General features: G+C 51.7%; 42 protein-coding genes and 2 tRNA genes (1 of these 44 running past the window's edge). 23 read left to right on the forward strand and 21 right to left on the reverse strand.

What is annotated here, in order from left to right; all coding sequences use genetic code 11:
• Nucleotides 1-163 precede the first annotated feature (163 nt).
• The 3 genes from AB1656_11330 to AB1656_11340 form a co-directional block, all read right to left on the reverse strand.
• Entirely contained in the window at nucleotides 164-790 is a 627-nt protein-coding gene (locus AB1656_11330) for a hypothetical protein (protein MEW6235971.1), read from the reverse strand.
• 542 nt (nucleotides 791-1,332) lie between these two features.
• Nucleotides 1,333-1,848, reverse strand: a complete 516-nt coding sequence (locus AB1656_11335) for a hypothetical protein (GenBank protein MEW6235972.1) — start codon at nucleotides 1,846-1,848, stop codon at nucleotides 1,333-1,335.
• A gap of 70 nt (nucleotides 1,849-1,918) precedes the next feature.
• A complete protein-coding gene (locus AB1656_11340; protein MEW6235973.1) occupies nucleotides 1,919-3,259 on the reverse strand; it encodes a hypothetical protein in 1,341 nt (446 codons plus the stop codon).
• Between the two features lie 471 nt (nucleotides 3,260-3,730).
• Here AB1656_11340 and AB1656_11345 point away from each other — a divergent pair, with 471 nt between their 5' ends.
• Nucleotides 3,731-5,071 (forward strand): Gfo/Idh/MocA family oxidoreductase, encoded by a 1,341-nt coding sequence (locus AB1656_11345; GenBank protein ID MEW6235974.1) that lies wholly within the window; start codon nucleotides 3,731-3,733, stop codon nucleotides 5,069-5,071.
• A gap of 16 nt (nucleotides 5,072-5,087) precedes the next feature.
• Here AB1656_11345 and AB1656_11350 read toward each other — a convergent pair whose 3' ends face one another.
• Both AB1656_11350 and AB1656_11355 read right to left on the reverse strand, forming a co-directional pair.
• Nucleotides 5,088-6,536 (reverse strand): sulfatase, encoded by a 1,449-nt coding sequence (locus AB1656_11350; GenBank protein MEW6235975.1) that lies wholly within the window; start codon nucleotides 6,534-6,536, stop codon nucleotides 5,088-5,090.
• 255 nt (nucleotides 6,537-6,791) lie between these two features.
• On the reverse strand, nucleotides 6,792-8,678 hold the full coding sequence (locus AB1656_11355; protein MEW6235976.1) for a hypothetical protein: 1,887 nt from the start codon (nucleotides 8,676-8,678) through the stop codon (nucleotides 6,792-6,794).
• Nucleotides 8,679-8,959: 281 nt separating this feature from the next.
• On the opposite strand from AB1656_11355, the gene AB1656_11360 reads away from it, so the two are divergent.
• Nucleotides 8,960-11,242 (forward strand): hypothetical protein, encoded by a 2,283-nt coding sequence (locus AB1656_11360; protein ID MEW6235977.1) that lies wholly within the window; start codon nucleotides 8,960-8,962, stop codon nucleotides 11,240-11,242.
• A 442-nt stretch (nucleotides 11,243-11,684) separates the two neighbouring features.
• On the opposite strand, the gene AB1656_11365 is transcribed toward AB1656_11360, so the two are convergent.
• The 3 genes from AB1656_11365 to AB1656_11375 form a co-directional block, all read right to left on the reverse strand.
• A complete protein-coding gene (locus AB1656_11365; protein MEW6235978.1) occupies nucleotides 11,685-13,184 on the reverse strand; it encodes a hypothetical protein in 1,500 nt (499 codons plus the stop codon).
• Between the two features lie 98 nt (nucleotides 13,185-13,282).
• Complete coding sequence (locus AB1656_11370) at nucleotides 13,283-13,420, reverse strand: hypothetical protein (protein ID MEW6235979.1); 138 nt, start codon at nucleotides 13,418-13,420, stop codon at nucleotides 13,283-13,285.
• A gap of 95 nt (nucleotides 13,421-13,515) precedes the next feature.
• The gene (locus AB1656_11375; protein MEW6235980.1) at nucleotides 13,516-15,807 is read right to left on the reverse strand and encodes a sugar-binding domain-containing protein; all 2,292 of its coding nucleotides are present in this window, start codon (nucleotides 15,805-15,807) and stop codon (nucleotides 13,516-13,518) included.
• A gap of 211 nt (nucleotides 15,808-16,018) precedes the next feature.
• Here AB1656_11375 and AB1656_11380 point away from each other — a divergent pair, with 211 nt between their 5' ends.
• The 3 genes from AB1656_11380 to AB1656_11390 are packed head-to-tail and all read left to right on the forward strand — an operon-like array spanning nucleotide 16,019 to nucleotide 19,624.
• Nucleotides 16,019-16,555, forward strand: coding sequence for a prepilin-type N-terminal cleavage/methylation domain-containing protein (locus AB1656_11380; protein MEW6235981.1), 537 nt, complete (start codon nucleotides 16,019-16,021; stop codon nucleotides 16,553-16,555).
• A gap of 57 nt (nucleotides 16,556-16,612) precedes the next feature.
• The gene (locus tag AB1656_11385) at nucleotides 16,613-18,442 is read left to right on the forward strand and encodes a hypothetical protein (protein MEW6235982.1); all 1,830 of its coding nucleotides are present in this window, start codon (nucleotides 16,613-16,615) and stop codon (nucleotides 18,440-18,442) included.
• A 39-nt stretch (nucleotides 18,443-18,481) separates the two neighbouring features.
• On the forward strand, nucleotides 18,482-19,624 hold the full coding sequence (locus AB1656_11390; protein MEW6235983.1) for a DUF1080 domain-containing protein: 1,143 nt from the start codon (nucleotides 18,482-18,484) through the stop codon (nucleotides 19,622-19,624).
• A gap of 60 nt (nucleotides 19,625-19,684) precedes the next feature.
• Here AB1656_11390 and AB1656_11395 read toward each other — a convergent pair whose 3' ends face one another.
• Nucleotides 19,685-20,815 carry a uroporphyrinogen decarboxylase family protein gene (locus AB1656_11395; GenBank protein ID MEW6235984.1) on the reverse strand — a complete coding sequence of 377 codons (1,131 nt, stop codon included), beginning with the start codon at nucleotides 20,813-20,815 and terminating at the stop codon, nucleotides 19,685-19,687.
• 195 nt (nucleotides 20,816-21,010) lie between these two features.
• On the opposite strand from AB1656_11395, the gene AB1656_11400 reads away from it, so the two are divergent.
• Nucleotides 21,011-22,147 carry a hypothetical protein gene (locus AB1656_11400; GenBank protein MEW6235985.1) on the forward strand — a complete coding sequence of 379 codons (1,137 nt, stop codon included), beginning with the start codon at nucleotides 21,011-21,013 and terminating at the stop codon, nucleotides 22,145-22,147.
• 269 nt (nucleotides 22,148-22,416) lie between these two features.
• Here AB1656_11400 and AB1656_11405 read toward each other — a convergent pair whose 3' ends face one another.
• Nucleotides 22,417-23,877 (reverse strand): hypothetical protein, encoded by a 1,461-nt coding sequence (locus tag AB1656_11405; GenBank protein ID MEW6235986.1) that lies wholly within the window; start codon nucleotides 23,875-23,877, stop codon nucleotides 22,417-22,419.
• 127 nt (nucleotides 23,878-24,004) lie between these two features.
• Complete coding sequence (locus AB1656_11410) at nucleotides 24,005-25,633, reverse strand: integrin alpha (protein MEW6235987.1); 1,629 nt, start codon at nucleotides 25,631-25,633, stop codon at nucleotides 24,005-24,007.
• 173 nt (nucleotides 25,634-25,806) lie between these two features.
• On the opposite strand from AB1656_11410, the gene AB1656_11415 reads away from it, so the two are divergent.
• The gene (locus tag AB1656_11415; GenBank protein MEW6235988.1) at nucleotides 25,807-26,496 is read left to right on the forward strand and encodes a phosphopantothenoylcysteine decarboxylase; all 690 of its coding nucleotides are present in this window, start codon (nucleotides 25,807-25,809) and stop codon (nucleotides 26,494-26,496) included.
• A gap of 25 nt (nucleotides 26,497-26,521) precedes the next feature.
• Nucleotides 26,522-27,061 carry a flavoprotein gene (locus AB1656_11420; GenBank protein MEW6235989.1) on the forward strand — a complete coding sequence of 180 codons (540 nt, stop codon included), beginning with the start codon at nucleotides 26,522-26,524 and terminating at the stop codon, nucleotides 27,059-27,061.
• Nucleotides 27,062-27,416: 355 nt separating this feature from the next.
• Here the strand turns inward: AB1656_11420 and AB1656_11425 are convergent, their stop codons facing one another.
• Entirely contained in the window at nucleotides 27,417-29,153 is a 1,737-nt protein-coding gene (locus AB1656_11425; protein ID MEW6235990.1) for a hypothetical protein, read from the reverse strand.
• Between the two features lie 307 nt (nucleotides 29,154-29,460).
• Between AB1656_11425 and AB1656_11430 the strand changes: the two genes are divergently transcribed.
• The 5 genes from AB1656_11430 (at nucleotide 29,461) to pheS (ending at nucleotide 32,351) form a co-directional block, all read left to right on the forward strand.
• Nucleotides 29,461-29,538: transfer RNA gene (locus AB1656_11430), tRNA-Val, on the forward strand.
• A gap of 307 nt (nucleotides 29,539-29,845) precedes the next feature.
• Nucleotides 29,846-30,547, forward strand: a complete 702-nt coding sequence (gene infC, locus AB1656_11435) for a translation initiation factor IF-3 (GenBank protein ID MEW6235991.1) — start codon at nucleotides 29,846-29,848, stop codon at nucleotides 30,545-30,547.
• Nucleotides 30,548-30,568: 21 nt separating this feature from the next.
• Nucleotides 30,569-30,772: a 50S ribosomal protein L35 gene (rpmI, locus tag AB1656_11440; GenBank protein MEW6235992.1), complete on the forward strand. Its 204-nt coding sequence runs from the start codon at nucleotides 30,569-30,571 to the stop codon at nucleotides 30,770-30,772.
• A 24-nt stretch (nucleotides 30,773-30,796) separates the two neighbouring features.
• Nucleotides 30,797-31,153, forward strand: coding sequence for a 50S ribosomal protein L20 (gene rplT / locus AB1656_11445; GenBank protein ID MEW6235993.1), 357 nt, complete (start codon nucleotides 30,797-30,799; stop codon nucleotides 31,151-31,153).
• Nucleotides 31,154-31,307: 154 nt separating this feature from the next.
• Nucleotides 31,308-32,351 carry a phenylalanine--tRNA ligase subunit alpha gene (gene pheS, locus AB1656_11450; protein MEW6235994.1) on the forward strand — a complete coding sequence of 348 codons (1,044 nt, stop codon included), beginning with the start codon at nucleotides 31,308-31,310 and terminating at the stop codon, nucleotides 32,349-32,351.
• Between the two features lie 166 nt (nucleotides 32,352-32,517).
• Here the strand turns inward: pheS and AB1656_11455 are convergent, their stop codons facing one another.
• Nucleotides 32,518-34,818: an MFS transporter gene (locus AB1656_11455; GenBank protein MEW6235995.1), complete on the reverse strand. Its 2,301-nt coding sequence runs from the start codon at nucleotides 34,816-34,818 to the stop codon at nucleotides 32,518-32,520.
• A gap of 321 nt (nucleotides 34,819-35,139) precedes the next feature.
• Here AB1656_11455 and AB1656_11460 point away from each other — a divergent pair, with 321 nt between their 5' ends.
• Both AB1656_11460 and AB1656_11465 read left to right on the forward strand, forming a co-directional pair.
• Nucleotides 35,140-36,540: a TolC family protein gene (locus AB1656_11460; protein MEW6235996.1), complete on the forward strand. Its 1,401-nt coding sequence runs from the start codon at nucleotides 35,140-35,142 to the stop codon at nucleotides 36,538-36,540.
• 460 nt (nucleotides 36,541-37,000) lie between these two features.
• Nucleotides 37,001-38,503, forward strand: coding sequence for a carboxypeptidase M32 (locus AB1656_11465; GenBank protein ID MEW6235997.1), 1,503 nt, complete (start codon nucleotides 37,001-37,003; stop codon nucleotides 38,501-38,503).
• On the opposite strand, the gene AB1656_11470 is transcribed toward AB1656_11465, so the two are convergent.
• Nucleotides 38,498-39,265 (reverse strand): DUF554 domain-containing protein, encoded by a 768-nt coding sequence (locus tag AB1656_11470; GenBank protein ID MEW6235998.1) that lies wholly within the window; start codon nucleotides 39,263-39,265, stop codon nucleotides 38,498-38,500. The two genes, AB1656_11465 and AB1656_11470, sit on opposite strands and share 6 nt — an antisense overlap.
• A 183-nt stretch (nucleotides 39,266-39,448) precedes the next feature.
• Nucleotides 39,449-39,991, reverse strand: a complete 543-nt coding sequence (locus AB1656_11475) for a hypothetical protein (protein ID MEW6235999.1) — start codon at nucleotides 39,989-39,991, stop codon at nucleotides 39,449-39,451.
• A gap of 141 nt (nucleotides 39,992-40,132) precedes the next feature.
• Between AB1656_11475 and AB1656_11480 the strand changes: the two genes are divergently transcribed.
• Nucleotides 40,133-41,029 (forward strand): N-formylglutamate amidohydrolase, encoded by an 897-nt coding sequence (locus AB1656_11480; protein ID MEW6236000.1) that lies wholly within the window; start codon nucleotides 40,133-40,135, stop codon nucleotides 41,027-41,029.
• Here the strand turns inward: AB1656_11480 and AB1656_11485 are convergent.
• On the reverse strand, nucleotides 40,990-43,014 hold the full coding sequence (locus AB1656_11485) for a UvrD-helicase domain-containing protein (GenBank protein ID MEW6236001.1): 2,025 nt from the start codon (nucleotides 43,012-43,014) through the stop codon (nucleotides 40,990-40,992). The genes AB1656_11480 and AB1656_11485 overlap by 40 nt on opposite strands.
• A 637-nt stretch (nucleotides 43,015-43,651) precedes the next feature.
• Here AB1656_11485 and AB1656_11490 point away from each other — a divergent pair.
• Nucleotides 43,652-44,674, forward strand: a complete 1,023-nt coding sequence (locus tag AB1656_11490) for a DUF1080 domain-containing protein (GenBank protein ID MEW6236002.1) — start codon at nucleotides 43,652-43,654, stop codon at nucleotides 44,672-44,674.
• 97 nt (nucleotides 44,675-44,771) lie between these two features.
• Here AB1656_11490 and AB1656_11495 read toward each other — a convergent pair whose 3' ends face one another.
• Entirely contained in the window at nucleotides 44,772-47,405 is a 2,634-nt protein-coding gene (locus AB1656_11495; GenBank protein MEW6236003.1) for a PA14 domain-containing protein, read from the reverse strand.
• Nucleotides 47,406-47,644: 239 nt separating this feature from the next.
• Here AB1656_11495 and AB1656_11500 point away from each other — a divergent pair, with 239 nt between their 5' ends.
• The 4 genes from AB1656_11500 (at nucleotide 47,645) to AB1656_11515 (ending at nucleotide 52,825) form a co-directional block, all read left to right on the forward strand.
• The gene (locus AB1656_11500; GenBank protein MEW6236004.1) at nucleotides 47,645-49,066 is read left to right on the forward strand and encodes a hypothetical protein; all 1,422 of its coding nucleotides are present in this window, start codon (nucleotides 47,645-47,647) and stop codon (nucleotides 49,064-49,066) included.
• A gap of 128 nt (nucleotides 49,067-49,194) precedes the next feature.
• Nucleotides 49,195-50,079, forward strand: coding sequence for a hypothetical protein (locus AB1656_11505; protein ID MEW6236005.1), 885 nt, complete (start codon nucleotides 49,195-49,197; stop codon nucleotides 50,077-50,079).
• A 29-nt stretch (nucleotides 50,080-50,108) separates the two neighbouring features.
• Nucleotides 50,109-51,992, forward strand: coding sequence for a sulfatase-like hydrolase/transferase (locus AB1656_11510; GenBank protein ID MEW6236006.1), 1,884 nt, complete (start codon nucleotides 50,109-50,111; stop codon nucleotides 51,990-51,992).
• Between the two features lie 110 nt (nucleotides 51,993-52,102).
• Nucleotides 52,103-52,825, forward strand: coding sequence for a methyltransferase domain-containing protein (locus AB1656_11515; protein ID MEW6236007.1), 723 nt, complete (start codon nucleotides 52,103-52,105; stop codon nucleotides 52,823-52,825).
• A gap of 76 nt (nucleotides 52,826-52,901) precedes the next feature.
• Here AB1656_11515 and trpS read toward each other — a convergent pair whose 3' ends face one another.
• Nucleotides 52,902-53,972: a tryptophan--tRNA ligase gene (gene trpS / locus AB1656_11520; GenBank protein ID MEW6236008.1), complete on the reverse strand. Its 1,071-nt coding sequence runs from the start codon at nucleotides 53,970-53,972 to the stop codon at nucleotides 52,902-52,904.
• Between the two features lie 366 nt (nucleotides 53,973-54,338).
• On the opposite strand from trpS, the gene AB1656_11525 reads away from it, so the two are divergent.
• Nucleotides 54,339-55,250, forward strand: coding sequence for a hypothetical protein (locus AB1656_11525; GenBank protein ID MEW6236009.1), 912 nt, complete (start codon nucleotides 54,339-54,341; stop codon nucleotides 55,248-55,250).
• A 259-nt stretch (nucleotides 55,251-55,509) separates the two neighbouring features.
• Here the strand turns inward: AB1656_11525 and AB1656_11530 are convergent.
• The 3 genes from AB1656_11530 to AB1656_11540 all read right to left on the reverse strand — a co-directional run bounded on the left by AB1656_11530 (nucleotide 55,510) and on the right by AB1656_11540 (nucleotide 57,198).
• Nucleotides 55,510-55,583: transfer RNA gene (locus AB1656_11530), tRNA-Arg, on the reverse strand.
• A 35-nt stretch (nucleotides 55,584-55,618) separates the two neighbouring features.
• Nucleotides 55,619-56,215 carry an HNH endonuclease gene (locus tag AB1656_11535; GenBank protein ID MEW6236010.1) on the reverse strand — a complete coding sequence of 199 codons (597 nt, stop codon included), beginning with the start codon at nucleotides 56,213-56,215 and terminating at the stop codon, nucleotides 55,619-55,621.
• Entirely contained in the window at nucleotides 56,212-57,198 is a 987-nt protein-coding gene (locus tag AB1656_11540; GenBank protein ID MEW6236011.1) for a GNAT family N-acetyltransferase, read from the reverse strand. The genes AB1656_11535 and AB1656_11540 overlap by 4 nt, the downstream gene beginning before the upstream one ends.
• 173 nt (nucleotides 57,199-57,371) lie before the next feature.
• Between AB1656_11540 and add the strand changes: the two genes are divergently transcribed.
• On the forward strand, nucleotides 57,372-57,671 hold the start of the coding sequence (gene add, locus AB1656_11545) for an adenosine deaminase (protein ID MEW6236012.1). 711 nt of this gene lie beyond the right edge of the window; the window shows 300 of its 1,011 coding nt (coding positions 1-300); the start codon lies at nucleotides 57,372-57,374; its stop codon lies beyond the right edge, outside the window.

Raw genomic sequence — 57,671 nt, forward strand, 5'->3', positions numbered from 1 at the left:
TTCCAGCCTGCACAAGATATACTGGAGGCAAGATGCCTGCACTACAACAGGCAGTCAGCCGATAGCATCATTAATACTTTTTGCCGGATCGTCAGTGATGAATGATGAGTAAAAAAAGGTAACGATCTTCATCGCCCCGACATTCGATCCGAGACGCTAGGTATCAATCGCCGCCGAATTTGATTTGGAAATCGGCCGGCGTTTCGCATACGCCCGACTGCGTGATTTCGCCTTTCTCGTTCATCAGAAAATAGGGGCCAAAACGGCGGCCGTCTTTCACCGATGTGTAACTCTCGATTTGCAGGTTTTTGTGGAAGAATAGTATGCAGCCATTGGCTTTGCTATTTAGCATTTCTAAGTAATCTCGAACGCCCGCGTCTTGATAATGTATAACATAGCTCTTTTTGTTGGAATCTTCAACAAATAAATCAACCAATTTGTTGTCGATGTATGTCATTTTCATTGTTTTTTGTTCATCAGAATCCTCGATGTTGAGATAACGCCCTTTACCTTTAATTTCACTCGATTTCAAGCCAGGAAGGGATAGTGCTGCCTCTATAGGAAGACGCATTTTATCGGCCAGGTTCCGAATCTCCTGCGCTTTCGTTAGGGCGGCGTCGATGACGGATTGCGCAATCTTGCTTGACTCTCCGCTTTGCTCTTGACTCGCGTTTCTGACTGGAACTACAGAGGATGGTAAGATATTCTTTAGCATCAAATAAATAGCGATCAACCCAAGCAGGATGATTAGAAAGACTATTAATATTATTGCTATGCGTTTACGCGTCATTATTTGTCTCCTTAACCTATAGGTAAATATGGAGTAATTAAATTAAAAGTAAGATTCAATTACTAAAATCCCACCCTAATTGTCCCGGACTAGAAAGGTAACCGATATCCAGCCATCGTTGTGTATCTGGTAGTGTAATCCCCCCAGCTGCTCCCGCTTGTATGCCTTTATCAGTGCAGTTGTTATCATATAAATGATAGGTGCCAGGATTAAGATATAAATTTTTAGTGAATATCAAACCATTATAAAATTGTTGTTGGCTTATATAATATATTTTAAAAACTTCAAATGGATAAGTATCATCATTTGCGATTGTTCCTTAAGCAGTATAAGGTCCCAAAAAAGGGCTTAACGCCGGAGGTTGGACGATATCCCCATTTAATATTAGCGTATGGAAGAAGGTCGCTTGGAATTCCAGATGTGCCACTAGCCCAGAATCGCCAGAAAGTATGTCCTACATCATAGTTACCATTACCATCTGTTTCATATAGATCAGCATCGCCTCCTCTTCCGGGTTGGTCAACATATATGGTAAAAGTGTATTATGCAGGCGTAGGTGTTGGTACGGGCAACGAATTGATGACGATCGTCATCGTTTGCGCCATTACCGGCCAATTTCCGCAGCTGCCGCCGCTGCATGTGGTTCCCAAATATTGGGCAATAACTGTATATGTACCCGCACCAGGAAATACCATATTCGTATAATAGTTATTTGGATTATTGACACTGACAGAACCGTGCGAGCACGTCCAAATCCAGCCGTTTTGGGTGCAGCTTCCGCAGCACGTGCAATTCAAATTTCCATCTATTTCGTACAAGCCCATATCGAAATGGAGCGTAACGATGCCGTTGGCGGTTACATTTACGGTCGTTTGTCCCAGTTCACTCTGCGCCAACAGGTTCCATTCCGGCAATTTAAAAACCCAGACGGATAATTGGTCAGGAAAATCGCAGCATGCGGGCCAATTCGTGCATGCGTATCCCGGCATCGCGCTTGTGGTCGCCAACAATATTATTATAGCGAAGATGGATTTTATGGTAAAAGAGGTTCTTTTCATTTTATATTCCCCATTTTAATCGTGGATTTCTATAGTTATTCCTATTTAGTCTGTTTTCTTGAAATAGGGATCAATTCAGTTCATCGAAGCGATAGCGGCGGACGTCGCCTCCGGATTTTTTGACTTGCTGCAAATGCGCCAGCAGACGAATCGATTTTTCTTTGCAATCCATATCGGAATGTTCGATGCTTCTTTCGAAGCGTAGAATCACGTCTTCCAACAGCGGGGTTGCTTCCTCCAATTTGTTTTGCGCCACCAACGCCTCGGCCAGACAATACTTGATAGATGGAACGACTTCTTCTTTGGGATAGTTCGATAGTACGTACTTGAGCAGTTCTTCCGATTCCTTGTACTTTTTCTTCATATACAAGGCCTGTCCATAGCATTTCGCCATGTTCGCGCCCGCCAAGGTCTGCGGGAAAAACTCTTCCATACCCTTCAAACACCATGCTTCCGCCTCGTCAAAGCGCCCGTTCCATGCCAGTCCCAATTGATGAAAATCGTATAGCCCGGCAGCCAAATCCATAGGAATTTCAACGCGGATTTTCTCGTCCTTTATCAAGCTGCTTTCAAGAACTAAAGACGTCACTTCCAACATTCGCGGCATGTTTTCTTTCGACTTTTCCAAATGCCATAAAATATTCATGATCCGCTCCGCTTGCCATCGCGGACTGCTTTGACTTTTATCCAAATAACTTGAGATATTTTGGCGGGCGGCGTTAAAATCTCTTCCTTCCAAAAACAGGCACAAGGCTCTATAGAGAGGCAGGTTCTCGTTTTCTTTATAAAATTCGTCCGTTGAGGATAGGAGGCCTATCGTTTTTTGAAACTCATTTTCAACGGCGTCGAACATGGTTAAGGCTTCGCCGTAATGTGCGTCGATGGTCAGGCATAACGCTTGCGCTAATTGAAGGATTTGAGGATGGCCGGGCGAATCGGCCAACTGCGGTAAGACTTTTTCCGCGACGGAGTGGGAAGAATTTTTCGTTTTGTAACGTTTAAGAGCGTCGGCGAAATAGAACAAGTCTTTCTCGTTGCGATAGGCAAACCATCCATTATGAATATTGGCCGCTCTTTTGTCGTCTTCGCCGGTTTCGGAAAGGCTGTCGCGGTAATCGGTAAACGAGTTATCCCACTTTTCCTCGCAGGCTTGGCGATAGATGGCGTCTCCTTCTTCCTTTTGTCCCAAACGGCGCAGCAACCGCGCTTTCGCCAGCAGGGCGTTTCGTTCCAATGGGCTATCTTTTTCTGTTTTCTTTAAAAGTTTTTCGATTTGCTTCAACGCATCGTCGTCTTTTTTCAGCGCTTGCCCTAATCGCACCAAATCCTTAACGGCTTCGAGACTTATGGCGACATCGCTGGCGTTTTGCAATATCTCTGTCGAAAGGTCGAAACGTTCCTGGGAGGACATTGCTCCTTTGAATTGGAGAAAATCGTCCTGATTATTAAAATACGGTGCATTTTGCGATTGTACTAGGAAGTATCCCGCTACAAGAAATACGCTAAGGGATAATATAATAATGATCTTACGCATGAGCTTACTCCTTCTAAATTGGATTGATAATTTATATTAGGAAAAATTTGCCGATAAATATCATAATATTTTAACAAATAGGTCATAAATGATACTTTCGACTAGAAAGAGACTGTCGTTCATCTATCGCTATCTGGAATCAACACCGAATCGCTATAATAATAATAATAATAATAAATCATATTGTCAATAAGAAAATTTAAAAATTACAAGAAATTTTTCATGCCAAACTTCTATGCCCTTTAAAGGCTCTACTTTCTTTTTCCTCGCCATGCCTATCGCTTCCCTTGGGGCGGCGGCGAGTATGGCCGTATAATCTTCGATATCCCAAAATCAGCGAGGACGATCATGCGGCAGTTGCGAATCGCCGTCATCGGCGGCGGCATGTTTTTCAAGGAGATTATCGGGCAGACGTTGAAGGATTTCGAACGCGGGGGCTTCGCTGGGGCGTTGACCTCTATCGGCATGAGCCACTATGCGCCGCTAGTGGCGGATATCCAATGCCGCTTCATCGCCATCGGTACGCATAGCGCTGTGTTGGGCAACGTGGACGGCATCGTGCAGTGGTTCAAGGAGGATTTTCCCGCATCCGCCCTGCGCGCGCATTACCGCGAGAACGTGTGGGAGGAGATGCTCGACGTTTATCAGCCGGATATTCTTTTTGTCGCCACGCCAGATCATCTGCATTACGCGCCGATTATAGCGGCGCTGGAGCGGGGCGTCCACGTTATCACGGAAAAGCCCGTCTGCCTTAAGACCGCCGAGATCGACCGCATCATCGCCCTTGCGCGGCGGCAAAAGCGGATCGTGGCCGCCGACATGCACAAGCGCTACGATCCCTTCGTGCGCGACTTGATGAGCCACGCCAAAGAAAAATACGACCAGATCGACCGCGTGCGAGCCTGCCTGGAAGAGCCGATCGACGTTTCTACGGAAGTGTTCAAATGGGCGGAGCAGTCCAATCCTTTCACCTACGTCGGCTGCCATTGGCTGGACGTCGTGGCGTATTATCTCGACGTCTTCCCCGCCAGCCTTTTCGCCGTGGGGCAAAAGAAACTGTTGGCGAATTGGGGCCGCTATCATCGCCTCTCCGCCGAAAAAGAGAAGCGCCCGTTGGAATCCTATTCCAAGCCGCATGACATTAATGCCTGGGACGCTCTTTCCGTGGGCATTACTTACGCCGATGGGATGTACGGCGAATACCACAACAATTGGATTAATCCCCGCGATTTCGAAGGCGCCGTCAACCAGGAGATCGAGGTTTATGGAACGCTGGGGCGGGGCATGGTCGATCAGCAGGATCGGGGCTACCGAGAAGCGATCATGGGCGAAGGTTCGCGCACGCGCAATCCGGCGTTTGGAGGCCGCATCCAAAATCGCGGCGGCTATACCGAGATATTCGGCTACGGCAAAGCGTCGATCGTGGCGGGAATTTTGGCCATTGCGCGGGCAAAGTTTTTCGGCGACGATCCCGAAGAATTGAAGAATACCTACCCCAACGTAGAATCGCAGCGTAATGTTATTATGATTATCGAAGCGGCGGCGGAAACGGCGCGGCGCAACTTCGATTATCACGCCGCCGGCAAAGGCTGCCCTGTCACGGCGCGCTTCGAAGAAGACTTGATCGCCATCGTCGATCCCTACCGGACGCCGGTAGAAGATATCCTCTATCGACGCAGCGAAGAATGAAGGAGAAACGAAGCAATCACGCGCGAAAACTGGGAACCATAGCCGCTCCGAACTCTTTCATCAGGGCGCCGAGGCGTTTGCGCATATCCTGCCTTGTTTCGTAATGGGCGGGATCGTCGATGAGGTTGCGCATTTCTTGAGGGTCGTTCTGCAAATCGTACAATTCGTCGAGATCGAAAATCCCGTTGAAATTCATGTATTTGTAACGCTCCGTGCGCACACCGAAAACTGTAGGCGTTTGGGGGAAAGCGCGTTCCCAAAAATATTCGTAGAGCATGGCTTCGCGCCAGGAAACGTCTTCGCCGCGCAAGATGGGGAGGAAAGACCGGCCCTGGATGGTATCGGGAATGGGCAGACCGGCGGTTTCCAAAATAGTGGGGGCGATATCGACGTTGAGGGCGATGCGATCGGTTCGCCGCTTCCCCTGGATTCGATGAGGATAATGGGCCAACAGAGGGACGCGGATGGATTCTTCGTACATGCAGCGCTTGTCGATGAGGCCGTGTTCTCCATGAAGAAAACCGTTGTCGCTGGTAAAAAGAATGAGTGAGTCGTCCAATGCGCCTTGAGACTCCAAAACGTCCAGCACGCGCCCGATGCTGTCGTCGACGGAGAGCATGGTTCGATTGTAGTCGAGGAGAAAGCGGTCGAAATAGGTCCCGTCGTGATACATATAATCCACGCCGTGCCAGCTGTGGCGCTGGCGTTTGACCCAAAGGGGTTTGCCTGCGTAATTCTCTTCCGCAGCGGCCATCGAAGCCGGATGTTCGATTTTGACGTCGGAGAAAGCGTCTTTATGACGTTCGGCGGGATAGAAATCGGCGTGAACGGCTTTGTGGGAGAGGTAGAGAAAGAAAGGCTTGCTGCGCTCTTTCTTTAAAAATTCCTCGGCGTAATCGGTAAGCAGATCGGTCATGTAGCCCTGGCGCGGCGTGGTCTTGCCATTGATATTGAATACAGGATTGTTATAAACGCCCTGGCCTCTGAAACTGACCCAATGGTCGAAGCCGGGGCGGGGCGCGTCGCTTTCGCCGCCCATGTGCCATTTGCCGATGAAGGCTGTCTCGTAGCCGCCCTTTTGCAATTCGAGGGGGAATATGGGCGCGGCTTCCGGCAGAAGCGTGGAATTGTCCAGAACGCCGTGGAGATGGGCGTATTGGCCGCTGAGAATGCTGGCGCGGCTGGGCGAGCATAACGAGGTCGTAACGTAAGCGTGGTTGAAGAGAACACCATCGTTGGCGAGACGGTCGATATTGGGCGTCTTGAGGAAGGGGTGATTCATGCAGCTCATGGAATCGAAGCGCATGTCGTCGATGAGAATAAAGACGATGTTGGGCTTTTGGGGTTGCGCCTGGGAGGAAGCAGTATGTGATGCGCCGATAAAAGGAAAAGCGATTCCCGCGGCGGAAGCGGTTTGAAGAAATCGGCGGCGAGTGGATTGGTGGGAATTCGGCTTCGTCATCATTATCCCCTAGCACTTGATTTTATTTCTCCAATAAATCCGAAAACGACAATTTGGATCGTTTCCCAATATATCAGAAATTGGAAATGACGAAAGTACAATAGCGAAATCAAATCGGTTCAAGGAAATACTTGACTTAAACCAATCTGTATTGAGTCGGGCGATTATACGACGCCAATATCCGTAAAATTCAAAACATATCAAATCATAGACTATGATGAAATCCGCTTGTAAGTTTTCGTACAAGCGGCGGCGCGGTCAATCTCCCGCCGATACGTCCAGATCGGGCGAGGCGATATATCCGCGAACGTAACTGATATAGAGCGCGTCTTTGTCGAATTGCGTATAGGCGCGGGCGGTGGTTCCCGTTACGAAGACGGAATCCGCCGCCGTCAGACCGCCGGGATCGGTCGATTCCTTGTAAGGTTCGTTGGCTCCGGCCATGATTCCCGCCATCTGCAAAGCCGTCGTAAGAAATTCGTTCTGCACCTGTTCCGCACTATAGGATGGAAACTTTTCCTGGATTTTCTGCAGGGTGTTGATGGAAAAATCGTTGGCGGCGATGCGGCGCGCATCGTCGGTGGATGTTTTGGGGACGCTGGCGCTGCCCAAAACCGAAGTTTGGGGATTGTCCCACCACCAGCCCAGAATATAGGAACTGGGCAATCCCATCTCGCTGTAATTGGGCGGATAAACGCTGGAAGAAAAGGAACTGACGCTTAAACCTGTTAAAAGATTGCGCGTTGCTTGCGGTAATTGAATCGTAATGATGTTCAAGAGCAGAGTTTTCTCCTGTTCGGTGGGAACATAGCCAGAATCAGCGGCGGCGGCGTCCAACAGCAGCCAAGGTACGGAACTCGGCAGTTTGAGTTGCGTCATCACTTTCTGCCCATTAAACGTGGTGGCGTAACTTTCGCTGGATCGGAAAATGGCGTCGTAGGCGCTCATAGGGAATCCCAAGGGGATGACGGCTTCGTTCATCGTTCGGCTGGCGGTTGGCGAAAACGCGGCGCCGACGTGAAGATAATGGCTCTTGCCGGAAACGCGCAGCCGGAAAGATTCCGTGGTTGCGGAAAGAATCAGGGAATAAGAACCGTCGCCGCCGGAAACCGTGGAGAGAATAGCGCTCTCGTTCGTCGCGTCGCTTACGTTGTAAAGAGCAGGAATAAGGGATACCTCGGCGCCCGCGACGGGATCGCCTTCCACGGCGTCGCCGCTATTGATAAGGTAGGAAACTTTGCCGGATAGGCTGATTGTAGGAATAGGCGTAGGCGTGGGCGTCGGCGGAATCGGAGTCGGCGTTGGAGTCGGCCATAAGGTGGATTGGTCGATGGAAAAATTGATCGGACCAGCGTCCATGCGCGCGGGGCTGCCGGTTTTGCGCAGCGCAAAAACGCGGAACCAATAGGCCATATTATTCTGCGGCCCGCTCTGGAAGGCCTTATCCAACAGAAAAGTGCGGTTGCCGTCAAAGCGGAAGAAATAAATATCCGCCGCACCCGTTTGACCGAGAAAAACGAAATTCTGACCGTCGACGCTGACCTGGACATGTACGTCGTAGAAGTCGCCTTCGCCGGGATTGAATTTCAAAGCGATGGCGCTTTCGAGTTCGCCGTCCACGTCCTCGCCGTTGCTGAGATCGGTGGAATGGAATAGGTCGTCCACGACAATGGCCGTTTGCGCGGGCAAATCGCTGGGATTGGCGATCTTTTTCAATTTCACCGCTTCGCCGCCGTCTAGGTTATAGCCCATCGGACCGCGCTGGTTCAATACGACGTTGGCGGCGTTGGTGCGCAAGCCCCAAACGCGAAACTCGAATTGGGTATTCACGTCAGGGTTGTTCCACGTATAAAAACTTGCTCCGACGTCGACTGCGTTGAGATAGAAAAAGCCGCCGTCGTTTTTCTTGACGTAGATATGCCAGGCGTAAACGTCGTTTCCCGTATAATTCCAACGCACGGTCAACTTCCTATCGTTGACATCGTCGAAATCCGTCTGGCGGGTAAGACCGTCGATGCTGGTTTCATCGTCATAGACTTCGACCGTATCGGCGGGAATGGAAAACGTTTGCCCGAAAGCGGGAGCGGCGAAGAAGATGGCGAGTATGGGAATCACTCTCATCGTAGAGTTAATGGAACGATTCATATTGCTTCCTCACTTTTTAATTTTGAACTTTTATGATATGAGAAACGGGGCGATAAAAAGAAAAAGCCGCCGAATCAAATATTCTTTTCAACGATATTTTTCCGCGCTAGACTTTTTATCAGCAATTTTTAAAAAGAAAGTAATATTAGAATACAGAAGGTTTTGTCTTACTATATCAAAAAAATTCGTTTTTGCATCGTATTTTGACGAGAATTAGGGATATTTCGTAAAATTCTAATGAAGTCCCTTCCTATTTTTAATCCTTTCGAGGCGCGACTCCAATGAAATGCAACCAATGGAATCCCTTTTTCGTTTCTTTACCGATTTTTCTGGCAATGGGGATAGGTTTTTCTGCGACAGGATATGCATCAGATATTTCTCTTCGCTTGCCGCCCAGCGTTCTTCCCCAATTGGGTTGTTGGTTCTGGCAGGATCGCGAATTTGAACCTTTAGGGTATAAAGAATTCCTCGATGTAATCAGTACTCATTCGTCTTACGCTTATCTTACTACCAGTTTGCGCGCTCCATTAAAAGAAGTAACGGATGATGAAACCTATTCTCACATTAAAGCTGCTGCTGTTTACGCTCGCGAACGCGGCGTTTCTTTAGTTATGGACTTGGATGTCCGCTTGGCGCGGCGCGCCTTTCAAAAACAATATCCCAACGAGCTGCAAGAAATGTTGATGATGCAGGAATTCGATTTATCCGCATCGGAAGAGATTCAAATCGAAATCCACAGCCGCGAATTGAGCGATCATTACACCTTTAACACTACGCCATATGTTTCTCTTCAAGGGAAATTATTGCGTGTATATTCCTACAATCGCGGATCTGACGGCATCGATTCGGCGACGCTTCAAGATATCACTAGCGCCTGCCGCGTCGTCGAAGCGGCTAGTGCTTCCGTCAAAGCGATCCTACCCGCCGCCAAGAACCGCAAAGCCTGCGTCATGGCTTCGTTCGCCCGCTTGACGCCAGATGTTTTCGCGCCGCACATCATGGAATTTCAACGCGCCATTCTTCAACAATATGCCGACGTCCCCTTGGCGGGAGTGTGTAAGGACGAGTGGGGATTTCCTCCTTGTTTTGACGGCAATCCTAACAAGAACGAATTCGGCTATTCCGCTTATCGGGCGCAAACCTATGCTCAGGAGACCGGCGGGCGCGATTTGCTTTTTGACTGTCTATTGATGACTTTCGGCGTTCAAGGCCGCGAACGCGAGCGCATTGCCGCCATCAATCGCTTTATGCAAATGTCCTGCCGCCGCAACGGTGACATCGAGCAGGATTTCTACCGTTCCGTTAAGGAGATTTTCGGCGCGGCGGCGGTCGTCGCTACTCACCCCACCTGGTGGCCCTATCCAGAGGCGCGGGAATTTATGAAAAACGGTTTGGATTGGTGGATCGCCCGGCGCGATTGGGCGCAAACCGACGAGACGACTCCCTTCGCCGTGCGGACGGCGCTGGCTAAGAAGTGGAACAGCCCCGTCTGGTACAATATGTATTATTCAGGCCAGAAATCCGATTACGAACGAAGCGTTTGGACTCATGCTCTCGCCGGAGGCCGCATCAATTATCATCCAATCTATCCCGCTGATGGCGATCTTTTTCAGCGCAGTTTCGAACTTTTGCGCGGCGATCTTGCGAAAGCGGAAAGCCGCGTGCGGCTGTTGAATTTTATTACTAAAAGTCCTTTGGATTGCCCCGTCGCCGTTATTTTCGGCCACGCCTGCGCCATGAATTGGGCGGGACCGGCTTACAACGACGTGGGGATGGAGATGGCTGACGTTCTATGGCGGGCGGGATATCCCGCCGATTTGATTCCCAGCAGCGAGATTGAAAACGGCAGTCTGCGAATGGATGAAGAAGGCTGTATCAAATATGGTCCTCAGCGCTATTCCGCCGTTATTCTTTATCATCCCGAATTCGAGACCACCGCTGTTAGCCGATTTTTCCAGAAGGCGGCGTCTGGCCCCACGGCGCTTTACCGCCTCGGCGATTGGACGCGCGATTTTGAGGGGAATCCCTTTGACGGCGCCGCCGCGCTGCCGCCGTCCATGAAAGCGCTTCCCGATATATCGTCGTTGGCAGCGGACGTAATCCAAACTCTGCAAACCAAAGGGATCGCGCCTCAGACTCCAGCGTCGTCCAAGCTGGAAGGTTTTAGCCATATCTCCAGCTCGCCGTCTACGGAAGGCTTTTGCCGCTTGATCGATGGAACCGTGATTCTTATCGCGGGGACAAATAACATTGCAGGCGATCCCATTGAAAAAAACCTGAAGGTTCAGAATCGAGAAACTTCTATCGAAGCGGCGGGAGTCGCCGCCGTGCGCTTGGACGATCATGGGCGTCTCGATGGATTGGCTGCTGGAGCGTTGAGAAAATTCGAACTTGGCAGTTTCAGGCTTACATTGCGGCAGCCGGTCGATCTTGCGCTCTGGCGGGATCGGGATGGATCGTTTACAGGAGCGATTCAGGATTGCGATGGCCCGATTCCAGAGGAGTTAATGAAAATTACGTGCGATTGGATGCGAATTTCATCGCCCCTCTTGAATGATGAATGATGAGCCGCCACACCGAGGAAATCAGCGATAGCAGAAAGAAAAAGGACCGAGGAGTCTTGGCTCGGCAAGAGCCTCGCCCTCCCTTCTTGTTCGAAGGTGAATTGCGGGAGAGCGAATCTCCGTTTTTCCCCCTGCGTCCGGCATCGCGGCATGTCATTTCGAGGGAGCGCAGCGACCGAGAAATCTTCAACCCGCGTGTGGAAGGATTTCTCGCTATCGCTCGAAATGACAGAGTCGCAGCATGACAGAGCCGTGATGAGCCTGCCAGCTTTCTGTTTTCTTAGGAGATGCCTTACCGATGATTTCGGCGATGGCATGGAGAAAAAGTAGGATGGGTCGCGTTTTTTGACCCATCGATAATTATGGAATGGAGTAATTGAGGGGTCAAACGGTATGACCCATCCTACGATTACGTGGAAAAAATGAATGGGGAAGAATAAAATCAATCGAATTCGAAAGCGTAAAGATCGGCCCGGATCAGTTCGAATTCGAGTTGGATGATTTGACCGTTCGCATTGGCGAGACCGTCGCCGCGCCAGCGTACTTCTTCGCGCAAACCGCCGCTGGCAATGGGCTGGCAATCGGCGAAACTTAGACCGTGGAGAACTTTCCCGGTTTTTGCATCCAGCGCTTGAACGCGCACTTGGCCTCCGCTGGCGTTGACGTTCAACCGCAATGTTCCCGCCGGATTGGACAATTGGATGGGGACGGTTTTAAGCATTCCGGGCGCATCGCCTTCCGCCCTCCTCGCCGCATAACGATCCAAGGGCATTTTAACTAAGCCGATCTGCCGTTCTTCAAAGCGATTCATCTTGTGTCCTTGTTTGTATCCGCCGTAATAGAGATATACGTCATCGCCAACGATGAATTGCTCGTCGATCCAGGCATGGGCGTGATCCCAGGCTTGGGGATTGTCGTCCGGCTCGAAGAACTTGGAACGGTCGCGAATCCATGAGCGTCCATCCCGGCTCCAGGCGAGCGAAGTATGCGCGCGTCCGAAACTGCCTGGCTGCGTATCGGAGGCTTTTAGATCGTCTCGCAGCACTTTAACCATTCCGATGCGCAACGATCCGCGCGCTAGGTATCCATTCATGGCGTAGAACTGAGTTTGTCCATCGTCCAAAGCGTCATTGGCGGCAAGAATAAACCAGGGAGGCTCCCAATGGAGTAAATCATGGCTGAAGCTCATCATAGTGGTTCGTCGTTGGCCGCTCCATTGTTCTCCCGCGATATACGTCGATACCGTCGCCGCGTAGACCTGGCGAATGGGATCCCAGCTAATATTGTTGATGTCGTGATCGTGGGGCAATACGACGCCGTCCGTCAGCGCCCGCCACTTGAATCCATCGGCGGAAACCAGGATGCGCATTCCCCCATCGAACCAATAGCAGTAGGCGTAACGGGCCGACGGATTGGGATCGAGGGATTTCCGGTCGATGACTTCTGATCCGAACTGAATCTCCGGCGTTTCGCAAATCCGATGAGGCTGGATGAAGTGGATTCCGTCTTCCGATTCCATCGTCGCCAATAGGGAACGGTCCATTCTCTTGTCGTCCCGCCATGCGCCGTAACAGATGCGAAAACGTCCGGTTTCGGAATCCCGCAATACGGAGAAGAAAGGTTGAAAACAATGATCCTGGCTGGCGTTGACAATGGGATTGGGAATAGCAGGCGACCGCTGCGGCTGTATGACCACCCGCGAGATGTGGGCGCTATCCGCGATCAGGTAATCATCCAACAACAAGTGGGGACCGGCATGCGCCATGACCGGCAGCGCCGCATCCGGCGCCTGCCCGGGGATGTTTTTTTCCGGCTGATAAATAATCGATCGATCTGCGCAAGGAGGAGTTAGGGCGTCCGATGACGCGCCGCATGGAAAAAGAATAAGCGCCAACGCAAATAGAAATCCCATATAACCTTCTTGTAATACCGCTATTCTCATGATCCGCCTCCCTTCGTTCCGCGCTGGAATCCGTTGCGCGTCTAAGTTTTTCTCTCTAGCGGATTGCGCTTCCGCAAAACCTGCTTTTGTTCTATCGGTTATTTTTCATCTTCTTCATTGGCCGTTTCGCCGTCAAGGCGATCGGCGGCTAGTCGCCGGGACATTCTCCAATGCTCGTTGCGAAACGATCGCAGCCGTCGTAGGATGAAATAATCGATAGTCAAAAACGCGGCCATTCTTCCGAGAATTTCGCGTACTAGGAGTAAAGAAGAAAAAGCCGCAACATTCGATAAGGAAGGCTGCGGCTTTCTATATATAAATATGTTAAAGGTTACTTCGCATCGCTGCCCAACAGTAGCGCTAAGTCGATGAATTGTCCACCTTCGTCCTGATGGCAGTGGACAGCGATGACGTTCTTGCCGGTTTGAATCGCCTCGCGCAACGCTTGCGTAATATCGAAACCGGCGTAGGCGTCGTTCCAGCCCTCGCCTTTCCATAGCAGTTTGCCATTTAGGTAGATTTGCGTCGCATTATCGTAGTGAATTACCAGCGCGGCGGCGTCGAAAGCGGCGCTGTCATATGTGAATTGCTGCCGCAGCCAGATGTCTTTGCTTTCCCAGGGCGTGCGCGTGCGTTCTTCCCAGCCGCCCTTTTTACCGAAGCCGCCAAAGCCGCTCTTCCAGCCGGAATCGTCAAAGGCGAAAGCTGCCCAATTATCGCCTGGTTTTTCTGTGATAAAGCGCCATTCATGAGCCATATCTGCGTCAGGTAACGCGCCTATCGCCGTCTTCCAATTCCGGACGGCGGTTTGAACGGTTAGCGGCGGATCGGTTTCATAACGGGCCGTCCGTTCATTGATGGAGCGCAGTTTAGTCACATCGAATTTCGGCGAACGGTCGTAATAATAAACGCCGTTGCGTTCCTGCTCGATGTCGGTCAATTGCGTATAGCAAAAACCGAAGAGGTTGCGGTTGTCCAACTGGGCGTTCGTCAATCCTTCGTAACGTTGATATAACTCCTCCAGCGTTTTGGGATTGTTGCCGTAGCCCCAAGCGGGATCGCCCGCTTTAAACCAGCCGATGCCGCCGTATTCGCTGACGAAAAAGGGAACTGCGCCGCCGCCGCCCGCGCCGTAACGGGCGGGCAGGCCGAGTTCATTGGAAAAATAATCCATCCATCGGCTGCGGAATGACGGCGGATCCTGGTTATAGTCGTGGGCGTCGAGAACCTGGGGATGGGGGATCGTATGAGCGTAGCCGCTGCTTTCGATAAGGGGCCGCGTCGGATCGGCGGCGAGAGTGATGGCGGCGATCCGCGCCTGCAACTCGCCCGCGCTGGGGGGCGTCTCGTTGAAGGGACACCAACCAACGATGGCGGGATGATTGCGGTCACGGCGCAGAATCTCCACCCACTCGGAGATTACCGGAAGGTTGATTTGCGGATTTTCGTAATTCAATCCCCAATTGGGAAACTCGCCCCAAACCAGGTAACCCAACTTATCCGCCCAGTAAAGAAAGCGCGGTTCGAATACTTTTTGATGCAGCCGCGCCCCGTTGAATCCGGCGGCCTGGGACAGTTCGATGTCGCTCCGCAGGGCTTCCTCGCTCGGCGCCGTCCATATTCCATCGGGATAGAATCCCTGATCCAATACTAAACGCTGAAAAACCGGCTCGCCGTTGATAAGGATAGCCCGGCCTTCAATGGAGACAGTGCGCAATCCGAAGTAACTGCGCACGGCGTCAATCGGCTTGCCGTCTTTTTCCAGCGTCAGCGTCAGATCATAGAGATTTGGCGTCTTAACGGACCAAAGATGTTTTTCCGATAGATCGAGCGTCAGGCGGTTGTTGCGCCAATCCGCCGCCGCGCTGGCTTTGCCCACGGATTGGTTTTTCCAAAACGCTTCGGCGCGCAGCGTCAATCCTTTCCATGAACCTTCCACATCCGCTTGCAGCAGCAGGCGCGAATGGGCGGGATCGGGAACAAGGGAGAAATCCGAAATATACGATTTTCCCACGCCTTCCAACCATACGGTTTGCCAGACGCCCGTAGTGCGAGTATAGAGGCAGCCGTAGCTCTCTTCTTTTTCCGATTGTTTGCCGCAAGCTTGCAAGCCGCTGCGGGTATCGTCGAATGCGTGAATGATTATGGTATTCTCGCCCGGCTGCAAAACTGGCGTGATGTCGAACGCAAACGCGGCGCTGCCGCCCACGTGCGTCCCTGCGAGCGTTCCGTTCACCCATAATCGCGTCCGCCAATCGCAAGCGCCGATATGCAGCAAGGTGCGCGGCGAATCCCACGTGGAAGGCAAAGAAAAGGCGCGGCGATACCAAACGTTCTTCACGAATCCCCGCCGTTCCAATCCGGATAGCTTGCTTTCCCGGCAGAAAGGAACGGTGATGCGATCGGGATAATGGGAAGCGTCGAGAAAAGCGTCGCCGTTATCATCGGTTTCGGCGAATTCCCAGGTTCCGTTCAAGTTCAGCCATGGCTGGCGTTCCGCTTGCGGAAAGGGATGTTCTGGACGCGGGATCATATCGGCGCCCGCGCCGCTTGGGGGATAGATACAGATAGCCCCAAACATCAAAAACATTACCAGAATCGTTAAAATGGAATTACCCTTCATCGTTAATTTGACTCCTTTGGGGGATAGTTGAAATATTTGGCAATCAGGACTATAGAACGGTGAACCCTTCGTCTCTAGGGAATCGGATTGGATTTTCGGACGCCTATCGTTAACCTGATTCCTATGATTGTTTTTGGAATTGATTCAGCGTATAGTTTCATTATGTCTTTTATCATTTTTTATGAGTTGAATTTTCCAGTGGAGGAAGACAATGATTGGAAAAATTGAAAAACTGCGGGCTTTTACATTGATCGAGTTATTGATTGTCGTCGCCATCATCGGCATTCTCGCCGCCATCGCCGTGCCCAATTTCCTCAACGCCCAAGTCCGGGCCAAGACGGCTCGGGTTTACGCCGATATCCACGCTCAGGCGATGGGTTTGGAGCAGTATCAGCTGGATAACAATCAGTATCCCAACAGCAACGTGCCCGCTCCTAGGCTTTGGCGGTTATCCACGCCGATTGCTTATCTGGCGGCCGTTCCCAACGATGTTTTCGGCGATCCTTTAGTGGCGCTTGGCTTTTATCACTACGTGGAAAGAAAATCGGAGAACGATTGGTTTCTCTCGGATTGGCATTCCGCCCATAGCAACCTGCAAACCTCTCCCAATGGTTCCTTGATAATTCCCGGCGGCCTCGCCTGGCATATCCGTTCGATAGGTCCTAATAAAAAATTGGATTATGGATATCCTTACGATCCATCCAATGGTTTGGTCAGCACAGGCGACATCGATGTATTTGGTCCCTGACGAATTCATTGAAAGTCTTCGATTCAATAAGTCCAAAATATTTACGGAAAGGTATTTATGATGAAGCAACGTTATTCGATCGCGCTCGTTTTTCTTTTTCTAACTTTGCCGATAATCATCCCTGCGCAGGATCTTATGGTTCTCGACGATTTCGAATATGAGGACGATCTCGCCCTTCGCGAAATGTACTCCAGTTCCGGCTGGCAGGGATCCGGCGAGGCTTTCCTTTCCGATGAAAGTTCCCAAGGCGCTCATTCTATGGAGTTGTACATGACCTTCGACGGCGGCGCCTGGGCCAGCGCGGGCGTGGTTTTTGCCGATCGCGAGCCTTTCGCCATCCGTCCTGGCCAGGCGGTTCAGTATACCGTAAAAGGCGATCCCCAAAATCTAACCAGCAGCAGCGCGCTGATTGTGCTTCAATTCCGCGACGCTAACGGCGAGGTGATCCGCTACTTGGATTCCATTGGTCCTAAGGCTGGCGATTGGAAAACGGTTTTGATTCCATACAAAGGCTTGCAGGAAAGCCCGTGGGATCCCAATCCTGACCTCGCCGCCGACCGGGAGAATCTCATCGGGTGGGAATTCAACATCCAAGGCGTCGGTCCGGATCCCGTCGATCCTTTCGAAGCGACGATTTGGATCGACGATCTGAAAATCGTGGAAGCGACAACGGCTCCGGCGGAAAATCGAACCATGGACGATTTCGAATACGCAAACGATTCCGCCATACAAGCCATGTATTCCAATTATGGCTGGCAGGCAACCGGAACGGCGTTTCTATCCAACGATAGAGTAGAAGGCGCTCATTCCATGAAATTAGCCTTGGCCTTCGACGGCGGCGCTTGGGGCGGCGGCAGCGTGATCTCCGCCCAACAGTCTCCCTTCGCCTTCGTTCCCGGCCAGGCGGTTCAGTTCAGCGTCAAGGGCGATCCCGATCGCCTGACAAGCGACGACGCCGTGCTTGTTTTTCAATTCCGCGACGGCTTGGGTGAAGTGATTCGTTTTCTGGATTCCGCCAGCCTTAAATCCACCGATTGGACCACGCTCGAGGTTCCCTATGAAGATTTCGAGGAAGGTCCTTGGGATGCTAATCCAGATGTTGCCGCCGACCGCAATTATTTAGTAACATGGGAATTTTACGTTCAAGGCGTTGGGGGCGATGCCGTCGCACCCTTCGAAGCGGCGATTTATATCGACGACTTTAAATTCGTCGCCACCACGCCGCCCTCCGCTGAAGTAAATTACGTAGTCCATAAAATTGCGCCCGCTCAAGCGCCGAATGTGAAGGATAAAGTCTTCGACGCTATTTATAAATCCACAGCCGAGGAAATTTCTACTTGGGAAGACGACGGTTTCGTTCCCGTGGAAGCTCCCTACGATCAAACCAGAGCTTACTTACTCACGGACGGCGTTAAGATTTACTGCGGCATGTTAATCGCCGATCCTGACGCCAGCACGTTAACCACCGACTCGGTCAACGATACGCTTCTCAAATGGCAGTTCGATTCCTGGGAAATCGTCTTCGCGCCCAATCCGCAACAGATAGACGGCGCGAATTACATCAAGTTTGCGGGCGATTCCGCCGGATTTTGGGACGATATCTCTCCCGATGCGGATGGGGGAACGGCCTGGAGCGCTCCCTCCTTCCAAACCAACGCCTACATCATCGACGCTCATACCTGGGCGGCGGAATTTTCCGTCGATATCGCCGATATTCAGGCTTCGATCTTCAATTACGCTTCCTATGGCCATATCGGCATCCAAACGAAGAATCCCGATCACAACTTCGCCTATCCCGACCGCGCCAGTTTCGGCAGCCGCAACGCCCGCTGGGATTTGTCGGCGCTGAATCCGGATACGCCGGTGATGGAATGGGCGGTGTATTAATTAGAACGCGAATAAATAACTATCTAAGGAGATCCCTCAATGCAAAGAAAATCCATTCTCATCCTGATGTTGACTCTTGCTATCGCGTTTCCCGCAGCATCCAGCGCCGCCGGTTGGGAATTTCTCTTTAACGGCAAAAACTTGAACGGTTGGAAAATCATTGGCGATCAGGAATGGAAAGTGGAAAACGGCGCCATCGCCGTCAAGGCGGCGGGAAGCGAAATGGGATGGCTGGCGACGGAAAAGAGCTATTCCGATTTCATTCTCAAAATGCGCTTCCAATGGCAGGGCGGCAATAGCGGCGTTCAAGTTCGCAGCCGCATCGACGGCGGCAAAATGATCGGCTATCAAGCCAACCTCGATCCCAGCCGCCCTTACGCCACCGGCTCGCTTCTCGACGAGAATGGCCGGGGGATGCTGCAGGAAACCGTTTTATCGGCGGAAAAACTCTTCAAGAAGGATCAATGGAACGAGTATGAAATATCCGCCATCGGCGACCGGATTACTCTATACGTAAACGGAATCAAAACCGCCGAGGTCTTCGATCCCGCGGGAGATAAAAGCGGAATCATTGCGCTGCAAATGGCGCCGGGCCAAGGCGGAAGCATGGCTTGGGACGACATCCGCATTCTAGAACTGCCCAAGGGCGCGGATTGGAAATCCCTGTTCAACGGACGCGATCTGGCGCAATGGGTGAAAGTCGGCGATTCAACTTGGACGGTGGAAGACGGCTGCGTTCATGGGGCTTCTAAGAACGGCGGCTACGGCTGGCTCATGTCGCGGCAAGAATATAGCGGCTTCCATTTTTCCACCCGTTTCAAAATATCGAACGGCAACTCCGGCATCCAATTCCGCAGCTGGCGCGTGGACAATATGATTCACGGCTTCCAAGCCGATTTGGCTTCGGGCAGCGATTGGATCAACGGCCATCTCTACGACCAGAGCGAAAAGGGCGTTCTCGTCAAGCCCGATCAGGACTTCAGCAAGATCATTGATTGGAAAGGTTGGAATACTTACGAAATTACGGCCATCGGTCCCAAAGTGGAACTCTTCGTAAACGGCGTAAAATCCATAGAGCATAACGACCCCGAGCGCCAGAAAGGCGTATTCGCCTTCCAGATTCACGCGGGCATCGTCATGGATACATGGTGGGACGACATTCGCATCATCCCCTTCAAATAGTAGGGTGGGCTCAAAGCGAAGCGTTGCCCACCCATATACTCATTGACTTTCGGGTAAAGATCAACGAATAGTCAATGGATAGTTTCCGTATTCTCTTAGAATGCGGATGGCGTATTCGTAACTTTCCGGCAAGACGGCGCTGCTGACGGAGTGGTCGGATTGAAACACCCACCCTCCGCCGCGCGCCGCTTGCAATTTATAAAGCGTTTCCCGGCGGATAATTTCGGGATCGTTGGACTCCAACGCGCGGATGTCGATATTGCCGATGAAAGCCAATTTCCCTGAATATTTCTTCTTCAATTCGACGGCGTCCATCCCCGCTTTGGCTTCAACGGGATTGAAAGCGTCGAGACCGAGTTCCGCCAAATCGCCGAGCAAAGCGCGGGAATCGCCGCAGCCGTGATAAACCGCCATCAGCCCGCGGGAATGTATCAAATCGATCAGCGCTTTGACATGCGGCTTGAACAAATCGCGCCAGCGCTGCAGGCCGAAGAGCATCCCCTTGTGATAAGCGACGTCGCCCCAGATATACATTCCCGATAGCATCCCTTGGCCCGCCTCGATTTGAGTGCGGGCGAACGTCAACATAAAAGCGCCGATGCGATGGACGAAATCGGCTAATGCTTCCGGCGCCGTCGCCAACCAGATCATGGCGTTCTCGCTGCCGACGATGCGCCAGAGATATTCGAATGGTTCGCAGACGGACCCGAATACAGCGAAATCTTCGACATAGGGTTTCAATCGCTCGTTCCATGCGGGCAGGTTGCGCAACAGGGCGTCGCCTACGCCATTGATCTGGTCGTCCCCACCCGAATAAAAACGCCGCGAGTCGGCGGGATCGTCGAAAGTGAAATCGGCCATTTCATCGGGATGGTTGATAGAAAATGATTCGTAGGAAGGCATGGGATATTCGCCGCTGCGGCGAATGACGGCGCCGAATCCCGTCTTCACCCATACGTCATCGCCCTCCTGCTTGACGATTTCGAACGGCTGGATGCGCGGATCCATATTGGGCGTGATGACGACGTAATCCAAATCGAAATGGCGGTAAGGATCGAAATCGTCTCCCCATTTCTCCCGGCAGCGCTTCATAAATCCCGTCCAAAAAAATTCTCCGGCGGGTATGCGATCCCCTTCTTTATGCAACAAAGCGAGCCGCATCCGTTCGATTTTTCCCTGCGCTTTTCCCATGGTTGTTCCTCAAGATAAATAGATAAAGCGATCTTCAAGCGGTTTCTCTTGAATGTCAAGTTTTTCTTCGGAAGACATTTTCGTCTATTTGCAAATTTTCAATAATAGACACTTCAAAAAATAGAGCAATGTATAATATGATAGATTGAATGTCCGAATTGCCGGGAATAACCAAATTCGATGGGAGGAAAAAAGATGAAGAAAACTATGTGGATCGCAGTAGGATTGTTATTGGCGGCGGGCGTTGGCTACGCGCAGGACGAGTTTTTCAAGATTATGGATTTCGAGGAACAGGAACCACCCGCCATTAGCGCGAGTTGGGACTTCTTTACGGGATTCAGCGTAGAAGGCGAGCCGGTTCATGGCGGCAATTATTCGCTCATCCTCGATATTACCAGCGGAACCGGAGGCTGGAATTTTTCCACCTGGCAGTTCCCCGCCGATGTGGGTACTGTTGACCTATCCAATACCGACGAAATCAACATCTGGGTAAACGCCAACAGTATTTTTCAAATGAATTTTGAATTCGGCGGCGCCAATCTCGGTTATCGAGGTTATACGGCGGATGATTTGGGGACGTGGAAAAAATTGTGCTGGTGGTATCCCGAAGAGACGGCTTCCGCGTTCACGGCGGTGAATAGTTGGGGGTCTTTCATTAATCCAGCGGCGATGGGCGGTTTTCCCGAAGGCTTTTCGGGCACGATCTATATGGACGATATCCAAGCCCGCATTCGAAAAGAAACGCCGGAGCGGGAGTATTTTCTCCTGAATGGTTTCAATTCGGACGCCGACCTAGCCAATGTTACCGTGCACACAGCGGGCGGCATCGTGAAGGGCGGAGCGGTTGCGCCTACGGAAGGCGACGGCTATCTGAAAGTAACTCTCTCCGACGCGGGGAATAGCCGGTTCACTCTCGATGTGACGAAAATCCCGGAATTTCAAAATTACGACCGCATCCATTTCGATTTGTATATGGATGGAACAGCCACCGGCTATTGGGGCAATTTCGGATTGTATCTCGATACCAGCGATGCCAGCGGCAATCCAATTACGTCCGGTTTCACCCTCGTTAATGGATCGTATGCCGCCGTGGCAACGAAACAATGGCATACGTTCGTTCAGCAATACGGCCCAGTGCAAGGAACCGATGGCTTCTTGATGCAAAATCTGATAAAAGACTCCATCGCCCCTATCTACGCAATGCCGGGCGCTTCGATCGCTATTCGTTTAAATACGAACGGCGGCGGCGTGGAAGGAGTGCCGCTTTACGTCGACAACATTCGCCTTTCTCGCGTTAAAGGATCGGCCGTTTCCGATTGGGATTTGTATTGAGCAGAAGGAATAAGAAAAAGGCGGGAGCGCTTTTTATGCGTTCCCGCCATTCTTTAGTTCGTAGGATGGGTTGAGTTGTTTGACCCATCAATTATTTTATACCAACCTGCAATTAGATTGTAACTTATAATTCCCTCGCCCTCTGGGAGAGGGTTAGGGTGAGGGAATTATAAGTCTAATAATATCAACCCTCACCTAACCTCTCCCAATCTTGGGAGAGGAATTTTAAAAGCAACGAATTCAAAAGTGATTGGTATTATACGTCATTCTTATGCGTGAACGTAAGGATTCCATTCCAGACCCGGAATATCGAAAAGGTTCTCTTTTTCTTCGTAAACCAGGCGGATGTCTTTGAAGCGGCAGAAGCGCCGCAGGTCTTGCGTATAATCGCCGTAAAAGACGACGCGGTGCAGTCCGCACGACCAATTTTCCAGGATGTGTTGCGCGTCATTGACTTTCATGGCGATCTTGGTACGGCATCCGCTGTCCGAATCGGGATTGTCGATGATTTCGCCGGTGGCGTAGAGCAAAATGTCCGTCCCAATCAATCGGCTCATGGCGACTTTTTGCCCCAACCGCATTTTGACCTGCAAAGAAGCGCCGCGCGCGTCTTCGAGATGGTTGCGGATGATATACTTGCATTGTTCGCCGTCCGGGCCGTCCATCTTGATCGGCGACACGCAGTGGGCGTGGATGATCGTGTTTCTAGGCAAATCGAAGACGGGATCGCTGACAAAGCCCGGTTTTCCGGTTAGATATTGGAAAATCAGGTGAGTTATCGAGGATTTGATATCCGCTTCGCAGACGCCGCCCAAGCCCATGCTGTCCAGGCGCGAGAAGCCCAGGCAAGGATAAGCCAATCCCTTATCCATCAAACCAAGCCCCAAGCAATTGATCGTAATGAGATCCGCTCCTTCGTCCTCCAACACTTTCACCATCGCCAAATACATGCGCGAAGCGTTGTATATCTCCTCCTTCGTCGGTTCGACGATTTTTTCCGCTTCCCGGATCCATCGTTCCGCATCTTCTTTTACTTTTGCATCGTTGGCGGCATGATACGCGGCGGCTAGTTGGTCGTAGGGAATGGTTTTGATTTGCGTTCCGAATTTGGTTTTAATGGCGTTTTCGTATTCTTCACCCGGCCCCTTGCCGGTCATCATATAAAGCACTTTCGCTTCCTTGAGCCGGTGAATGGCGCGGAACGGGCGGACAGCGGCGGCGATGTCGCCGAAATCGCTGGTCGGCAGTACTTCGATCTTCTCTCCCCGTTTTTGCAGAGAGGCGATGGTATGCCATTCGTGCCCCGCATAGAGGGGAGCGAATAGGATGACGGGGACTTTCAATTTCAGCATGGATTCCAGATACGATCCGGCGCCCATCGTCAAATGCAGAACCAGAATTCCGTCCAAGTCTTTGAACTTCTCCAGGACGGCGGCCATTTGTTCGTCCGTCGAAACCAGGTCTCCGCCAACGAATTCGATATCCTCCAGCGCCAGACTCAACTTGGCGAATTCCTCTTCGAACTGTTTCATCTCCATGTTTAGATCGACGGTCGCCTTTGGCCAGCCGGGATGAACATGGCCCACGTATACTTTACCAATCCGCGTTTTCGTCATGCCTCGGCGCAGGGGTAGGACCGGTTCCGCTGCAGCGGCGGAAGCGGGCTTCATCATGGCGCTCATGCAAACCGCGCTCATGGCGGTTGCGCTGATAAACTCTCGGCGTTTCATTCCTTTTTCCATGGACTTCACCTCTTGAACATGCGTAAGATGAATGATGCTGATTGATCCTCAACATATCACGGATAAAAAGGGAAATATACGGCGATTTGAGTATGCGTTTTTAGTCCCTGGATATTTATTGCGTTTTCAACCGCAGAAGAATCCCAAGCAAGTCGCTTCCATCGGCGATTCCATCCGCATTCCAGTCTGCCGCCGAACTGGCCATTCCCCAACCATGTTGGAAAAAGAATAGATCAAGCGGCGTCAACCTCCCATCCGCGTTAAAATCTATAAAGGCGGGAACGAAGGGAACGAGAAAAGCGAACGCTTCTGCGTCATCCTTGTTACCCGGAACGCCAACGAATAGGTCCTGATGCCCGTCTTGATTGAGGTCCCCCAAGAAATGGACGGATAGTCCAAATTGATCGCCGTCTTTTTTCCCGTAAAAAGCGATGGACGAAGTTTTTGCGATTTGTTCCATCATGCCACGTTTCAAGTTCGCACCGTTGACGATGTATACGGTTCCGGTATGACTGGTTGCGTCCGCCGGGCTGACGGCGCGAAACGCCCCGGCGGCGATAAGAGTCCCGGAAGTGGAAATGCTTTCCCCCAATCCGGAATTGGCAATCCAATGTCCCAACAGGATGGCGTCTCCTGGCGCTTCTTTCGTTATATTTATTGATGGCGTTGCGTTGGCTGAGCCAGGGATGATTGCAATCAGTCCCGTCGGCGCCGTTCCGCCGCCGATATTGCCGGAAGCTAGTCCGGCAATGAGATCGGCTCGTCCGTCTCCCGTCGCGTCTCCGCCTTTGATAACGCTTACGGCATGCATATTGGGATCGGGGAAAAGTTGGAAGGATATCTCCCGGACGGCGAGTGGAATTTCGTTGTAATTGTATGTTCCCGTCAACGCCGTCCCGCCGGGTAGAATCATGATCGTTCCTTTGGGATTTTCCTCCTGAGTTACTCCCGTAAAGAGAGCAAGGTCTGAAGAGCCGTCCTGTGTATAATCCCCGATGAATTCAAAGGCATTCCCGAAGTATCCGATGCCAGAATCGGTTTTAGGGCCTAGAATCGTTAGCGTCGATGTCTGATCCAGGTTGTTGGTTTGGATGATTTTTTCGGGAAACGATCTTTGTCCGTAAATTGCATAGACGGCTTCTTGACCATCCCTTTCTGCGCTGACGCCCGCCCGGTAAATGAGTAAATCGTTGAGAGCGTCGTTATTGAATGTGTCGCCGTCCGCCAGGGAAAAACCCAACAATTCGCCCGGACTGCCTTCTACAATAAGAGCGAATAAATCCTCATCCTCCACGCTGGCGGAGGCGGGAGGATATTGGGAGCCTTTCAAGACGTAAACCCTTCCGCCAACGCCGTCGAAAGGCGCTCCGATGGCGATGTCTTTGTATCCATCGTTATCGAAATCCCCCAGCGCCGAAATGGAAAAGCCGAATCCGCTTCCATCGTTTCCCTTGATGGCGAAGCCTTTATTGCGCAGATTGGAGAGATCGATGGAATCGGGTTGATTGCGGTTGCCCAGGATAATATTGACCTTATCGTTGAAAGGTTCTCCGATCGCCAATTCGGATTCGCCCGTGCGCGTGAAATTGCCGATGATTTTTACGATATAGCCCGTCATCCCATCCGCCGAACCGCCTACGAACCTTGTTGTTCCCATCGGTGGGAAATTCATATCGATAGGTTGTCCATACGCTCCAATGACAATGAATAATTGCATATGGATAAGATAGAAAAATTTCTTCATTGCCGACTCCCGTCTATGCGAATTCGCCCGAACCGCATGGAATAAGGCGATGGAATACGGCCTGGATGCGCAAGCCGCTCTCCTGTTATTTATTCGAATGTATCATAATAAAGAGGAAAAGTCTTAACGGATAGTTGGAATATTGCCGATTCTTTTTATCATCCGGCTTCATCATGAGTGATCTATTCGGAAAAAAAATTTTGCTAACTTCCGGCCCCACATGCGCGCCGCTGGACGCGGTCCGCTATATCGCCAATCGCTCAACGGGAAGACTGGGATCGGCGATCGCCTATGAATTGCATCGCCGAGGAGCGGAGTTGATCCATCTCGCGGGCGAGAACAGCTTCACGTCTCAACAATTGCATCCCGGCGAAGATTTATCCCGCATCCGCGTCGAACGCTTCTTAATGGTGGAGGATTTGAAAGACAAGTTGCGCCGTCATTTGCTCGAGGATTCCCTCGACGCCGTTCTCATGGCGGCCGCCGTTTTGGATTACGTTCCCGCCGATCCTCTACCCGGCAAGAAATCGTCGCAGGACGGCGAATGGATTATCCGGCTGAAGCGGGGAGAGAAATTGATCGAACATATTCGCGTTTGGGCGCCGCACGTTTTTCTCGTCGGCTTCAAACTGGAGGCGGATATTACGCTAGAAGAATTGTCGGCGCGCGCCGGAGATTTAATGGATCGCAGCGGCGCGGCGTTGGTTCTGGCCAACCGCCTGGAAGAGATCGGAAACGAAAACCATGTGGGCTATATCATCGAACGCATCGCCGGTTCTACGGATTGCGTCATATCGCCTCCATTGCGTGCGCGTGAAGAGATCGCCGCACGGCTGGCGGACCGGCTGAGCGAAGGCCTGTAATAGCGAAACGGGGGAAAAGAGTAAAATGATTGTCGAAGGGAAAAATATTCTTTTAGGCGTAACCGGCGGCATCGCCGCGTATAAATCCGCCGTATTGGCGCGGTTATTCAAGAAGGCCTCCGCTGACGTGCGGGTGATTATGACCGAGTCGGCGCAAAAGTTCATCGCTCCCTTGACGATGGCCGCCTTGTCCCAAAATCCCGTCGGCCTGGATATGTTCGCGCACCCTCCCATTCATGAAGTGCGCCATATCGCCTGGGCGGAATGGGCGGATATCGCCGTTATCGCTCCCGCCACGGCCAATTGCCTCGCCAAAGCGGCGGCGGGATTAGCGGACGACCTTCTATCCACCACCATTCTCTCTTTGGAGTGTCCTTTGATTATCGCCCCGGCGATGCACCGCCAGATGTGGGCGCATCCCGCTACCCAAAGAAACATCGAAACTTTGCGCAGTTTCGGCTATCGCATCATCGAACCGGCGGTAGGGGAATTGGCGTCGGGAGACGTCGGCGCTGGACGAATGCGCGAACCCGAAGAGATTTTCGATTTTATAACTCAGTTATGATATGGGAAGAATAAACATTCCCCCTTCCTCTCTCCAAAAACAGAAGAATTCCACGAATGTTTTGAATCACGGATTTCATAGATGATTTGGATTTCACGGAGAAAAACTTTTCCAAGCATTATTCCTGGACATTATGGTGGGATTTGCTTCGCTCAACCCACCCTACCCAACTATACAGCTTACGCTTATTTGGCGGTATACTCAGGACATGATTTGGCGTTCGGCCGTTCGGGGCGCGTGCAAATATGTCCATAATTCCATTTGCAGGAATCGCACAAAAAAACATCCCCAAACGCTTTCGCCTTCCATTTCGAACGCCAGTTTTTCCATTTTTTAAAGAATTTATTGAACATGATTACCCTCGGTGAACGATTTTCCGCAAGCCTCGTTTCAACGTTTGCCAAAAAGCGCTGGGGATAAAAATCCATCGCTTGCCGTCTATTATGGTGACATTCCCCATGGCGCAGGCCGTATGGCATCCGTCAGGGTATGGGCCTTCGGGATCGGGTTCTATTACGCCCGCCGCCTCTTCCTTGAATTCTTCCGGCGTCAATTTTTGAACGCGGTTGATGATCAACCGGGCGCCGTAAGCGGATGAGCAATCCTGGGCGGGACGATAAAGCGTTCCTTCATGGATGAATGGCGTCCCGCCGGGACGGGCGGAACGGACGTCGGTCTTGACGGGATTATTGGCGTGAGAACGCCACGGCCCTAAAAGATCGTCCGCGTAATAAACGAACAAATTATGATTAGGCCCATTCTCCTGGCAGGCGCAAAACAGCCACCAGCGCCGGTCGAAGTAGGCAATCGTGCTATCCACGCCTTGGACGCCCTCCACCAGCGCCGCTATTTTCTCCCATTTCGCGGGAAAGGAGACGGCGCGGTAAAGCGCGATTTCGCTCGCTTCGTAGGTTTCGGGAACACAATAAATCTCCCCCTCATTTTCAATGAGATAGGGATAAGACATATGAAAAGAATTTTCCATCGCTGGAAGAGGCGCCGCTTTGGATGGATCGTCGTCGAATTGAAAGAAGAAAATTCTCCCGCGTCCAATCCGATAATCCAATTCCTCGAACAAAATCGTATGGCGATCCTCTTTTTTTAGGGCGAAAGGATCGGCGAAAAATTGGTTCTTCATCGGCGCAGGCATCCATACGATGTTTGGATGCTTCCCGGATTGAAGGTAAGCTTGTATCGGCTGCTGCGCCATGCCAATATTCCATTGGTCATGGCGAAAAAGCGCCTGGGCGGCTCTTTTTGCCGCATTGCGGATGATCTTCGCGCCAAAGACGGCCATCTGGCGATTGGTGGGAGAATAATAAATCGGGGCGTCCGTTGGGGAAGGAGGCGCCTCGAGATAATCGGCGGCGCCCTGGCGCAGGTCGATGCAAACTTGAGACGCCCAACCGGAACTTTCTAATAGAATGTTGTTCAAATTACGGCTGTAAGAGGTAAGGCAGGTATTGATGCGCCCTTTTTTAAGCGCTACTCCGCCGTCCAGGCGATCGGTCAACCGTTGCAGCAAGGCGCCGCTTACCGGATCGTCATGATAAATCTCCCAGAAGCAGGGAGGTCCACCTCGATAGCGCTCTTCGTCACCATGATGATACGACCAGACGCCATAACGGGGCGTTTTCAGAATCTCGCCTCGAATAATGCCGTAAGCGAAACGGAGAATGAAATCGAGGTTGTAATTGCGGATAGTTTCAATGTCCTCTTCCCGGAAATATTGCGAAAATTTTCCTTTTTTTACCGTCCTGCAGGGAAGACGGGGAATATCCTTAAAGGTTTCGGAGAGATCGACCGGACGGCTGGCTTCCGGTTTGACGAGAAAATTATTGTACAGTTGAAATACTAACTGATTCCATCGTATGCGCTTCAGGCGGCTCGCCAAGGAATTCCTCTCCGCCGAATCGTCGTCGATAATCAGCAGCGCCGGCGCCACATTCTCCAGCGCCATCAGTTTTTGCAAACATCGCGCTTGCCATTTTTGGAAAATTGGACCGAAGCACATAACGCCGAACCGGATCGGCGCCGTTGCGCGTTCGAACGTTCCGTTCGTCTCCGGGATCATCCCGCCGTCCTCCATCATGCCATTTCCTTGAAGAGTACTATCCTAATTCCAAGCGGCCTGCCGTTTAAGGGAGGAGAAATCCCTCCTCGCTGGAAAACTGGCGGGGGCTAGCGGCAAGTTTAAAGTCGAGCCTATGATAACCAACAAAGAAAACGCAAAAAATTGCGGAAATCGACGGAGAAGAAAGTTCCTTCCCGTTGACTGAATGAGGGATATCCAATTATACTTATACGATTGCCGTAACGGTTTCCTATCGCCTATGTCGAGCAAGCCGCAAGGCGCATCGATGGGCGAATAAAAATAACCTAAGGAAATCGTTTGACTTGGGTCGTTAGCTCAGTTTGGTTAGAGTGCTTGCTTGACATGCAAGAGGTCACTGGTTCAAGTCCAGTACGACCCACCATGAATTCAACGGACTCTCCCGTTGACAAAAAGAAGCGGGATGAGTTTTTATTTATTCTATTCTTGTTGGGAAAGAAGAAGGGACCGAACCAACGGTCTCTTTTTTTAGTGAGCAACAACAATGGTTTTAGCCAAGCCGCGGAGCGAGATCGTCTTCGGCTTGTCAGAAAAGCCAGTGAACGCTTAGATTAAGATATAATTTGAGGTTGGGATAATCGTTATATACGATTCTAAGCCAGAGAGGAGCGTGATTTTCGATTAGAAAAAAAACACCGTTTAGACGGGAAGATCCGCACGACGCCACCCGGATTAACGAAATGATACGGGAAGATGAGATTAGGCTCGTCGATCAAAATGGGGAACATATGGGCGTGATTTCCGTGAGAGAGGCCCTTGAAAAAGCGCAAGCGGCTCATCTTGACCTGGTCGAAGTGAGCGCGAAATCCAAACCGCATGTATGCCGGATCATGGATTTCGGGCATTACAAATACGAACAGGCGAAGAAAGTCAAGGAAGCCAAAAAGAAGCAAAAACATATCGTCGTCAAGGAGATCAAACTTCGTCCGCGCATCGACGAACACGATTACGATTTCAAGTTGAATCATGCCATGAAATTCCTGGAACACGGCGATAAAGTCCGCTTCATTCTTCAGTTTCGCGGCCGAGAAATGGCGCACAAGGAATTGGGGCGGAAAGTGATGGACCGTATCATCGAAGACCTTGACGACATGGCGCTGGTGGAACAATCCCCCAAGCAAGAAGGCCGTTTCATGAATATGACTCTTGCGCCGTCTCTCGTAAAAAAGAAACGTAAAGAACGCGCCGCCAACGAAGAATTGGCGGCGGCGGCGGAAGATCAATCCATACAAACGGTTGTAGCCAACGAAGAGGATGAAGACTATTCGGACGGCGATTTCGCTGACGAAGACGATTCGGACTTCGAGGACGCAGAAGATGAATTCTCGGAAGACGACGATGCTTCGGATAAGGATTTGCCGGAGGACGATTAACCATAGCGGAAGAGGAATATCATGGCATCTGGACCGAAAATGAAAACCAATCGCGGAGCGGCGAAGCGCTTCCGCAAAACCAAAAATGGAAAATTCAAGCGGGAACGCGCTTATCTGAGCCATATCCGCACCAAGAAAACTACCAAACGCAAAAGGCGGTTGCGCCACCAAACCACCGTCGATAGCACGGAAATCAAGAGAGTCCGCCGCATGTTGGCGCAGTAACGTCGCAGAGGAGAGAAATACGTCATGCCACGCGCAATCAGTCAAGTCGCCTCCCGTAGGCGCAGAAAGAAAGTACTCAAAGCAGCGAAAGGATCGACTCTCGGACGCAGAGTGCAGATTCGATCCGCCCGCCACGGCGTTCATAAGGCGCTTAAATACGCCTACCGCGACCGCCGCAATCGCAAGCGCGAATTCCGCCGCTTATGGATCGTCCGCATCGCCGCCGCCTGCAAGTTGGAAGGCTTGTCCTACAGCGTTTTTATGGGCGGACTCAACAAAGCGGGCGTAGAGATCAATCGAAAAGTGTTGTCGGAACTCGCCATCGCCGATCCCGCCGCCTTTCGCGAACTGATCGCCGTCTCCAAAACCGCTTTGAGTTGATAAGCGGTTCTTCGAAATTCCAAGGCCTGTGCTTTTACTCCTGCGGAATTTATAGGGTAGAGCAGGCGTCACGCCTGCATCCACAGAGCAGGCGAGACGCCTGTTCTACCCACATTAAGGCGTTGAGCACGCGTAAAAAAAACGTAGAAGCAAAATGACCGATAGCGAAAATCTTAGATCCCAGTTAGAAGAAGCCCAACGCCAAGGCATGGAGGAATTCGCCCTGGCTTCATCTCCTCAGGCTCTCTATGAAACCCGCACTCTCTACTTGGGAAAAAAAGGAAAAGTCAAGGCGATTTTACGGGGACTCGGCCAGCTCTCCGTAGAAGAAAGACCCGCCGCCGGTCAACTCGCCAACCAGGTCGCCGATGCTTTAGAAACGGCTTACCTAGAACGTCTGGAGGCGCTCAAGGCGCTGGAATCCCAACGCCAATTGGAAGAGGACGCGGCCGACGTTACGCTGCCTGGAACCTGGCCGCCTTTAGGAGGATTGCATCCCTTGATCCGCGTCCAGACCGAAATCGAAGACCTCTTCTATTCGATGGGATTCGATATCGCCGACGGTCCGGAAATCGAAACTGAATATTACAACTTCGAAGCGCTCAATTTTCCTCCCGACCACCCCGCCCGCGATATGCAGGACACGTTTTCCATGAAAAACGGCTGCGTTCTTCGCACGCATACTTCGCCGGTTCAGGTGCGCTACATGGAGACGCATGAACCGCCCATCCGCATGATCGCTCCCGGACGCGTTTACCGCTGCGACTCCGATATCACCCATTCCCCCATGTTTTCCCAGATCGAAGGCTTGGTCGTCGACGAAAACATCTCCTTCCGCGATCTGAAAGGAACGCTGGATTTGGTGATTCACCGCATCTTTTCGCCGCAAACGAAAACCCGCTTCCGCCCTTCCTTCTTCCCCTTCACGGAACCGAGCGCCGAAGTGGACATTACCTGCTTCGCCTGCACCGGCCCCGATCCCAACTGCCGCTTATGTAAAGGTACGGGCTGGATCGAAGTCCTGGGTTGCGGCATGGTCCACCCGGCGGTATTGCGTTCGGGAGGCTACGATTCCGAAAAATATACAGGCTTCGCCTTCGGACTCGGCGTTGAGCGCTTCGCCATGCTGAAATACGGCATTACCGACATCCGTCTTTTCTACGAAAACGACGCGCGCTTTTTGAGACAGTTCCGCTAATAGCTGTCATCCCTTTTGAGCGGCAAGGGCAAAGCGTTAGCCTGCCCTTGAGGGATCGATCAAAGGCAGACTGCATCTTGCGTAACATGGATTATTGATCTCATCCCGCCGTTTCAACGGCGGAGCAGCGTGTTTTATTTTCATTCATCACTCATCATTCCAAACATCAATCTTCCGGCAATTCCTGGCCCTTCGTTTCCGGCGCCCAGATCAGCGCGACCATGCCTATAACATAAATCGTGGACATCAGAATGGCGGCGGTGCGGAACGATAGGATCATAGCAAGATAGCCCAGCAGAATCGGGAAAGGCGCCGCCAAATAACGCACGGTGTTATAGCAGAAACCCACGCCTGTGCCCCGCAGCCGCGTCGGATAAAGTTCGGGGAAATAAATGGAATACCCGCCGAATAACGACAACTGAGCAAAGCCCATTAGAGGCAGCATCCAATAAGCGTCCCATGCGGAATTCAGCGAATTGAAAACGAACATCGTGATGAACATGCAAAGGATGAAGGAGATAAAAAACGCCAACCTCCGTCCCATAAACGTCGCCACCAGCGTGAATGCGAACATGCCCAGGAACGATCCCACATCCTGCAGCATCGTTCCCTTAGCCCTCACCTGCCCCGCGTATTCCTTCACCATGCGGATTTCTCCGGGAAACGCCGCTTCGTACAGCGCCCGGTTGGCGACGATGATATTCTCTTTTTTCTCCTTGCCTTCCTTCGCCAATTTCTCTTTTTCGATCAAGTTCCGAACGCCTTTGGACAAGCCGAGATACGCTGCAAACCGATTATCGGCGGCGATTTTATCCGCCGTTTTATCCAATTCGATCAGCGATTGGGCCAAGAGCCGTTGTTGCTCCGCCGTTGGCGCTTGCGAGAAATCGTAGGTCTCGATCAATGTTTGCGTCTCCGCCGGCAATTGGCTTTTCATATAAACATAGATCGGCTCCTTGCCCTCTTTCATTTTGACGAATAAATCGGCGTAGCCGAATTCATAGAACAAATTCGTCTCTAAATGCCGGTTCAACTCCGTATCGAAGAGAACTTGCAAGGGAAGGCGGGCGTCCACCAATAGATCGGGATAGGCGGCGTCCAGCAACAGGCGGTTAAGCATCAGATTGTCCGCGCTCGTCCGCTTGCTTTCCGCGCCCTTCTCTTCTTCGCGATCGATAATGGTTTTCGCCGCCGCTGGCGTCTCAACGCTTTTGAAATCCTCTTGCGCATAAAAATCTAGTTTAGCCAATACGCCGTTCAACGCTTCGATAATCGCCGCTTGATCGGCCTCCCCCCCCCGCGCCGCTTCGGCGACCGCCTGACGAGCTTCCGGCGACATCCGTTCCCACGCCCGCCGAGCCGGACTGGACGAAGAGGTTCGCTCCCCCCGTTTTAACGCCCGGCATAATCCTTTCCAATCTTTAACATCCTCCGGCTTCAGTTTCCAGTAATTCTCGCCGTAGGCGCCGATTTGCCGCAACGATTCTTCTGAAAAGCGTTGTTTTAGATAGCGGACCATCGGCTCCTTTTCTTCCTTGAATTTAAGAGCCAGCGTTCCAGGATCCTTGATATCCTCTTCCGTCAGCGGCTTGTCCCGCAGCGCCGTGGTGATCAATTCCGGCGAGAAGAAGCCGATGCCCCACAATCCGATCATTCCCGATACGCCTAAGCATAAGCCGACGATCGTATTTCTCCGCCAAGGATTTTTCTTGAATAAATCGACGAACGAACCCATCTCTTTGTCCGCCGCCTTCGCTGTTTCTCCAGAGGCCCGCAGCCGCGCCGCTTCCTCCTTCGCTTTTTTCCAAGCCTCCGGCTCGCGCAAGATAGTAACGATGGGAATCACCAGCAGCGCGGGTAAAATCCCCACGAGAAATACCGCCCGCCAACCGGACATTTCCCATCCGAAGAAAGAAAAGGGAAGGCCGGGATCGATTTTCAAAGCCACGAACGATCCGATTATATTCCCCGTCGCCGAAAGCGATTGCAGCGATCCTAGAGCCAGCGACCGCACTTTCGAAGGAACGCTCTCGGCGATCAACGTCGTCGCCGCGCCGAACATGCCTCCCACGCCCAGCCCTACCAGAAACCGGTAGATGCAGAAATCGATCCAGCCGATCGACAAGGCTGATAGTCCCGTAAATCCCGAATAGACTAAAAGCGTTAGCACCATCGTTTTCACGCGGCCGAATTTATCGCTGAAAATGCCGAAGATAATGCCTCCCGTGGCCCATCCAAGCATCAGGCACGTCGTTGCCACCGTACCGTAAAAGTTGACGATATCGCGCGCCGTACCGGCATCGAACAGTTCCGTCAACGCCATTTCCCGCGCCAACACGAAAATGCGTTGATCCATGCAATCGAACAGCCACCCGCACGACGCGATCAATACGATGATCCAATGATACAGGGTGACTCCTTCGAACATCTTTTGGTTTGCATTTTGCGGCTTTAAGGGTTGTTCCACGAGACGCGCTCCTCCCAATCGATTCGAATTCTTCTTATGGCGGGTTTCCCGCATTTTTAGAAACATACTTCCCATTGTCAAGCGACGCGGGCTTAAAGGAAATTCCATCTACATATCCTTTGCAGCCATTCCTGCGCCCAATACGCTATCCTTGAAAATAAACTCTCCGAAGGTTTTTATTTTTTCAGGCGTTTCACTATCATTGACTCCCGATAGGAAATGCACTTGGGTATAATACGGAATTGTCTTGCTCCCAGCGATTCGAACGATAAGCAACGCGAATCGACAAACGAAAAGCGGAGGATTACGATGTTTTATTCAATGAGAAATCGATGGATAAGCCAAACAGGCGCTACTCTTCTATGTCTAACGATCCTAATGGCGGTTCTCCCGGCGGCGAGCCAGGAAACGGGAACGTTGTCGCTGTCCCAAGCGGTCTCTACCGCTATCCAAAACAACCGCGAATTGGAAGCCGTCCGCCGCGACAAAAATGCCGCCGATTTGCAAAAGCGGGAAACGGAAAGCGGCTACTATCCCCAACTTTCTTATGCGTTTCAATTGACGAAAACTCATTCGGATAAATTCGATTTCGATCTGCCTGCAGGAACCGCTTCCCCCATCGACTTCAGCAAATTAGGCTTCACCGGCGCCAATTGGTCCAACAAACTACAATTGACCCAGCTGATTTACGATCATACGCTCTTGGGAACCATTGCTCTCGCCTCCCTGCAAAAAGAGGCGGCCCAATGGCAAAAAGACGGCCAAGAGCAAATCGTCGTCTTCGATTCGGTCAGCGCTTATCTTGACATTCTCCGCGCCCAGGAACTATTGAACGTGCAGCAGCAGCGGCTCCTCTTGGCCAATAAGCAATTGCAAACCGCCACCGCCAATTACGAAGCCGGTCTCCGCATCCGCACCGACGTTCTGCGCGCCGAACTGACGCGCTCGTCCGCCCTGCGCGACGTCGTTTCCTCCGAGATTGCCCTCGAACGCGCCCAGGTGGTTCTCAACCAAGTGATTGGCGTTCCTATGGAAAAGCGCCATCAATTCGATGGCGCCGGTCTCGCCTCCTATACGCCCCATGAAAACATCGTGGAAGCCGTGAAAACCTTCGACCGCCTCTTCGCTATGGCGCAAGAAAAAAATCCTTCCATCCAGCTGGCTTCCATCCTCGTGAAGCAGCGGGAACAATCCGTCTCCATCGCCCGCGGCGAATTTCTACCCACGGCGAGTTTTGGCGGCTCCTGGGGATACAATGACACCGGCGACATGACCCTGGAGGACCAGGAATGGGCGATTCAGGTCGGCGTCCAAGTTCCCCTCTTCGAAGGGGGACGCAAGATGACTAAAATCCGCCGCACCAAAGAACAATTGGAAGCCCAGAAACAACGCTGCGACGCCGCCGTCCGCGCCGTTCACAGCCTGGTGGAACAATCCGCCCTCGCCTTGCAGGAAGAACGCCGCAACCTGGAAATCGCCCTCGAAGCGGCCATTGTCGCCAAGGAAAACCATGAGCGCTTCCTCAACCTTTACGAGGAAGGTTTGGCCGACAGCCTCGACGTAACCCAAGCCCTGACGGAAAAAGTCACCGCCGACACCAATGTCGTAACTACCCGCTACGGCTTCCTCAAGGTTTACGCGCAACTCTTGTACGCTCTCGGAACCATCCCTACCCAAGACGCCGCCTACGAAGGCTCCGATTGGCTGGATATGATAAAATAAGGCGTATTACTATCGTCTTCGTTTCGTCGGCCATCTCGATCCGGCCAATCGTTGGGTAAAGAAAGCCGCGCTGATAAACGAAACAGCCCGAAACGCCCTTAACGGCGATCGCGGTCGCTCTGTTGGTCATGAATAGGGATAAGTTACGCTGGTTGGTTAGACTAAACCCTCTCACCCTTAACCATTTCCGGAGGGCGAGGGGATGGAAATGCGTAACAGGAGAATTCCACAAATTTTTTTGAATCACGGATTTTATGGATGATTTGGATTTTACGGAGAAAAACTTTTTTTAATGATGAATGATGAAAAATAAGGGATGTTGCAAGAGCAGAAACAATCTTGCCCCAGTTTCCCAGTCTCCTTGTCTCCTTAACTGATCTCTCCCAGCGCAAATCCCTTCCGTTTCTCGACCGAGCTTCTAATCTTGACGATCGACGAAAACGCGAAAGGTGAATTTAGAATGCCGCAAGAAAAACTCTCCCAGCTTCGCGCCCGCCTTGGCGAAGTCTCCGATATTCATTCCGCCGCCTCGCTTCTCCAATGGGATATGGAGACGTATATGCCGCCCAAGGCCGCGCCCGCGCGCGGGGAGCAAATCGCCACCCTTTCCGCTTTGGCGCATCGCGCTTTTACTGCGCCGGAAATGGGCGCGCTTTTGCATGATCTGCGGCAGACTGTCGAACAGCTTTCCGAGGATGACGCCAAACTGGTGGAGATCGCGCTTTACGATTACGAACGGGCGGTAAAATTGCCGGAAGCGTTCGTTCATGAATTTTCCTTGGAGCAAAGCGCCGCCTTCCAGGCATGGTTGAAGGCGCGAGTAGAGAAAAAGTTCGCGCTCTTCCAATCCCGGTTGGAAAAACTATGGCAACTCCTGCGCCGCAAAGCCGATCTGCTGGGATACGAAGGCTCGCCCTACAATGCCCTCTTGGAAGATTACGAACGGGGCATGACGGCGGAAAAATTGAAGGTTTTATTCGGCGTTTTGGCGAGCTGTCAACGCGATCTAATTCGCCGCATCGTCCATTCTTCCCGCCAACCGGACGTTTCCTGGACCGTAGGCGAATGGAACGAAAAAACGCAGTGGGATTTTTCGCTGGGCGTATTGAAAGACATGGGCTTCGATTTCGAAGCGGGGCGGCAGGACAAGTCCGTACATCCCTTCACGACCAATTTCGATATTTGCGACGTGCGCATCACCACCCGCATCGACGAGCGCAATCTGTTTTCCGCGCTCGCCAGTTCGATCCACGAGGGCGGACACGCGCTTTACGAGCAGGGCTTTCGTCTGGAAGATCGCCGCACGCCGCTGGCGCAGGCGATTTCGCTGGGCGTTCACGAATCGCAATCGCGCTTGTGGGAAAATATGATTGGCAAGAGTCTCGCATTCTGGAAGCATTACGCTCCGATGCTGCGCGATCGATATCCCGAACGTCTTGCAGCGCTTACGCCCGAACAAGTTTACGCGGCGGTCAACCAAGTGCGTCCCTCGCTCATCCGCGTGGAAGCGGACGAATGCACCTATAACCTGCATATTATTCTGCGTTTTGAAATCGAAGCAGGATTAATGGAAGGGACGTTGAAGGTTTGCGATATTCCGCAAGTTTGGAACGAAAAAATGCGGGATTATTTAGGATTGAATCCTCCGGATGACGCGGCGGGCTGCTTGCAAGACATCCACTGGTCGCATGGCCTCGTGGGATACTTTCCTACCTATGCGTTGGGCAATCTCTATGCGGCGCAAATCTTCGAGAAGATTATGCAGGATATTCCCGATCTATGGACGCAAATCGAAACGGGCTGCTTCGGCGGCTTATTGGGCTGGCTGCGCGATAACGTCCACAAGCATGGCCGCCGATTGACGGCGCCCCAACTCATCGAAAAAATCACGGGAAACGAACCGGATTGCGAACCTTATTTGCGTTATCTGGAAAACAAATTCTCTTCGCTGTATGGATTATAAAAACAGATGTTTCAACCACACGAAGAACGGCGCGAGGAAAATGGCGGGAAAGAGGTTTCCCAACCGGATTTTCCCCAGTTCGAGCATGTTGATGGAGATGCCGAAGATGAGCAATCCTCCCGCCGCCGCCGCTTCCGTAATGACGTATTCCGGCAGCGCCGCGCCCAGTTGCATGAAAATCAGCGTCAAAGCCCCTTGAAAAACGAGAATCGTCAACGCGCTGGCCATAACGCCGGCGCCCATCGCTCCCGCCAGGAAAAGGGCGGCGTGGCCGTCAAGCAGGCTCTTGGTGTAGATGATGTCGCCGTTTCCCTCCGCTCCGGCGCGAAAGGTTCCTACGACCGTCATGGCGCCCACGCAGAACAGGACGCTGGCGAAGACGTAGCCGTCGATGAACTGCGATTCCTTTTCCTGCCGCAACAGGCGTTTTAAAAAGCCGCCCAGCGATTCCATTCCCGCTTCGATATTCAACGCTTCGCCGAGTAGTCCGCCCGCGATCATGCCCAAGGCCAGCAGCGGAATGTCTTCCGTTTTCAAGGCGTCGCGCAGGCCGATGACGATGGTCGTCAGGCCAATGGCTTGAAAGAGAATGCTGCGAAAACGCGGCGCAAGTTTTCCGTGAAACGTCAGTCCAATGGCGGAGCCGATCAGAACGGCGAGAGTATTGACGAGCGTAGGGATCATGGATTGGGATATCTGTGCCATCAGCGGGATGGCGAACGTTTTCTCTTGCGGGCGGCGCTGGGGACAGCGTTCAGGCACGGTTTTTTTCTTTGATTGAGCCTTTTATGCTGCTTGCAATACAACTCGTTCTTCCTTGGCCGTCCGCCTTCCTCTTCCTTCGTTCCTTCCGGAGAAACCTCCGCGTTAGGGCAATTGGAATCGCATTCTTTAACCATAAAAAGCCTATTTTCTTCGAAAACGAATAACCTGGATGAATGGCGATCAATAATCCGTCAAAGCGTAATCGACGGCTTGAAATAGTTTTTTGGAAGAGGTCAGGATTCTCTTTTTCAACTTGTTCATGGCGTTGAAATCCTGATCCGCGACGTCGATCTCCACGCCGACGAACGTTTTGTTGGCCCAACCCCTTTTGCCGCTATGGGCCAGCTGAAGGTAAAGAATGTAAGTCGGCGCATGCATTCCATATTCATTCTGGGAATAGGACGTTAACGCTTCCACGATTTTTTGCGGGTCTTTTCCCGTGACGTCGCCGCTGATTTCCAGGTCCAGAGAAATGCGGAATTTATCGGGCAGTTCGGCGCGTTGGATGACGAAGCCCAACCCCGGCCGTTTGGCGTCTCGTTTTTTGCTCATTCGAGTGAAATAATATTGGGCTTGGGGACTGGTTCCCGAATATTTGAAAATGCCGTAGTCGCCGTCCGGAGCCGATAAAACTTCGTCGATTTCATGGAGGTCTTTATAAACCTCCGCGATAATGTCGTCCAATTGCTTGCTTTCCAATTCTCTCGATTGCAGGCCATACATAAATAAAATCTCCAAAATCAACTGGAAGTTCGACGCCGCTCGCCTAAAATACTTAAAATACAAGTATATCTCGGCGGATAGGCGAGATTAGCCATACGGCAAGAAGATATTATAATAGACGCTTTTTGAAGGATGAGTAATATGCCGGAATACGAGCCTGCGATCTTAACCGGCGCCCCTTGCGGCATTCTCTTCGAATCGCCCCACTTGGGACGCGAGGTTCCGCCGGAATTGCGCCATCATCTCCGATTGATGGAAGCGGCGGCGCAGCGTTTGGACGGCGGAATCGATTTCGCCGGACGTTATCTGCTCGGCGCCGTCGGCGGACAATGGACTTATTCCACGGTTTCTCGTCTGGTCGTGGATTTAAACCGGGGATCCGCACACGTGGATTCGCGGATTTGCCCCCAATGGCCCGGCGCCTGCGTCTATGAGGATGGGGGAGTGATCGTTCCCTACGCCGAAATCGGCGGCGTCAAAGTACGATTGTATGATGATCCCTTACCGGAAGAGGAAGTTAACTATCGCCTGGAAAAATATTGGCGGCCTTATCACGAGCGGCTGCGGGGAATAGTGGATTCCTCCGTCCAGACGTATGGCCAGGCGCTTTTAATCAGCCTGCATAGCGCTTATCCCTGGAGGGAGCATCAGCGCGAAGATCGGCCCGCCATCTACTTGGGAACGCGCAATGGCAAGACTTGCGGCGCCGCCATTCTTTCCGCCTTGCGAAATGGATTGGAAGAGAAGGGTTTCTTGGCTGTCGCGGAAAATTATTATCAAGGCGCCTATACGACGCAAACCTATAGTGAAATCGATGGCCTCGACGCCATCCAGATCGAACTGGATCGGCGTTATCTTTTAGAAGAATCCATGCCGGACGCCGTTTTTCCCCATCGAGAAACGATGCTCCAGGCGTTGGCGGCGGTTTTGCAAACGATTTCCCTTTCCAGCCAACGTCTTTCCTCCGGCCCTGCCCGCCGCCTTCTTTCGCCCCGCGCTTACGTCGATCCCGCCACGGGCGACGTTTTTCCTTTTTGACCGGCGTCCGATTCGATTTTTTGCTTATCGAAAAAGTTTTGGCTATGGCTGAATTGCTTGCAGAGAAATTCTTCGGGAATCTCTTTGAGAAAGCGCGATGGGACGCGCTTGGCTCGCCTGCCGAATTTATTCCGTTCCTTTGTCAGACTGAGGGTAAGATGGTTCTTCGCCCGCGTCATGCCTACATAGCAAAGCCGCCGTTCCTCGTCCACGTCCGTACTGTCTTTCAGCGAACGCCCATGCGGCAGCAGGTCTTCTTCCATGCCGCAGAGAAACACGAAGGGAAACTCCAGCCCCTTGGCGCTGTGCAGCGTCGCCAATAATACAGCGTCCTCCGGCCTGCGGTTTTTCTTGCCGTTCGTCTCGTCGCCCAGCGAAATCGAATCGATGAAATCCGACAACGAACCGTTCTTGTCCCGCTCCATAAAAGCGGACGCCGTGGAGACTAGTTCCTCTACGATTTCGATTTTCATTTGCATTGCGATGGCATCCTCAATGGTTCTTTCGATCTCTTCGCGGTAGCCGCTGCGTTCGATCGCGGCGCGTACCAAGGCAGGCAGATCGCAGCCAGCGCTTTGGTTGCGCAGATCGTCGATCATAACGGTGAAAGAGCGAATGCCGTCGCGGGTTTGTTTGCTCAGGGATGGATCGTCTTTAACCTGCTTCAGCCATTCAAATACGGACGTTCCCCGTTGCTGGGCTTCTTCGGTCAACTTCACGATCGTCGTTTCCCCGATGCCCCGCCGGGGGTAATTGACGATGCGCAACAGACTGAGATCGTCGCGGGGGTTGCGGATCACTCGCAGATAGGCCGTGATATCCTTGATCTCTTTGCGGTCGAAAAACTCATAGCCCCCTACGACGGCGTATGGGATTCCGGCAACGCGCAGCGTGCTTTCCAAGGCGCGGGACTGGATGTTGCTGCGATAGAGCACGGCGAAATCAGACCATTTCGCGTGAGTCCGCTCTTTGATGGTTTCCATGCGCCAGGCGATGGTTTGCGCTTCGTCATTTTCATCGTTGGCCAGGAAAGCGTCGATGTTCTTCCCGCGTCCGCGGTCGGTCCAAAGCCGCTTCTCCTGCCGCTTATGGTTGTTCATGATAACGTGATGCGCCGCGTCCAGGATGGTTTGGGTGGAGCGGTAATTTTGCTCCAATTTAATTACCTTAGCGTCGGGGTAATCTCGTTCGAATTGCAGAATGTTGCGCACCTGCGCCCCGCGCCAGCCGTAGATGCTTTGGTCGTCGTCGCCCACGACGCAAATCTCCCGCCGCTTCCCGGCGAGCAAGGAGATCAAACGGCATTGGCCGTGATTAGTGTCCTGGTATTCGTCGACGAGAATATGTCGATAAAGGTCTTGGTAATAGCGCAGAATCTCCGTATGTTCCTCGAACAGGCGGATGGGCAAGAGGATCAGATCGTCGAAGTCCACCGCCTGATGCGCCCGCAGCGCCTGCTGGAAACTCTCGTATATATCGGCGAAGACGAGATCGTATTTATCGTTGAATAGAGGATAATCCTTGCCGCCTTGCGTCAGGTTGTTCTTATAAGCGCTGATGCGCGCCAGCAAAATTCCCGCGTCGAATTTTTCCTTTTTCTGGGGATGCTCCCGCAAGTAGGTTTTGACGAGGGACAATTGATCGCCTTCGCCGTAGATGGAAAAATGCTTGCGGAATCCCAGCCGGTCGCCGTGTTGGCGCAGGATTTTCAATCCCAGCGAATGAAACGTCGACAACGTCACCGGCTCCGCCTTAGCGCCGATCAAACTTTTAACCCGCTGCTTCATCTCGTTGGCGGCCTTATTGGTAAACGTTACGCCCAATATGTTCTTGGGATCGATTTGATGCTTATGGATGAGATAGGCGATGCGGTAAGTAATGACGCGAGTCTTGCCGCTTCCCGCGCCCGCCAGAACCAACAACGGACTCCCCCGATGGACGACGGCCTCCAACTGCGGCGGATTCAAGAGTTTTTCCAATTTCACGAAACGATCCTCAACCGGAAATTCCGCCGCGTAAAGAAATGCGGGACGGCGGCTCAGAGAAGAAAGATGGTAACACGCTTTTTCCTGGATTCAATCCGGCGATTTTCTTTTCGCGTAGTAATAATAAAAGTATAATGTCAATTTGCCTCTTGCTGAGAGCCTTTCCTTGGTATGGGATTCATCTCTTTTCTGAAACACCAGAGTTGAAGCGGCTTCCAGCCTCTTGAGCAGCGAAGGAAAGAGCCAGGATGGCTCTTCTACTTTTCCTTCTTGATATAGCTCGCGAACCTCGGGTGGGTTGTTCCTAAGGGACCATTTTTGGTCTTTTATAATGAGTTTAAAACGAATCATTAATCTTTACGGTTTAGAGCCAAGTGCGGGCGAGACGCCCACTCTCCTAGGACGAGTCTCATCCAACTTTACTTCCTGTTATCGCTTAGCCTTTTCTCGGTAAGCGGCTCGTTATTCATCATTCCCCATCGTCTTTGAATTCCGCGGCTCGAACTCTTGCCGCAGTCGGAAAACCGTAAGACAATGCGGGATGGGATTTTCTTTACGCGATGGATGGAAATTGAAACGAAAAGAAGGATGGAGGATCGTCTTCTCATCTCTTTCATGAAAGGAAAGGAGTTTGTCGATGATTAGAAGGACATGCATGACGGCGTTGACGTTGGCGTTGGCGGCCAGTCTGGCGACGGCGCAGGGCGAAAGGCCGGTTATGGGCAACTGGCATGGCGAATTCGCCGGCGCGGCCTGGAAAGACAAGACCATTCGCGCCCAGGTGGTAGGAGAAAGTTGGGACGAATACCGGGCGGTGTTCTTTGTCGGCGCCAAAGGCGTGGAGGAGCAACGGGCGGAAATCAGAGGAAAAACCAACCGGGGCGTCACTCATTTTGAAGGCCGGGCTGACCTTGGCGAAAAACTGGGCGGCGTTTTCGACGTAACGGGCGACATTGTCTATACGGGCCAGGGCAAAGAAGCGAAAGGCTCTTTCGACGGCGTATTCAAAAACCAGAGCGGAGAAGGCGCCTTCTCGCTAAAACGTGTGTTGATTAAATCGCCTACGCTGGGCATGAAGCCTCCCGAAAGCGCGATTATGCTGTTCGACGGAACGGACGCCGCGCTTAATACGAACTGGGTAAACCGTCCCGTGTGGGTGGCGCAGAATGGCTTGATGAAGACGGAGGGCTATTCTATTTACACGAAGGAAGCGTTCGGCGATGCGGAATATCACGTGGAGTTCGTCATTCCCTATATGCCGCGCGAAAGGGGCCAGGCGCGCGGCAACAGCGGCGTGTATATTGCGGGACGCTACGAGGTGCAGGTGCTCGACAGTTTCGCCGACCATCCGGAAAATAATCTCTGCGGCGGCATCTATCAACAAGCGACGCCGATTGCGAACGCCTGCCTGCCTCCCTTGGAAGCGCAAACCTACGATATTACCTTCCTGGCGCCGCGTTTTGACGCGAACGGCAATAAGATCAAAGACGCCGAAATCACCGTGAAGCAAAACGGCGTCGTGATTCATGACCATGTGGTTCTCAAGAAGCCCACGCCCGGCGGAGTGGACGGCAAAGAAGCGCCGACGGGACAACTCTTGCTGCAAGATCACGGCAACAGCGTGCCTTTCGGGAATGTTTGGGTGAAGCCGCTGAAATAGTAAATAAAAGCATTATATTGGATTTCTCTTTATAAAAGCGAAAAACGACGGAGCCGGGACGACTGGCTCCGCCAGTTTTTTTATTCAATCGCGCCAATCAGAAGCAGAACAATTCGAATAGCAGAAAAGGCTCTTGTTCGTTATTCGGCGGGAGACGAAGAGTGAAACTCGAAGTTTCGACGGCGGGAAAGTCGTAAAGATAGAGGTTTCTTTCGCGGCCAGGATATAAAGTCGGCTTGATGGAATCCGGCGATGCCGGAGCAGCGATCGTCAGTTCCGGAGGCTGGGGCGATAGGGAAGCAATAACCGCCAGGCGATGAATGGATAGCGGCTCTGGGAAGCGGATAGTGATAGAATCGGCGCCGGGCTTCGGCGTCCAGGCGGTGTATAGATTGCCGTCGCAAACGTGAAAGACGAATTCCTCTCCCGGCCGGATTTCGTAAGCGTAATGAAACTTCGCCAGCGGCAGAGGTTGCTGTGGACGATAGAGCATCAAGGGGAGAACTGGCTCTTCGCTCCAGCCCAGCGCGGCGAAAAAAGCGGAATAATCGGGCCAGAATTTCGAGTTGATGTGAAAGACATAACAGGGAGCAAGGCTCTTTTCCGCCGCGATGACGTCATCCAGCCGCCGGGGGGGATTGGAAAAAATGGGGATTTGCTCGCGTTGGAGAAAAGCAATATTTTCGCCAATCCAGTAGTCGGCGTAGAGCGCCTCGGTCGGCTTTTGGGAGATGCGATCGGCTATCGGTTGGAAATTCGCTGGCAGAATCTCGCCCCACGGGACAAGATGCACCGGCTGGAAATAGTCCTTGGGACTGGTTAAATAATATCCTTGCGCATTCCAAAACAATTGAAATCCTAAAAGAATACAGGCCGTCTTAGGCCAACGCCGGGAGAGAACGGAGAGAAACCAGGAAAGCAGGAACAAGAAGAGAGGAAAAGCCAGGAAGATATGCCGGGACGCTTTATTAGGCAAACCGGAAAAACAAAAAATGACGACCGTCGTGGTTAAGGACGCCGCCAGCAATAATAAACGATCGTATTCGGCGGGACAGGATTTTCTCCGCCGCCAATATAGTAATGAACCGGCCGCTGCGAGCAGGACGATAAGGGCGAAAACTTTAGGACACCAAGGCCGGGGCCAAAGAGCCAAGGACTGGCCGAAATGCCAGCGCACTTTTTGCCCGAGAAGAACGGGCGCATTTTCCTTGAGAAATTCCACGCTTAATTCATGAAAAAATCCGGCCTTGTTGACGGATAAGTTCAAAAAATAATAGAGCGTTGCCAGCGGATGGAGCAGGTTGTATAGGATCAATGGCAGACAGCCAATAAGGAAAAAAGCGAAGAAAAGACTCAAGAACCTGGCATTCCTTTGCCGATTGATGGGCAGAAGCAAAAAGAGGAACAAAGGGGGGAGAATATACAGCATTTGCAAGTTGATCCAGGTTCCTATCCCCAAAGCAAAACCGATGAGGCCGGTTTGCCATCCCGCGATCGGCTTATCGCCTTGGCTGCATTTGGCCCATAAATAAAACGCCAGCGCGAGGAAAATGACGTTCTCGACAGGACCGACCATGGTCATGAGGCTGTAAACCAAGGGCATAACCGGAGGAATCGCCCAGAGCAAAGCGGCGGCGAGTCCGGCGCGGAAGCCGAAATTCTCCTTGGCGGCGTATCCCAATGCAGGCGCAGCCAGAGAGGAGAGAAACAGTGGAACCATGCGTAAAACAACGGGAGAGTAACCGATTAGGATAAAGAGAACCGCCATAAGGTACGACTCGAAGGGACCGCCGTAATCCTGGCCGAGGTAGGTCATGTGAAAGGAACGAAAAGCGGCGATGCGCTGCGCCATGATCCCCACGATGGCTTCATCGCCGTGCATGGCCCAGCCGCTTTTCCGGCATAGAACCAGGCGCAATAGCAAGCCCGCGAGAAAGATCAGCAGCATCAATCCATGAAAGTGCATTTCGGCGAAGCGGATTCGTTTCGATCGATAGATCCAGTTCATGAATAATAATACGGCGGGCGCCAAGGCTGCTGTTAAAAGCATAAACAAAGGATACGCGCTATCCGCGATGCGCCGCAGGAAGACGCGGCCCGTCGATAGGGGATAGGGTGACAGGTAGGTGGAGGAGATGGGCTTGAGTCTGCCGCGTTTGGGCAGATAGAGAGCGAATTGGCTCGCTTCGCCGTCATCGCGATATTGGATTTCGATGCGATGATTTCCTTTGGATAAAAAGGTTGGAATGGAAGTAAGAACCGGCGTGCGATAGGAGGATTTGGCGGCGATTTCTCTTCCGTCGATCAGAATTCGGACGTCGGCGTCGCTCAAGAGAGTGAAATCGTAAGTTTTCGTTTCGGGCAGCCATAAGTAGCCTGTCCATACGGCTTGAATGTCCCGCGTCAAAGGACAATCGCGCCGCAGTTCTCCTTGAATGAAATTCAAGTTCCTATCGAGGCTCGTCGCCGATGCGCCGGGGCGGCCTTGAAAAAAGGGCGTCATCGTCCGAACCAATCCCCGCTCCATCCGGTCGGACGACCACGCCGCCATGAACGCCAAGGCGGCGCAGCCCGCTATGAGATAACATTTCTTGCTGTACGCCATTTGAAACATGGGGCGGGAACATCCGAGGACGGCCGCCGCGACGCGCTGTCGATGAATTTGTTTTTTACGCATAGCGGCGTCGAATCGCATCGCCGCATCGGACCGGTATCTCGCGCCGGGAGACAATTAGGGATCGCCTTGGCGAGCGCATCATTATTCATCGTTCCCGGGATGGCATCAAGAGTCGGCTGTTTGGGACAAGAAAAGCGGAATCGTTCTTTAATTCGGGTGCTGTGGCTTGGGAACTCGACTTCGGTTACAATAATGCGCCGCGGAGATAAATCGTCTCTAGCGGCGGGAAAGAATATTTCGATCGGCGCGAAAGCGGATAGATGTTCGGGAGAAGAAGGGATAAGGGATTTTCCATGAATTGGGAAGCGATCCGCAGGCATCGCGGCATGGCGGCGGCGGCTGGATTTTGGATCGTCTGGCATGGATTTCTCTATACCCATGGGTTGTTTTTTTCCACCAGTTCCAAGAGTCCGCTGCCGAGTTTCGATCTTTGGCAACTGTTGGCGCCGTCGTTATTGAGGGAGCATCCCTTCCAATCGCTATGGAATCTGCATATGCAGCCGCCGCTTCTCAACGCCATCGCTGCCGCCGCTTTGGCAACGCCGGCGCCGTCCCGTATTCTTTGGTTTCTTTTCCTAACCATTGGCTTCGCGGCTTCTTTGATTCTTTATCGGCTTTTATGCGAAAGAAAATTTCCTTATCCTTGTTTTTGGACGATTCTCTATATCGTTTGGCCGCATACGTGGATGTATCAGAATTGGTTTTTTTATACGTTTTTGGTTCGATGCCTTTTAATCGCTTTTCTGTATGCCTATTTCCGCCGCAACGTATTTCTGCAATGCTTGATCGCTTCGCTGCTGCCTTTGCTGCGGTCGACGTTTTTGTTGCCTATATCCATCGTTTACATCTGTTTTCTATGCCGCAAGGAAGGACGGTGGACATATTCTCTCCTCTTGTTTTTGCCGCTGGCGTTTTTCGTTAAAAACATCGTTTTATTCGGAGTTCCATCCTTCTCTTCCTGGATGGGAATGAATCTTGCCGCCGGATTGCATTTCGACGAAAGGGAACTTGCGGAAATAGAAAGACTCAACAAACTGTTCATGAAAAAGAATAGCGATTGCCTAGACGAAGAGGGAAATTATATAAGCATTCTTTCCATAACGCCTTTCAGTTCGCTTGACAACTATCAAAACTATATTGCGCCGCGAAAAACCGGCGTTCCCTGTCTCGATGAAATCGATTCCCCCCCCGATGGCGTTCTGCTGCATCATGGAAAAGTCAACTATAACCATATTCATTACGTCGATCTGTCGAAACGGTATTTTTCGGAAACGCTGGCGTGGATGAAAAAGCGGCCATTCGATATTCTATCGCAAAAGTTTTTTTCGCTGCGTTGGGGATTGACGATTACCCCAGCGAGTCACATATTCGTCAGAAATTGGGAGCGAGGGGGAATCATCGACCGGCTGATCGGCTCTTTCGAATCCTATACCTCTTTTTCCATGAATAATTCGAATTTACGCTATTCGTATTTGTTTATCGGGATGTATGCGGCGGGCATAGCGGTTTTGATCGTTCAGCGGAGAAAATCGCCCGCTCTTCTCGTTTTTCTATTGGCTCCTTTGGCCCTATTGTCGATCGACGGCTATGAAGCGTCGCGCACGATGATGGAGTTTGAAGGCGTCTTATATCCATCGATACTCATCGCGGCGAAAATAACGTATAAAGGATTCCAGTCGGCCATTGCCGAATTCCTGCGGGAGGAGAATCCTTAAATTGGCGTTTCTCCATGAATTCCAATTGTTTTTTTCTTGAGGCGAATAATAATAAAATTTTAATGTAAGAACGATAATATCCTGAGAGACGCTGAATTACAATACCTTTTTCGAGAAATGGAATATCGATGACGGCGCAAAAAACCATTGAAGCTTTAGCGGAAGGCCAGGGAAGAGATATTCTGGACGAAATTAAACAAGAGATCGACGCCGTAAAGTTGTTTCTGCGCCAGATTCCCCATAAGATCGATTTCATGACGATGGAATCGGAATCCTCTATCGAGCAAATGGAATCGATCTGGAAAAAATCGGAAGCGATCGCATACGCCATGAATGAAAGCATGATAAAAATCAATGCGATCGAGAAGCAGCCTTGGATGAAGCAGATCAACCAGATGAAATACGAGATCCATCAAAGCGATTCTTCTCTTTCCGCCGCCCGCCTTCAACGGGATATCCGTTATATGGAATCCCTCAATTCCAACACTCTTTCCAAACTCGCCACGTATAAAAAACAACTTTTGATAGAACGCTTGAGCTTGACTCGCAATTGGAAAATGATTCTATCGATGGAAATCCACCTTTTGGAAAAAAGCAAGGAGGGATTGCTGAAAATAATCGCCGAGAACGCCCAGGCGGCGGGAGACCTTTCGATATTGGAAATGGCGCAAGAAAAATTGAAAGCGCAAGCCAATAATGGGAAAATCGACTTGATTCTCCAGCAAAAAACGCCCCCTCTCGAATTGGACAACATTCATGTTTTGCGAACGGTCCTGGAACAGCAACTCGGCGATTTGGAACGCATTGAAAAAACGATCGCCGAAAAGAAAGTCGTTCTGCAAGCTCTCTGTGAGATTATAGCGACATTCGAAAGACAGATATCTGGGAATGCGGTCTATAATCCGGTTATATTGGAAGGGGAATCGGAGAAGGAGAAAAGAGAAATTCTTTCCAATAAAAAAGTCGAAGATTCCCGCAGCGCGTCTCGAATGGCGTATCGAAAGAAATTATAAAATCGCGTTATCTGGAAGGATGATCGTTCATGCCGAATCCCTTATCCCGCCGGGATTTCTTAACCGCCGCTTCCGCACTTTCCGCTGGAGCGCTATGGAGCGGCGATGCCAGCGCCATGGATTTCCATCACGCTAAGCCCAATATCCTCTGGCTCACCAGCGAAGATAACGGCCCCCATCTCGGCTGCTACGGCGACCGATACGCCGATTCTCCCCATATCGACGCTTTGGCCGCTAAGGGAGTCATCTATCTCAACGCCTGGTCCAATGCGCCCGTTTGCGCTCCGGCGAGAACGACGATTATCTCCGGCGTTTATCCTCCTTGTACGGGATCGGAGCACATGCGCAGCATGGTGGAATTGCCCTCCTTCATGAAAATGTTTCCAGCCTATTTGCGCGAGGCGGGGTATTATTGTACGAATAACGTTAAGGAGGATTACAACCTGGAAAAAACCGGCCAGGTTTGGGACGAATCCAGCAGCAAGGCCCATTGGCGCAATCGCAAGCCGGGGCAGCCTTTTTTCGCCGTTTTCAACTTCACTACGACGCACGAAAGCCAAATCCGCAAGCGCCCTCACGCCGCCGTCCACGATCCAGCCAAGGTTCGCGTTCCCGCCTATCATCCCGACGCGCCGGAAGCGCGCCAGGATTGGGCGCAATATTACGACAAGATTACGGAAATGGACGCCCAAGCGGGGAAGGCGCTGCAAGAGTTGGAGCAAGACGGATTGGCTGAGGACGCGATCGTTTTCTATTACGGCGATCACGGTCCTGGAATGCCTCGCTGCAAGCGCTGGCCTTACAATTCCGGGCTGCGCGTTCCGTTGGTCGTTTACATACCGCCGAAATACAAGTCCCTCATGCCGGACAATTGCGCGGCGGGAGGGCGATCCAGCCGCCTGGTCGGCTTCGTCGATCTCGCGCCGACCGTCCTCAGCCTTGCGGGCGTCAAGCCGCCGGATTTCATGCAGGGTCATGCCTTTTTAGGGCAATACGTTGCGCCGGAGCCGGATTATGCGTATGGTTTCCGAGGACGCATGGACGAACGCTATGACATGGTTCGCTCCGTTCGCAACCGACGCTATATTTACATTCGAAATTACATGCCGCATAAAATCTACGGCCAATATCTTGCCTATATGTTTCAAACGCCGACGACGCAAGCATGGAAAAAACTCTACGACGAGGGAAAACTGCATCCGCCGCAGACGTATTTTTGGGAACCTAAGCCGCCGGAAGAACTGTACGATCTGCAAAACGATCCCGACGAAGTGAAGAATTTGGCCGATTCCGCCGAGCATTACGATATGTTAATCCAGCTGCGCCAGGAGTTGCGGCGATTCGAACTCGACATTCGTGATATAGGTTTTTTGCCTGAGGACGAAATTCATGTCCGTTCGAAAGAGACGACGCCTTACGAGATGGGACATGACGACGCGAAATATCCCTTGGAAAAAATCTTGACAATGGCGGAAATGGCCTCTTTCATGAAGACGGAAGCCATTCCCGATCTCATGAGGAAATTCCAAGACGGCGATGGAGCCGTGCGTTATTGGGCCGCTATGGGGATTCTCATGCGGGGCGCCGCCGCCGTAACCGCGGCGAAATATTCGCTTCATACGGCTCTCGCCGATTCCTCGCCCAGCGTCCGCATCGTTGCGGCGCAGGCTTTAGGCCAATATGGCGGCGCCGAGGATATTGCCCTAGCGCTGGCCGTTTTGATCGAATTGGCGTCGTTGGATAAGAACAGCGTCTATGTTTCTATTGCGGCGTTGAACGCCATTGACGATCTGGGCGAAAAAGCCATGAGTCTGAAGGAATTAATCGCCGCCCTGCCGCGAGAAAACGCCTCCATCGTTCCCCGTATGAAAGAGTATGTCCCGCGAATGATCGAGAGAATCTTGAGCAGATAGAATTAGAGACCATTTTGGAGAGTGGCAAAGGCAAGGTTGTTTCTGCCCTTGAGCGATTCATGGATGTTTGGCATTAATCGAAATCGTAAATACGGAACCGGTTGAACAAGATGAAGGAAACAAATCCGAACGGCGGCGAGAAACGATTTTATTTCGATCGGTTGGGGGATTGCTTCACGGAGTATATGAACGAATACGACGTCCAGCGCCGTTTAGTTTTGATCTATGAAGAATTGTTGAGAGGTTTTCCCATTAAAGACAAACGCATTTTGGAAGTGGGATGCGGGGCGGGACATATCTCGCGAGCAGCGGTGGAGCGCGGGGCGGACCTATGCGTGCTGGATATCGGATGCAGCCTGGTTAAACGAGTATCCGCTACGCTGAATATCGATGGCGCGGCGGGAGACGCCTGCTGCCTGCCTTTTGCGGATAACCGATTCGCCGCCGTCATCAGTTCCGAGTGCATAGAGCATACGCTCGATCCCGAAGAAGCCATCCGGGAGATGGTTCGCGTCTGCGCGCCGGGCGGGATCGTATGCTTTACTACGCCGAACCGGTTATGGCGTCCCGTCCTGCAGCTTTCCGTCCTGCTGAAAATAAGAAAGTTCGCCGGGATCGAGAATTGGATTTGGCCGAATCGGGCCGCTAACCTCTTACAGGAATGCGGCATGGAATCGATAACCTTCTGCGGCTGCCATCTATGGCCGTTTCAACTGACCTTCACGCAAGGGCTATTGCGTCGCATCGACGCCTGGGGCCAGCGGTTGTATCCCGTGATGATTAGCTTCGGCGTCACCGCCGTCAAACCGTCGCTGGATAAACCGTTAGAATAACGCCATTCATCTATTATGAAGAAAATAGTAGGTTGCGCTTGTTTTGAGCACACCCTGCATGGCTTATTGGATACGATTAAGAATCCGTTTGTTTCTTGCGGCGTTTTTCGGCGGCGCGGGAGATTCGATTCCAGGCGGAAGTCAGGCCCATCGCCTTCTTCACTTCTTTGAGCGTTTCCGCCGCGATATCCCTCATGCGCATGGTGCCTTCGAAGATGATTTCGTCTACGAATCCCGTATCCGCCTCCGCATGCGCTATCCGTTCGCGGATCGGATCGAGAAATTGGTTCAGCGCTGCGATGAGCCGTTCCTTGACTTCGACGTCGCCGATGGTTCCTTTTTGATAGCGCTCTTTCAATTCGGCCACTTCGTCTTTTTGCGGATTGAAAACGTCGTGGTAGACGAAGACGGGATTGCCCTCCACCGCGCCGGGGATGTGGGCGTGAATCCGATTGGGATCGGTGAACATGCTCATTACTTTTTTCTTCACGGTTTTGGCGTCGTCGTGGAGCATGATGGCGTTGCCGAGGGATTTGCTCATTTTGGCTTTGCCGTCGGTGCCGATGAGGGTGGGAGTATCGCCGATCATAACGTCCGGCAAGGGGAACACATCGCCGTACAATCCGTTGAATCGGCGCGCGATTTCGCGGGATATCTCCACGTGGGCTTCGTTATCCTTGCCCACGGGAACAAGATGGGCGCGGGGCATGAGTATATCCGCCGCCTGTAGGACGGGGTATCCCAAAAGGCCGAATGGAAACGACTCGTCGTCGATGGACGCGGCTTTGGCCATATCCTTAAGGCTGGGCAAGCGGGATAGACGGTTAACCGACACTAAATTTTCGAAGATCAGGTTGAGTTCGTACACTTCATGGACGGCGGATTGAAGATAGATGAGAGTCTTTTTGGGGTCGATGCCCGCGCCGATATAATCGAGAACAAGCCCGCGGGCGTTATCGCTGATGTGGGCGATGTCCTGCGTTGTAGGCTTTGTGGTCAGCATGTGAAGATCGGCGATAATCAGGCATGTATCGAATTCGTCCTGCAACTTAACCCGATTGGCTAAACTGCCGACGTAATGTCCCAGATGAAGCCGTCCGGTGGGACGGTCGCCGGTGAGAATGCGTTTTTTCGCTTCCGCGCTCAATGGAGGAACCTTTCATTTTGTTTGATCGATAATGATTGGCAACGATTAAGTTTATCGGAAAATATATCCTTTTAAGGCCGTCAGTCCAGGAGCGGAAGGAGATTTATATCGTCCTCTACAATCCTTCGATGAATCGATTTTCGTATAAAAGGCTCAATTTCGATCATGGATTCCCTTTATCGTTTCTTGAAATAGAATAAATCAGGATATTGCTTTTGAGAATCGTTTCATTCTTTTGCGATTGGTTGTTCGATAGAGTTGCGATTCGGGAAAACATGATGCGGAGGATGTCTCCATATCTTTCTTTGACAAGCCAATAAACAAGGATAAAATAATTATCAAATGAAAACGATGATGCCTATTTCGATGAACGAGCAAGATCTTCGAAAACATATCGATCTCCTGGCTAATGGAGGAAGCGACAGCATTCTCTCGGAAATGAAGAAGGAGATCAAATCCATCGAAGAAACGATCCAGAGACAGAATACTAGTGAACAGAACATCCAGCGGGAGTTTAAGAACATTATCCTGGAAGTCGGTTTTCTCTATAAAAAAGCCGAAAAATCGGCTCTTCCCTTGGATACCTCCTTGCTGCGCATTCAGCGAATTGAAGCCAAACCCCCAATCAAACGATACCTTCAATTGGCGCAAGAACTCAGCCAAACCGATTCGAGCCGAACGCATACGGCGCTGAATCGAGAGTTTCAATTTATAAAAATGCAAAATGCGAAAGATTTATCCGATATCGTATCCAATCAACATCAAGCTCTCGTGCACCGTTTGAACCTCATTAACTGTTGGAAGACGCTAATGATGTTGGAAATAAAGATTCTTAAGCAAATCAAGGAATTGATCTCCATCAATCTCATTCGGAAGGCGCAGGAAACCAACGATCCAGGCTCTCTTGAGTTTATCCTGGAAAAGTTGAATGCGTTGGAAACCGATCCCCACTCGCTTAGGATGAGCGATATCGATAAATCAACTCTGGCGAAAAGCAACCTGGCCGCTTTGATGAAGACGCTTCGAGAGCAGTTGAACGAAGTGATCGTGATTGGAAAAACGCTTATTGAAAAACAAACGGTTTACGAATCCTTACAAAGCGTTGTGGGCAACATCAAAGAGGCGTTGCCGTCTTCCTATATCCAGGAATCCATACCCTCCGAACAACCAGCGGCTGTTGCCGCGGAGGAAACTCCCGCGGATGCTTCCGCCGTACCCCCCGAAAAGAAATCAACCATTCGCATGGCCTTTACGAGTCAATCAAGAAAAGAATCATAATAAGCGATGCGATGGGAATGGAATCAAAACTGATTTTCACAGCCCCCTTAACCATCAAATTAGGCCAAGATTTTAGCCGTGAAGTAAAAGGTCTAGGCGGTAAAGACTATCTTCAATGTGCGTCCCTCCAGCCAGGGGATGGCGATCGGTTCTTGAAATTTTTTCACGCCCAGAAAAAGGATAGAGGGGATGAGCATAAGGCGAGTATTTTAAGGATTTCCAACAAAAAGCCCCCGATTTCTCGGAGGCGGGATTTTCGTACGCCTGGAGGGATTCGAACCCCCGACACCTGGAACCGGAATCCAGTGCTCTATCCAGCTGAGCCACAGGCGCATATGAATGGATGTATTATAATTCTATTGGCCGAGTCAGACAACGGCTTCCGCGGTTTCTTCCTCGTCGTAAAATAGGTATTTGCGCCAGACCGTCCGCTTCTCCCCCATTAAGCGTACGAGATGCAAGAATGTAGGAAGAGTAGGGCGATGGGGGCGGTGCAGCAGGGTCATGCCGATCTCTTCTACAAAGTAATTGCCCTTTTTATGGTTGCAGCTTTTGCAGGCGGTAACGACGTTGTTCCATGCGTCTTTGCCCCCGCGCGAAACGGGGATGACGTGATCGAGCGTCAGTTGATCGGGGGAGAATTGATCCCCGCAATAAGAGCAGCGAAAGCCATCTCGCAAAAAAATGTTTTTGCGGCAGAAAGGAATGGGGCGGTAGGGCAGGGTGATATAGCGCCGCAGCCGGATGACTTCGGGGATTTTCATGTCGAGGCTGGTGGAGCGGACGACTTCTTCCGCGTTTTCCACGATATCCGCCTTGCCGGAAATCAGCATAACGATGGCCCGCCGGGCGGTGCAGATGTTGATCGCCTCGTAGCTGGAGTTGAGAACCAATACCCGATGCTTGTGAAACACGGGCGCATTCCTCGCTTCCATGGCTTCCTTATCGCTCTCGGCGGCGTTCATGTCCAATAGTGGAGATGATGATCCGCGGAGAGGATCCGGAAACCATTGTTTTCATAGAAGCGGATGGCTTGCAGGTTGTCGGCCATAGTGCGGAGTTCAACGATGTCGACCCTGCCTTCGAACCAGGAAAAGGCAGCTTGAAGCAGAGCGCGTCCTACGCCTTGACCCTGAAAGCGCCGATCTACTACGATGAAGTCGATGACGCCAATCCGTTTATTGATATACGGCATCAAGGAGGATGTCGTCAACAGCGTCGCGAAGCCCGCGATTTCTCCTCCCTGTTCCGCTACATACACTTTCTGAGCCATGCCGCCCGCGCACTGGCGTATCCATTCCGCGAAGAGATCGCTGGCGCAGCTGCGGGGAAAACGAATCTCGCAAAAAAAGTGGCTGTGAACGTGATTTTTACGGCCGATCTCTTCCAAGATTGGCAAGTCCCGCCGCTTAAAATCGCGTAGAATTAACGTATCGTATTTTTGCTTGATTTTTTTGTCAACGCTTGCTGATGGGGCGCAAAGGCGTTGGGACATGCGGATCGAGGAGCCGGCGTGAATGAAGCCGTTTTCAATCATTTTGTAGGATAATGCGGCGTTATAGGCTTCGATTCGCGTTACGTAAACGTCTCCGTCCTTCTTATTCAACGTCTGCAGCAACGATTTCGTCACTGCGTCCAGGGATGCTTCGTCGGCGGTGAAAAAGAAGAGGGGTTGAATTTTAAAATATTTGCAGCCGAAATGCTGAGAGTGCCAAGCGCATGGTTTAATGGAAGCGAACGATTTTACGCTTCCTTTTTCCAGAAAGAGATAATGCGAAACTTCGGGATTATGGGATCGCAGACTGCGCAGGATGCGATGGCAATGAAAATCGGAAATGCCCGGCTGCGCCAGGTAATCGACATGGCGCTCGCGCCGAAAGATGCGTTCTTCGGTGAACGCACGGCGAATGAGTTCGCTATGCTTCCTCCTCGCAGGGATTATTTCCATCGGATCGGCGCTCCCCTTAGCTAACGTGTTTTCTCGGATTATTCCCAGTATAATCTATCATTATGGTAAAAAAACGTTTTTTAGCAACTTTTTTTCAAAAAAAGAGATCGGTCGAAAGCTATTCCCTTCCGTCGGCACCGATTTCCGATGCGACGAAAGAGTACATCCGGCGTTTGCCCAAAGCGGAAATTCATCTGCACTTCGAGGGAACCGTCGGAGCGAAAGCCATTCTGCGGATGGGGCGCAAATATGGCGTCGATGAAATAAGAACGCGCAGTGATGCGGAATGGTTATTGTATTTCGACCACCCGCAAATGTTTTTCCAGAATTTTTTGTTCGTCTCGTCTCTCTTGAGGAGCGAAGAAGATTTCTTCGAGGCGGCGTTGGAATTGGGAACGCGGTTCGCCGAGGAGAATATCCGTTACGCGGAAATTACGATTGCGCCGCAGAAGTTCATGCGGGCGGGAGTTCCC

Source organism: Candidatus Omnitrophota bacterium (assembly GCA_040755155.1).
In the GTDB taxonomy this organism is placed as follows: Bacteria; Hinthialibacterota; Hinthialibacteria; order Hinthialibacterales; family Hinthialibacteraceae; genus JBFMBP01.

Excerpts from the sequence above, each read along its gene's own strand:
- AB1656_11330 (MEW6235971.1), bottom strand. The coding sequence starts at position 790 with ATGACGCGTAAACGCATAGCAATAATATTAATAGTCTTTCTAATCATC.
- AB1656_11335 (MEW6235972.1), bottom strand. The coding sequence starts at position 1,848 with ATGAAAAGAACCTCTTTTACCATAAAATCCATCTTCGCTATAATAATA.
- AB1656_11340 (MEW6235973.1), bottom strand. The coding sequence starts at position 3,259 with ATGTCCTCCCAGGAACGTTTCGACCTTTCGACAGAGATATTGCAAAAC.
- AB1656_11345 (MEW6235974.1), top strand. The coding sequence starts at position 3,731 with ATGCGGCAGTTGCGAATCGCCGTCATCGGCGGCGGCATGTTTTTCAAG.
- AB1656_11350 (MEW6235975.1), bottom strand. The coding sequence starts at position 6,536 with ATGATGACGAAGCCGAATTCCCACCAATCCACTCGCCGCCGATTTCTT.
- AB1656_11355 (MEW6235976.1), bottom strand. The coding sequence starts at position 8,678 with ATGAATCGTTCCATTAACTCTACGATGAGAGTGATTCCCATACTCGCC.
- AB1656_11360 (MEW6235977.1), top strand. The coding sequence starts at position 8,960 with ATGAAATGCAACCAATGGAATCCCTTTTTCGTTTCTTTACCGATTTTT.
- AB1656_11365 (MEW6235978.1), bottom strand. The coding sequence starts at position 13,184 with ATGAGAATAGCGGTATTACAAGAAGGTTATATGGGATTTCTATTTGCG.
- AB1656_11370 (MEW6235979.1), bottom strand. The coding sequence starts at position 13,420 with ATGGCCGCGTTTTTGACTATCGATTATTTCATCCTACGACGGCTGCGA.
- AB1656_11375 (MEW6235980.1), bottom strand. The coding sequence starts at position 15,807 with ATGAAGGGTAATTCCATTTTAACGATTCTGGTAATGTTTTTGATGTTT.
- AB1656_11380 (MEW6235981.1), top strand. The coding sequence starts at position 16,019 with ATGATTGGAAAAATTGAAAAACTGCGGGCTTTTACATTGATCGAGTTA.
- AB1656_11385 (MEW6235982.1), top strand. The coding sequence starts at position 16,613 with ATGATGAAGCAACGTTATTCGATCGCGCTCGTTTTTCTTTTTCTAACT.
- AB1656_11390 (MEW6235983.1), top strand. The coding sequence starts at position 18,482 with ATGCAAAGAAAATCCATTCTCATCCTGATGTTGACTCTTGCTATCGCG.
- AB1656_11395 (MEW6235984.1), bottom strand. The coding sequence starts at position 20,815 with ATGGGAAAAGCGCAGGGAAAAATCGAACGGATGCGGCTCGCTTTGTTG.
- AB1656_11400 (MEW6235985.1), top strand. The coding sequence starts at position 21,011 with ATGAAGAAAACTATGTGGATCGCAGTAGGATTGTTATTGGCGGCGGGC.
- AB1656_11405 (MEW6235986.1), bottom strand. The coding sequence starts at position 23,877 with ATGAAACGCCGAGAGTTTATCAGCGCAACCGCCATGAGCGCGGTTTGC.
- AB1656_11410 (MEW6235987.1), bottom strand. The coding sequence starts at position 25,633 with ATGAAGAAATTTTTCTATCTTATCCATATGCAATTATTCATTGTCATT.
- AB1656_11415 (MEW6235988.1), top strand. The coding sequence starts at position 25,807 with ATGAGTGATCTATTCGGAAAAAAAATTTTGCTAACTTCCGGCCCCACA.
- AB1656_11420 (MEW6235989.1), top strand. The coding sequence starts at position 26,522 with ATGATTGTCGAAGGGAAAAATATTCTTTTAGGCGTAACCGGCGGCATC.
- AB1656_11425 (MEW6235990.1), bottom strand. The coding sequence starts at position 29,153 with ATGATGGAGGACGGCGGGATGATCCCGGAGACGAACGGAACGTTCGAA.
- rpmI (MEW6235992.1), top strand. The coding sequence starts at position 30,569 with ATGGCATCTGGACCGAAAATGAAAACCAATCGCGGAGCGGCGAAGCGC.
- rplT (MEW6235993.1), top strand. The coding sequence starts at position 30,797 with ATGCCACGCGCAATCAGTCAAGTCGCCTCCCGTAGGCGCAGAAAGAAA.
- pheS (MEW6235994.1), top strand. The coding sequence starts at position 31,308 with ATGACCGATAGCGAAAATCTTAGATCCCAGTTAGAAGAAGCCCAACGC.
- AB1656_11460 (MEW6235996.1), top strand. The coding sequence starts at position 35,140 with ATGAGAAATCGATGGATAAGCCAAACAGGCGCTACTCTTCTATGTCTA.
- AB1656_11465 (MEW6235997.1), top strand. The coding sequence starts at position 37,001 with ATGCCGCAAGAAAAACTCTCCCAGCTTCGCGCCCGCCTTGGCGAAGTC.
- AB1656_11475 (MEW6235999.1), bottom strand. The coding sequence starts at position 39,991 with ATGTATGGCCTGCAATCGAGAGAATTGGAAAGCAAGCAATTGGACGAC.
- AB1656_11480 (MEW6236000.1), top strand. The coding sequence starts at position 40,133 with ATGCCGGAATACGAGCCTGCGATCTTAACCGGCGCCCCTTGCGGCATT.
- AB1656_11490 (MEW6236002.1), top strand. The coding sequence starts at position 43,652 with ATGATTAGAAGGACATGCATGACGGCGTTGACGTTGGCGTTGGCGGCC.
- AB1656_11500 (MEW6236004.1), top strand. The coding sequence starts at position 47,645 with ATGAATTGGGAAGCGATCCGCAGGCATCGCGGCATGGCGGCGGCGGCT.
- AB1656_11505 (MEW6236005.1), top strand. The coding sequence starts at position 49,195 with ATGACGGCGCAAAAAACCATTGAAGCTTTAGCGGAAGGCCAGGGAAGA.
- AB1656_11510 (MEW6236006.1), top strand. The coding sequence starts at position 50,109 with ATGCCGAATCCCTTATCCCGCCGGGATTTCTTAACCGCCGCTTCCGCA.
- AB1656_11515 (MEW6236007.1), top strand. The coding sequence starts at position 52,103 with ATGAAGGAAACAAATCCGAACGGCGGCGAGAAACGATTTTATTTCGAT.
- AB1656_11525 (MEW6236009.1), top strand. The coding sequence starts at position 54,339 with ATGAACGAGCAAGATCTTCGAAAACATATCGATCTCCTGGCTAATGGA.
- AB1656_11535 (MEW6236010.1), bottom strand. The coding sequence starts at position 56,215 with ATGAACGCCGCCGAGAGCGATAAGGAAGCCATGGAAGCGAGGAATGCG.
- AB1656_11540 (MEW6236011.1), bottom strand. The coding sequence starts at position 57,198 with ATGGAAATAATCCCTGCGAGGAGGAAGCATAGCGAACTCATTCGCCGT.